Here is a 56,599-nt window from a genome sequence, read left to right as displayed (position 1 = left end):
CTTGGAGTCCTTCGTGTGGTGTGCGTTGCAATTCCACATATTCTATACCTCTTTCTTTGCAGAGTTTACGTTTCTCGTCAGAACCACCTTCTGCATTGACCACAAAGACGTCGGGCTTCACCAAGTCAAGTGTGGGCAGAAAGTCAATCACTCCGCTTCCTTGGTTGATATAGGCTTCTTTTACCGCCTTGATGTTTTTCACCATGAAGAGGCGTTCTTCTTGCGGAAACATAGGTTTGCGGTGTTTATATTCCAAATAGGTGGCATCGGATCCGATGCCCACGTATAGGTCGCCATATTGTGCTGCTTGCTGAAAGAACTCCACATGTCCGGAATGTAGTAGGTCGTAACAGCCGCTTACAAATACTTTTTTCTTCATGTTTTTTGTTGTAATAGGTGGACACAACGTTACAAGTGCATCCTGTTTATGAGTTTTGGGTTGTATTTCTATAGTGGTAATGGCGTCAGCGTGTCTCTGATTCAATATATAGATTTGTATTTATATTGAACGGACTATCGAAGTTGGCCAACATCTTGTGTTTGGTGTCTTTTTCCGACAGTAGGGCTTGGTCGGTGGGTATTTTCCAGTTGATGCCCAACGATTGGTCCATGATAGAGATGCCGCCGTCAGCCTCTGGGTGGTAGAATTCGTCACACTTATACTGGAAAACTGCCGTTTCCGATAGTACGGCGAAACCATGTGCAAATCCTTTGGAGATGAAAAACTGTCGGTGGTTGTCTTCTGTCAGTTCTACGGCAACGTGTTGACCAAATGTAGGTGATCCTTTACGTATATCTACTGCAACGTCGAGTACAGCTCCCTTGACACACCGCACGAGTTTACTTTGTGTAAATGGTGGTCGTTGGAAATGCAGTCCGCGCATGACTCCATAGCTTGACATCGACTCGTTGTCTTGTACGAAGCGTATAGTGTGGCCCAGTATTGGTGCGACCTTCTCGTCGAATTCGCGCTGTGAGAAGGATTCGAAGAAATAGCCGCGTGCATCGTTGAACACTTTTGGTTCAAGAATCAGTACGCCTTCGATATTTGTTTTTATTACATTCATAATGACCCTGTTCTATAGGGGTTGATAGGAAATAGCGATGTATTCGCTAACGATATGATATTATTGTATCATGCAAAGTTAGCGTATTATTGTGACATTGCAAAATTTATTGTTGCATTTTTGCTGCTGTGTTTCTTCAAAGCAGATGATGGAAAAGTGTTCTGTATTGTTGTCAGCATCTGCAAAACAGCCATTGTCTATGAGTAATGATAAGTATGGGAATTGCCGGTGATGTGACGAATGTCTTGATGGCAATAGCCTCTGTTGAATGGTTAAAAAACGTTTTATACCTTATAGAAGTGCTTCGGCTTTTTTCACGCTACCGGCTTTTAATATGAGTTTTTTTACTTCATCATAGTCTTTGTATTTGGGATTGCGCTCCATGAAAATTCTCACAGCACGGTCGATGAGCTTTGCGTTGATGAGTTTTGCATTCACCATTTTGTTGCCTTCAACACGTCCGAGACGTATCTGTACTGTGGTGCTTATCATGTCGAATATCAGTTTCTGTGAGCTGCCGGCTTTCATTCGGGTACTTCCCGAGACGAACTCGGGTCCTGTTATAACCTCCACTTTATAGTCGGCTTGGCTGGCTATGGGTGAGTTGGGGTTGTTGACGATGCATCCTGTTGTGATGCCGTTAGCACGACAGTGTTGCAATGCTGCAAGTACGAACGGAGTGGTTCCGCTGGCTGAGATGCCTACAACGATGTCGGCAGTGGAAATGTTTTTGTCGATCAGTTGTTGCCAACTGTTTTTTGTGTCATCTTCACGCGACTCACGTGTTTGTGTCAGACACTCCGTTCCGCCAGGGAATATAGCTTGTATTTGTGTGCCGTCAGTGCCGTATGTGTTTTGCACTTCTATGGTGTCGAGTGTTGCAAGTCGTCCGCCAGTTCCACATCCCACATAGAATAGCCTTCCGCCACACTTCAGTTTTTGTTCTATCGTAGCGATGAGTTTGTTGATTGCCGGTAGTGCATTGCCTATGGCAACGGGAACTTTCATGTTCTCGCAGTTTATATCAGCTGTGATTTGTGCTATGGTCATTTGTTCGAGATGGTCATAGTGTGATGGTTGCTCTGTAATTCGTTTGTCCATTGTGTGATGCTTTTTTGGATGTTAGGTGCAAAAATACAATAAATTATTGAACCATGTTCATATTAGGATGTTTTTTTTTGATCGTTTTCGTTAAGCCAGATGAGCAGAGTTAACTTTCCGTTTAAGTGAGCGAAAAATCAAGCTCGCTTGAAGTTTTCCGAACGTGAGGAAAGTCAACGAAGTTAAGTACACTTAAACGCTGCCATGGCGAGAAAAGTATTATAAGGTTCCTTGCAGAAAAACAAAAGAGGGATACATCACTTTTGATGCACCCTCTTAGTAATATATCGGGAGATTTTATGTTTCAAATTTGCAGTTTGTTTCAGATTACATCATTAACTGAGCCCTTTTTCAAAGTGGGCTCAGTTAATGATGTAATACTATTTCAGCACACCAAGTTCCTTGCCCACCTTGATAAATGCAGCGATAGCCTTGTCAAGTTGCTCACGTGTATGACCGGCAGAGAGCTGAACGCGGATGCGAGCCTCACCTTTCGGAACTACGGGGTAATAGAATCCCGTAACATAGATGCCTTCCTCAAGCAGGCGGTTTGCATAGCGCTGAGACAGCGGAGCATCGTAGAGCATTACAGCACAGATAGCGCTCTGAGTAGGTTTGATGTCAAAGCCGGCAGCGAGCATCTTGTCGCGGAAGTAGTTTACATTCTCTACGAGGCGATCGTGAATGGTGTTATCCTCCTTCAGCATCTTGAACACCTCAAGGCTTGCACCGATGATTGATGGAGCCAACGAATTGGAGAAGAGATACGGACGACTGCTCTGGCGCAGCATGTCGATAATCTCCTTACGACCAGTAGTGAATCCACCGAGAGCACCACCGAAGGCTTTGCCCAAAGTGCCGGTATAGATATCTACACGACCGTATGTCTTGCAAAGCTCACTCACACCATGACCCGTTGCACCCACAACACCTGCAGAGTGAGACTCGTCAACCATGACAAGAGCATCATATTTCTCTGCCAAGTCACAGATTTTATCAATAGGTGCCACATTGCCGTCCATAGAGAACACACCATCGGTGCAAATGATACGGAAGCGCTGAGCCTGGGCATCCTGCAAGCACTTCTCCAATTCCTCCATGTTTGCATTAGCATAGCGGTAGCGCTTTGCCTTACACAAACGCACACCGTCGATGATAGAAGCGTGGTTGAGTGCATCAGAGATGATAGCATCCTCCTCAGAGAGGAACGAGCCAAACAAGCCACCATTGGCATCGAAGCATGCTGCATATAAGATAGTATCTTCTGTTTGGAAATACTCTGAGATGGCTGCCTCAAGTTCCTTATGGATATCCTGTGTACCACAAATGAATCTTACCGACGACATACCGAAACCACGGCGATCCATCATTTTCTTTGCACCCTCAATGAGGCGTGGGTTATTAGCCAAACCAAGATAGTTGTTTGCACAGAAGTTGAGCACTTCCTTGCCCTTTACCTGAATAGCTGCCTGCTGTGGGCTTTCAATGATACGCTCCTCTTTATAGAGGCCTGCTTGCTTCAGATTCTCCAAAGCGCTTGCGAGATGTTCTTTTACTTTTCCGTACATAATAGGATTATTTAAAAGTTTTAGTTATTGAAATGCAAAATAACTCATTTTTTTCCAAACTAAAAAAGGTTTTTTTGTTTTTTTTCAATAGAACAAAAAAATGAGCGGTTTTGTATTGCTATTTGGAAAAAAATGCTTTCCTTTGTACCTATAAACGCTAAAATACATAATACTATGAACATTATCTTGGTTATAGGATCAACAGGCCAGATTGGCTCAGAGCTTACAAGGAAGTTAAGAAGCATTTACGGAAACGCAAATGTTGTAGCTGGTTACATAAAAGGCGCTGAGCCTAAAGGGGAACTTGCAGAGGCAGGACCAATGGCAGAATGCGATGTAACAAATCCTCAGATGATTGCCGATGTAGTGAAAAAGTACAACATCGACACCATCTACAACCTCGCAGCATTACTGTCTGTTGTTGCAGAGTCGAAGCCACGCCTGGCATGGAAAATCGGTATTGACGGCCTATGGAACATCCTCGAAGTAGCTCGCGAGTGCGGTTGCGCTGTATTCACTCCGAGTTCAATCGGTTCGTTTGGTTTGAGCACGCCAAAGATGCTCACACCGCAGGACACCATCCAGCGTCCGCGCACCATCTACGGCGTATCAAAGGTAACAACAGAGCTTCTCAGCGATTACTACTTCAACAAGTATGGTGTAGATACTCGCGCTGTGCGCTATCCTGGTGTTATCTCATACATGACACCTCCAGGCGGCGGCACCACAGACTACGCTGTTGACATCTTCTACTCAGCCGTTCGTGGCGAGAAGTTTGTCTGTCCGATTAAGGAGGGCACACTCATGGACATGATCTACATGCCGGATGCATTGAAGGCTGCCATCAACATTATGGAGGCAGACCCCACACGCCTTGTTCACCGCAACGCGTTCAACATCGCTTCGCTCAGCTTTGGACCAGAGACCGTCTTTGCTGCAATCAAGAAGTACAAACCTGAGTTTGAAATGGTTTACGATGTAGATCCGTTGAAACAGAGCATCGCAGAGAGCTGGCCCGACCGCATGGATGACTCTTGCGCTCGAAATGAATGGGACTGGTGTCCGACCTACGACCTCGACACCATGACAAAGGATATGCTTGAGAAACTTACCATAAAGCTCAAAGGATAAACATATCGAAAGAACATACAAGTGGAGAACGTTTTCGTTAAGCCAAATGAGCAGAATAAAGCTCGCTTTAATTCTGCCATGGCGAGAAAACGAAGGATGAAATCCAACACTTCTTCATCTCCATAGCTCTTCTGCTGGAGGTCAGACCAGTCGAACATGTTGTCATTTTCGATAAGCAGATTGTCTGCAAGTTTCCATCCGTCGTTTCTCGAAGTCCACGGTTGAGGCTGATAACCGGCTATCATTCTCAGAAAGGAATCGTTCATCTGATTATGGTCCCCTTCGTTCCATAGACGTAAAACAACAATACATCCTCGGCGGGCAGCCTCTTGGGCAAATGTTATTACTTCGTCGATGTACTGTTGAGGATTGTCTGTGTTGTTTCCTTCGCGCGAATGGAGTGAAATTTGCGGCTAAGGGTGCATTTGGAAAAGTCAAAGGCGTGTTTGGCAAGAAGAAAAAGTAATATGTTTCGTCATATTACATTTGTATGATGTGAAAGATAGGGCTGGTTTCCCAATGTGGAACCAACCCTATTTGCTTCTCTTAGCCTTGATTCCACAATGCAAGGCGTGGCGCAATGTTCGCATACAGAAAATTCAGTTTTCAAGAAAATTTCGACCACTCGATCATACCTATAGTATAACATGCAGTAGCTTAGAGATTTAAGTGGTGGTCGAAGCCTAAAATATTCGATCACCATCGACCACCATCGACCACGCGAATTTTTTCATCTATCGTAAACAAGATATACTAAGTGGGCCATGGTGTCGATGTCTAATTGGGGTTGCTGATGTTTATCAACGCTTTTTCAAACCTTGATAATATTTTTATCAAACGTTGGATAATACTTTTGTCAAACGTTGGATAATACTTTTATCAAACGTTGGATAATACTTTTGTCAAACGTTAGATAATACTTTTGTCAAACGTTGGATAATACTTTTGTCAAACGTTGAAAAAAAACTTTGTCAAACGTTGGACGATACCCTTGTCAAACGTTGGACGATACCCTTGTCAAGACTAACAAACACAATAATATAGGCAACAGGCCCGATCTCAATTCTGTCATTCCCGTTACTACCGGCGCTATGGCGTCAGGAAACGGATGGCAGAGTGTGAAGTTTGGCAATTCGGCAACTGGCAGATACATCGCTCTACAGTGTTTCGATACACAAGACGGTACTCCGCTCTCTGTTGCTGAGATATATCTGAGAGATGTCAACGGGCAACGCATTGCTCGCGACCAATGGCAGGTGAAATATGCTAATAGCGAGAACGAAAAGGGAAATCACACTGGAGACAAAGCTTTTGACCTGCAAGAGTCAACGTATTGGCAAACTGAAGAGTCGGCAGAAATGCCACATCTCTTGGTGATTTCTCTGATGTTTTCTTATTCTGAAGAGGAATTGTAAGATGCATAATGAAGAAAAGTATCTGTTATAGGTATGTTTTTGAACAACATTCGATTTTTTTTTCGTAATTTTGTGGCATAAAATCAAGTAAATATAAGATATGAAAACGATTACATCTGAAACCGGAGAGAAAATAAAAATTGTTGTAGGTGACATAACTAAGTTAGAAGTAGATGCCATCGTTAATGCTGCCAACAAGACTCTGCTGGGTGGAGGTGGCGTGGACGGCGCTATTCATAAAGCCGCTGGTATTGGACTTCTGAAAGAGTGTAGAACCTTAGGTGGCTGTAATGTGGGTCAAAGTAAAATGACAGAAGCATATCAACTGCCTTGTAAGAAAGTCATTCATACCGTTGGACCTATATGGTATGGTGGCTCTGACAATGAACGCAAAATGCTGGAATCTTGTTATGATACCGCGATGCAACTTGCAGAGGAACATCATTTGAAGAGTATTGCTTTTTCATGTATCAGTACCGGAGTATTTGGCTTTCCGAAAGCTGAAGCAGCACAAATTGCAAAACGTGTTATCTGCGAACATATCCGAAACGGCTACGATGGAGAGGTTATCATTTGTTGCTTCTCTGATGATGATGCCCAGTATTATCTGTAGGGGAACTGGGCCTTATAGCTCAGCTCTTTAAATATCACTCATTCTGCATCGCAAAGTCTGGCTTGATACTAGAAAAAACATAATTACTCATGTATCGTTCTATTATTGGAAAGGAATAACTAAAAAGAAAATCCGCATAACTCACCTGAGCTATGCGGATTTATTTATCTATACCTTTCGGTAGTTATCTATACTTACTTAACCTCCTCAAATATAAACGCTATTGTGTATCATGCGATTACAAATACGCGTAAACGATAAGAGAATGTAAAAGGGGCTGTAAAGCCAAACAAAAATAGAAATCCCAAGTAAGGGACTATTTGTTCTATAAATCCAAACTATCCTCTTTTAGAAGGAAGTCGAAAAGACCTATTGTTAGTATGCCTTCTTCATTGCGACGTGGCATGATGTGGTCCTTCACAATGATAACCTTTTTGAAAGAATCATTAATGTTTGTAAGTGGGCGAGATTCCTGTATCTCTTTCTCCCTGTCAGGGATGGACAAGGCAGACTGCACATAATATTTCTTGCTGCCGAGGCTGGCAATAAAGTCCACTTCAAGTTGAATACGAACCCACTTGCCATCCTTGTCTTGCTTCTTTATCTCCACCATTCCAACGTCCACATTATATCCACGTGTGATAAGCTCGTTGTAGATGATGTTCTCCATGATGTGCGTCTCTTCCTGTTGGCGCATGTCAAGGATAGCATTTCTCAAACCGATGTCTGAAAAATAATATTTTGTGAGCGTGTTGATATATTTCTTCCCTTTTATATCGTAACGTATAGCTTTGTTCAGCAGGAACGATTCGGACAGGAAGGTGAGGTATTTGGAAATCGTCTGACTGCCTATGCTTACATTCTTAACACTTTTGAAAGTATTCGACAATTTAGTAGGATTGCATGGAGCACCTATAGACGATGCCAAAATTAGCACCAGTTCACGCAGTTCATTATCGTTTTTGATTTTATGCCTTTCGATAATATCTGCCAAATAAACTGTTTCAAACAAACCCTTCAAGTAGTTGATTTTCTTTTCTTCGCTCTCAAAAGATTGAATGAGCGGTAAACCACCGTAAGTATAGTATTCGCGCCATGCATCCTGCTTGTCACCGCCAACGGCAGAATAGAACTCTGCAAAAGATAGTGGGTTCACATGGATGGTTTCTCCTCGGCCACGAAACTCCGTAGGAATGTCTGAAGATAGGAAGTGAGAGTTGCTGCCTGTCACGTATGTGTCGGCATTATCAATATGACGGAAACTATTCAACACATCCACAAACTCGTCCATCAGTTGCACCTCATCAATGATGATGTAATACAACTCCTTGTCCTTGATTCTGTCGTGAACATAGTGAAGCAAAGTGTCTGGATTTCTCAGTTCCTTGTTCATGCGGTCTTCAAGATCAATGCGGATGATGTGGTCGTCTGCCACTCCATTATCTAATAGGTAGTGATAGAACAAGACGTTCAGCAGATACGACTTGCCACATCTGCGGATTCCTGTTACCACCTTGGTAAAGCCATTCTGACGGCTTTCTATCAACTGCTTTAGATACCTGTCTCTTTTTATCTCCATCATTTGCATTATATTTTTGCCAGTATTGGCAACTTTTTACAGTGCAAAGGTAACATTTTTTATTCTACCACACAAGTTTTACATTAAAAAACTGCCAATCTTGACATAATTTTAATGCAGAGATAGCAAGAGTGACCAAAATTTAGTTTCAAATTGAGGCAAACTCAAAGCATTTGGAGAAACGAACTTTTTATGATTTTCTCTGAACTTTTCTCCGAACCAAACACATCTTTCTTCGAACTATCATTGCCTCCATATATGAATGCGATTTCCGCGGAGAAAACCATATGGTTGTCAGTCATTTCAAAAGATATTTCAAATACACATTATATTTAATAATAAGCATGAATATTGTCATGTACTCATCAAAAGATTGGTCTTTTAATCAAATTTTGGCTTATTTATGGAGTTTTTTGAGCATATCAGCATTTGTCTCGATTATTTTTTGTAACTTTGCCGTCAAACAACAGAAATCTATCATGGCAAAGTTAAATCGTATAAGAGTCGTTCTCGCAGAACGTGACCTAAACAACAAGTGGCTATCCGACAAACTCGGTAAGGATCCTGCTACAGTGTCCAAATGGGTCACCAATACCACTCAGCCCAGCCTTGAAGCCCTCATTGCAATAGCCAATGCGCTTGAAGTGCCTGTGCAGGAGTTGGTGAGACAGGAAGAATTCAATCAAGAGAAATAAGTCGAAATGACGTACGAAGCAAGAGCAGAGCTAAAGTTTGTTTTGGCTATGCCTTGCAAGAAGGAAGAAGACGAAGTCAAATGATAACAAAAGACGAAATACAAGAACTGCTGCATAGCACGGAAACCTATCGAGTGGAGCGAACCACGTCAACAGGTGACATGGATAAGTTCCAGGAGGCTATCTGTGCCTTTGCCAACGATCTGCCAAACTCACGAAAGAATGGTTACCTGATATTGGGTGCTTACGACAATGGAGAGTTGTCAGGTCTGAAGGTCACCGATGACTTGCTGAAGAAGATTGCAGCCATACGCAGCAACGGAAACATCCTGCCTATACCTGTTATGAGTGTTGACCGTTTCCAGTTTCCGGAAGGTGACTTGTTGGTTGCTGAAGTTAGTCCGTCCGACCTGCCTCCTGTACGCTATCGTGGACGAACTTTTATTCGTATCGGCCCTCGTCGTGACATAGCTACGGAAGCAGAGGAGCGCATATTGGCAGAGCGTCGAATGTCTTTCATGGCCACGTTCGACACGATGCCCTGTTTGGCTGCCAAGCTAAATGATGTCAATACGGACTTGCTAAGCACAAAGTATTTGATACCGCTATTAGGTAATGAGTTAGTGGATTCTGATACTCGTCCTATCGAGGAACAGATGGCCGCTGTGGGCATGTATGACACTGAGCACCAATGCCCCACATACGCAGCAGTCGTACTGTTTGGCTACAAGCCACGCCGTTTTATGCCGGGTCTTTATGTGCAGTATGTATGCTTCAAGGGTGAAGACGTGACCAGTGAGGTAGAGAACGAAATGCAGTTGGAAGGCAATTATTGCGAACTGCTGCCACGTCTAGAATCGCTTTTGGAGTTGTCTGTCATCAAGAAGAAACCTGTTTTTGTTTCTATCCTTCGCGAGGAGATGGTCAGCAACTACCCCTACCAGGCTATCCGTGAGCTGCTTCTCAACGCTTGTATGCATCGCGACATGCAGAGTAATACGCCACTTCGCTTTTATGAGTTTGCCAGCCATCTGGAGATTCTGAATGCTGGTGGCTTGTATGGCAATGCACGTCCTGAGAATTTCCCAAGTGTGAACGATTATCGCAACCCACTTGTAGCTAGTGCCATGAAGACGCTGGGCTATGTCAATATGTTCAATCGAGGTGTAGGCCAAGTCCAGACTGACCTGAAGGAAAATGGCAACCAACCCGCAGAGTTCAACGTTAATCTTATCACGGCATTCAAGGTTGATGTGAAAGTCTCACAGAGTTATACCAAAGAGGATGGCGGTAAAACTGGCGGTAAAGTTGGCGGTGATGTGGCGCTAATAGAAATGACTGATATTCAGAAAAGTATAATAGATTTGATTGGGGCTGATGCTTCAATTTCTATCGACCTAATGGCGGTAAAGATGGCGGTAAAGAAACGAACGTTGGAGAGAGAAATTGCTAAAATGAAACAGAAAGGCTATATCTCTCGAACAGGTTCCCCTCGTTCTGGCAAATGGGAGGTTATTATCCCTTACAATTGCGTTATTGAGATTGTGTAGCTATATCGAACTGAGGGTGAGAAGTAAACAAGAATAAAAAGAAGAAAGAATAATTGTAATGAACGTGATATCATTCTTTGCTGGTTGCGGAGGTCTTGACCTTGGTTTTGAAAAGGCTGGATTCCGTGTGGTTTGGGCTAATGAGTTCGAACCAGGCGTTCATGCGACCTATGAAAAGAATCATCCTAATACGATTCTCTGCAAAGAAGATATAATTAGTGTTGACCCCAAAGATGTGCCAGATTGTGACGGTTTCATTGGTGGTCCTCCTTGTCAGTCTTGGAGCGTAGCAGGTAAGCAACAGGGACTTGATGATAAGCGAGGCCAGTTGTTTCTCACCTACATCGGCATGATTAGGGCAAAGATGCCCAAGTTCTTTGTAATTGAGAATGTCAAGGGATTGCTCGATGAAAAGTTCAAGGATGTCTTTGAAACCTTCCTTGCTCAACTGGACGAGATTGGTTATGATGTGAAATATCGTTTGCTCGATGCCGTTGACTATGAGGTTCCCCAGAATCGTGAACGTGTGTTCCTAATTGGTTTCCGTCACGACTTGGGAATTGACTACCATTTCCCTCTGCCTTCTACTAATAAGCCATTGACGCTAAAAGATGCCATAGGCGACATTACGGCAACACCCATTCCATGTGAAGAGGTCGAGGTGATGACTGATTGCAACATCTATTACAACGGCAAGTTTGGGCCACATTATTATCGCGGAAATCGCCGCCGCAGTTGGGATAAGCCATCATTCACTATCCATGCTACAGGTTACAACATACCCCTGCATCCATCCTCGCCAAGCATGATTTATAATGCTCATGAGGATTGGTCGTTTATCAAGGGACGGTATCGTGAATACAGGCGTTTGACTGTGCGCGAATGTGCCAGAATACAAACCTTCCCTGATAGTTTTGAGATAGATTGTCCCAACATCATTGATGCCTATAAAATGATAGGCAATGCTGTGCCTGTAAGGATGGCAGAGATTCTGGCAACTTCTATCAAAGAGGCTATCGAGAAAGTTACCTCTGAACGCAAACAGCAGCGTGGTGACATCAAGCCAGAAGACCGTGTACTGGTAGGCTTCTACAAGGGCTATCCCCATTGGAAAATCATCACTCACCAAGGCTTCTATTACGTCAGAGCTGATGGACGTAAAGGTTCAATGAGTGTTGAGGATTTGCAACCCCTCCCTAGATTGCTTCTGCTTCATTCTAATGGACGGATGCAGTTGTACGAACTGACAGATTCTGAGCCTAAATATTTTGGAAAGGATTATATAATACGCTTAGGATTCCAGCCATTAGGAGATACATACATCGGTGTTGGCTTTGATGTTTCGTCAAAATACAAACTGAAGTCTGTAGGAATCAACAAAGATACTATTAGGCTCAAACAGCGTTATGCACCATATTTAACAACGATTGAAGAATTGATTAATAAGAAATAATATGCCATTAAAGTTCATAGATTTATTTGCCGGCTTAGGAGGCTTCCATTTCGCTCTTAGTGAATTAGGGCATGAATGCGTATATGCGTCAGAATTACGTGAAGATTTAAGAAAACTATACGCTATAAATTTCCCTGGTACTAGGATAGAGGGAGATATAACGAGCATTAGACCAGAAGACATTCCTGCCCACGATATACTTTGTGCTGGTTTTCCTTGTCAACCATTCAGTCAGGCTGGTAAGCGACAAGGATTTAACGATGAGAAAAACAGAGGTAATTTGTTTACATATATCTGCAAAATAATAGAATATCATCGCCCGCGATACGTTTTTCTTGAAAATGTTTCTAACTTGAAAGGACATGATGGGGGGAGTACATGGCAAACCATCCATAGGATGCTTGACAAAGAATTGAACTATGAAGTGGCTGAACCTGCGATATTATCACCTCATCAATGGGGAATACCACAACACCGCCGACGTATATACATAGTATGTGAAAATAGGGAAATGGGAAATCTGAAAAATTTCAGGTTCCCTATTCCACCAAAGTCATGGCCTAGCAATATAAAGCAGATTATTGACGAAGACGATTCTGATTTTATTAAACTCAAAGCTGATACACGTCAACAACTGGCACTATGGCAGGAATTTATAGATTTAACCATAGCTCATGGTCAGAAGATTCCTCGTTTCCCAATATGGGCGATGGAGTTTGGCGCTGACTACGAATTTAAAAAGAAGGCACCTGCGTTTCAATCTTTAAAAGAATTGAAAGGGAAGCATGGTCATTTAGGCAGGCCCATAGATGGTGTTGGTAAGGCCCAGTGTTTAGGGTGTCTTCCAATCTATTCACAAACAGATAAGGCTGAGTTTTTTCCAGACTGGAAAATTAGATACATAGAACAGAATCGAGAATTCTACAAAAAAAACAAAGAATGGCTCGATCCTTGGATATCTAAGATTCAGCATTTAGAGAACAGCCATCTTAAATTAGAATGGAATTGTGGTGATGATGCAAAACCCATATTGGAGGACAAAATTATACAGTTCCGTGCATCTGGTATACGAGTTAAATTACCAACTTTCTCTCCCGCATTGAATCTGGTTGGCACGCAAATTCCGATTTTTCTATGGATAGATTTACCCAAAGGTTCTTATAAACCAGGAGAGCCCTCTAAAGGACGATATATGACCAGAAAAGAGGCAGCCAAATTGCAGGGAATGATGAAACTCAAGTTTGGTGATGAGAGTTTCCAATTGTCGGTAGCTCGTTCATATGCAGCTCTTGGTAATGCAGTGAATGTAACTATAGTTAAACATATTGCAAAAAACCTTCTGAGTTTATGACAAATCAAAACATTTCATCCGTTGACATAACAATCGGTGCAAACATGTACGGACGCATTCCCGATCTGCCCAACACACCTTCACATGTGCTGGCTGAGTTTGTGGATAATGCCCTACAGTCGTCACGTGATAAGAAGGAGAAACTTCTTGCGGTTGATTCAGAGTATCGGCTTCGAATTGATATTGACTTTGAGTGGGATGGAAACACCAATCAGGCAACGGCAATCATAATCACAGATAATGCAGGCGGAATTGATGCTTCAAACTACACCAAAGCATTCAAACTTGCCAATACCCCAGAAAACAATGAGGGATTGAATGAGTTTGGTATGGGCTTGAAGACTGCTGCGCTTTGGCTTGGCAACGAATGGAGTCTGAAAACTTCTGCACTAGGTGAAGTGGTTTCCCGTTCAATCACATTCGACCTTAATAAGGTGCTAGCCGACAGTCTCACCAAACTTGTAGTCAAAGAAGAGGAAGCTGAGACTGCAGAACATTACACCTCTATTCGGATAACTTCGCCAACGCCTAAGGCACCGACCAAGAAGGCTTTGGATAAGATAAGAACAGAACTAAGCAGTATTTATCGCAAATCTTTGCGTATGAATGAGGCCGACATCTATGTTGATGGCATAAAATTGGCATTTGAAGAGTCTGAAATACTCACAGCACCATCGGTAAAGAACCCAAATGGTCCTGCAATCTATTGGCGCAAGGATATTGATTTCAAGTTTGGCAAATACCGAGCTACGGGTTTCATTGGAATCCTGAAGGACATCAATAGTACGAAGAACGGTTTCGTCCTGTTGCGTCGTGGACGTGTTGTCTATGGCGCAGAAACTGATGGACGATACTTTCCAAAGAGCCTTTCGGGTTCTACTGGTACATTCCGTTACAAGCGTATCTTCGGAGAGTTGGAGTTGGAGGGCTTTGCAGTATCCTTCAATAAGAATGATCTTCAGGACAAAGAGAATCTTGAAGCTCTGATGGAGATGCTTCGTGGTGAAATACACACCAAGGAGTTTGACCTTTACAATCAGGCAGAAGATTATCGTCTTGACGAACGCCAGAAGAAAGTAAACAAACTGGTAAAGTCGCACAACAACCACAAGAAAAAGAACGAGAAGGTTGAAGTGGTTACAAAGCCACAGCCAGTAACTACAACCACCACGATAACCTACACCACCGGCACAACTCCTCAACCATCAATCGTGAGTGAAACCGTAGAGGACACACCACTTGTAATGGGACACTTTGATGATACTTACAACATCAATGGGAAGGATTACAAACTACGTGTTGAGATGGTTGATAAGGGAAGTGAACTTGTATGGCTTGATACCATGCAGCAGGACGAAAATGTGGTTACTTGCAAAATAAACATGAACCATGTTTTCTTCCAGCATTTCCAGAACTCAGAGAAAGCCATTGTAGCCATCCTCAAAACCATGGCTCTTGCAAAGTTCATGGCTAAGGAAGAAGGTAACGACTCAACGGCTGAACTCTTCGACTCATTCAACGCTTACATCAAAAAGACCAAAGTATAAAGTATGCAGCATATTATTATAAACGACACGCCAACAGGTGCGAATGCGGTTGACGCAACAAACAGTTCTGTCTTAAACGAGGTGGAACTGGGTGCGCATTTCAACTCATTTGTATTTTCGCAGATGATAGGTCCTAAACCTGATGGCTCATACAAGAAGAAAGGTATTACACCAGTTGGAGCAGCAACTTTACGCGAAGAAACTGCTCACATTCTTGCGCATTGCAATCCTCATAATGCTGTGCATAATCCAGAAACAACGCATCTTGTTGTCGGTTATGTGCAGAGTGGTAAGACCATGTCGTTTACAGGCCTTACGGCACTTGCTCTCGACAATCACTATCGAGTGGTTGTTTATCTGGCAGGCTCTAAGACAAACCTTCTAGATCAGACATCAAAACGATTGAAGAAGGACTTGATAAAGGAGAGTGGAGTCAACAATCGTGAAGTCTTCAAGATACACAAAGACCCAAAGATTGATGACCTTGACCAGATTGTGGGCAACCTCTACATGGACAACACCATTCTGCTCATACCTATCCTCAAACATCATAAGCACATTGACGCTTTGACTTCCATCTTCAAGTCAAACGACTTTATTGAAGCCATGGAGGATGAAACTGTTCTTATCATTGACGATGAGGCAGATCAGGCTTCTCTCAATAGCTATGGCCGTAAAAATAGTAAGAAGGCAGAGGATGAGGAAGAAGAAAAGTCAGCGACCTATGATTCTATTATCAAGATGCGTAATGCGCTTCCAGGTAATACTTACATCCAATACACAGCTACTCCACAAGCCAACATCCTTATCAGTATGAAGGACATGCTGTCTCCTAAGAGTCACACTCTGCTGACTCCGGGGGAAGGTTACATTGGAGGCAAATTGTATTTCGGACGTGGAGCAAACCATGAATTGTATAGAGGCAGGTTGATTCAGCAGATTCCAAACGAGGAGGTTTTCCATAAAACAAAGAATCCGCTTGACCGCATGCCAAAATCCTTGAAGGATGCTTTACTTATGCACATTCTTGCCGTAGCAATTGTGGTTAAGTACCTACGAAGAGATGGAGTAAACTATCTTTCGATGATGGTTCACCCTGCTACAGAGAAGAAGTACAACTCGAAGTTCAAGAAGTGGATTGACGCGCAGTTGAAATCATGGCGTAAGTCAATACGCAAAGATGAAGGCAACGATGACAAACGTAGTTTGATTAAACGTCTGCGCGAATTGTTCCCGGCTGCAATAGAGTTCTATAACGTAGAGGAACGACCTGAATTTGAAGAGTTGCTCCCTCTGATTCAAAATGTGCTGTGTAGTTGGAAAGTTTATCTTGTGAACACCGATAAGGATGCCCAAACAGAAATAGAATGGGATGAGTACGCCATGCATGTATTAGTTGGTGCTGAAATGCTCAATCGTGGATTCACCGTTGAGAACCTTGCAACAACCTACATGCCTCGATACTCTACAGGACCAGCTAATGCGGACACCATCCAGCAGCGTTGCCGTTTCTTTGGTTATAAGCGTGATTACATCGAATCTTGTCGCGTTTATCTGCCAAGTTGGACAATGAACGACTACAAGGCTTACGTTGACCACGAAGAAGAATTGCGTTCTGTTCTTGCTACATGCGATAACCTTGCAGCAGCTGAGCGTAAGATACTTCTTTCTCCAAAGATGAGAGCTACACGCGCAAATGTGTTGCCAATCAGTATTGTCAATAGCCAATTGAAGGGCGTAAAGGAAATGCAAGCATACGAGAGCAAAGAGCGTATTGAGCAAAACAGACGAGTGGCAGAGGCGTTTATTGAAAGGCATATCGAAGACTTTAACATCGAAGAAGATTATCATACAGATGACCGCTGTCATCGTGGCTTTCGAATGCCCGTTGATGAGGCAATAGAGTTCCTTGATGATTTCCGGTTTGGGAATTATAAGGATGCCACTAGAAAGGCTGCGACGATACGCTACTTACGCTATTTGGCTGATAAAGAAGATGAACCATTACAGTTCGTTTATTTCTACCAGATGGCATACAAGCGAATTGGCGCAAACCTTCGTTCCCGTAATTTTGATTACAATGCTTTGAGGATAACCGTTCCTCTGGCGACTGGTCGATCTACAAGTGGTGCAGACGTTTACCCTGGTGATTTGGCGATTGTCGGCTCTGATTCTATTACCATTCAACTATACCACATTAAGTTGGATGGAGTAAAGCCCGTAGATTACCCCGATGATGCTTACTCGCTTGCAATCAGCTACCCAGAGTCATTTGCAACAAATTATGTCCTCTCAGAACAAGCTAATCAAGAGGACGAGGATGTTGAAGACGATGATTAAAATAAGGAATGACTATGCAAAATAAAGTTTTATTTGAGCAGTTCAAAGCTCTGGCCAAAATCACAACAGAAGACAAAAACTTTGCGGTTATTCCAATCATGGATACTAACCACAAATTGGGAATCTCGAAGGAGGGGTACCCTAAGTTCTTCGTATGTACTAACGATACAGTATCGTCCATCCCGAATACGACACTTGATATTCTGTCCGTTGAGTATAATCTATCATGCACTTTTGTTGATGACAATGATACGAAAACGCCGCACCATTACACCATCTTAACCCTCCGTTCTGTTGATCAGATACTACAGGAGGACTTTTTCGACATTGTTATAATGATGTTTGACAGAATGCCAGAGATTCCTTCAAAGCGCGAAATCGCCATTGAGGTTGAGAATCTAATCTCTATTTTTTCTTCTATGACGTGTCCGCCACGCAAGAAAATTCAAGGATTATGGACAGAACTACTGGTAATAGAACAAAGCTACATGCCAGAGGTATTGATAAAAGCATGGCACGAGTCGCCTACGGCTAAGTATGATTTTTCAATGGGACGCGACAAGGTGGAAGTTAAGAGCACAAGCAGCGAAACACGCATTCATCACTTCTCTTTGGATCAATTGTGTCCTTCCGCACATTCTCGTGTTGTCGTGGCTTCTGCAATAGTCAGAGAATCGGCACAGAGCAAGGATGGCTTGTCTGTCCGAGACCTTTACGATAAGATTTGTAGTAGAGTTAATTCTGTTGATGCACGAATGCACATGATGAGAGTGATTGCAGAAACCATTGGTACAGACATGCATCGGCTCAATGAGGTTTTCTTTGATTACGTTGAAGCATGTGATACGCTTCGATACTATGATTCCAAAGATGTGCCTGGAGTTGACAAGGATGGTGTTCACCCTGGAGTTACAGGCGTTGGGTTCAACAGCAATCTTTCAGGTATTCTGGATATTCAATCACCTGATTCAGAATTCAAACGTGGTGAAAGCCCATTGTATAAAAGTTTGTTCAAATAAAACTATAGTAAATATGGACGAAGTAAATAAAATACTGGAACCAGAGCAGCAAACGCCCATTCAGCGTAAGAATCTTACATCATCTGAGTTACTAAACATATTTGTATCAGAGATGAATGCCTCTGCTACCTTCAAATTTATTGATGGTCAGAAAAATCCTTGTCATATAATGTTCGAGGGCGTAGAGTATTACATCTATATTAAGAATCTTTCATCTGCTTATTTTAGCAACCCTGATGTCTCACGAGCCCAGTTGACTGGTGTTGACACATTGCTTCAGATAAAAGAGACAGAGGCTTTGTTTATCTTGCTTGGTTATGATTCGGACAACCGAGTATTTGCAGCATGGAATCCTCATGTAGCTAAGCAACGTATTGGTACTGCGTCAAGTCCTTCTCTTTATTCTCGTTTCTCATGGCAGAAGGAGGCGGTTGAACAGGGAGACTTCATCACACGTGAGTTAAAGAATGATGGTTCCGTTCTTTTATTCCCTCAAGAATATATCAGTCTATTCCTTGCCAATATTGAAATGTTTTTCCCTGATACATCTGAATATGTTGCTATGGGATCGAAACGCAGAAGTGAAGCCAATGCAGCTTATCGCGAGTTAACGAACACACAACATCTGGGTGATTTTGCCAGATACTTAAATGCTGCTGGTTACGACCAACCAACGGTACAGGAGTATGTGCGTGCAATAAAGCAACTTATTAGCACTTCGCTCATTTCTAACAACAGAAGGATTTTTCTCGCTTGTGACACGCTGGAGGAATATCGTAATGCTGTCAATGAATTCCTTTCATTGGATGAAATAAAACAGTTGGATGCCGAGATGGATAATACATTCTCATATGCCCTGCCTGCATACATCGACTTCCTGATAGACGAATATAGTGAAAGCGAAAAGGACGCGGGAAATGGTAGTGATGAATTGCCTGAGCCAACAGAGGAGGAACTGGGATTGACCCCAGAAGATGAGAATAGTGCTGAAGCAGAGGAGGTTGACTATGAAACACCTTTTACTGACGCTCACGGTATTCTGACTTGCATTGCTAATCCTACTTTAATAGACCTATTACGTGAAGATTTAGATTCTGAATATCCGCGTCCAATGTCTGCCTATGCTACAGTAGAAGATTTCTATGGCGATTTATTCCCAAATATGGAAATGTTCCATTGGCAGGCACTATTTAAGAAAATAGACTGGAACAACCCTTATCCCACTTTGGATAGCATCCATATGTCATCGGAAAGAAGACGTTCCGTTAGACAAAAGATTCGCATAGTGTTTGATGATGGTAGAGAGATTTGCGAAAAACAAGTTGTGAATACCCTAATCGAGGTAATCAAGTATGCAGGCGTTGATAATGTTCGAGCACTCAATATTACAATGGGCAAGAATGGCGGTTCCCCTCTAATTGATACAGTGGTTAATCCGAAATATGCAAACGCATTCAAGGAATTAGGAAATGGACTTTACGCTAACACGTGCTCAGATACAGTGACAAAATACTTGCAAATTCAAAAGATAAATACAGCTCTAGGGCTTAATATGCAAATTTCTTTGGAATAAATAGTATCAGAATGGATGGTTTATTCCATTGAGATAATCAGAATGTTTTACAGTTAAGAACATAAAAGGCTGCAATATATGGAACTTCAATTTGATAAAAAAGGCAATATAGTTCGCTTAAAAGACATGTGCGAACATGTTATAGGGTCTGGTGTTTTGTATTACGAGGAATACCTGGGTGGAAGACTCTATGCATTGACAGCAGCTCATAACCTATATGAAGATGGCGATCTTTTTGGAGTTCTCCGAAAGAGTATCTATGTAGAGGTCTACTCATACACTCATCAATGCTATGAACCTATAACTATTAGAAACCTCTCCGATTCTGTAGCATGTTCACCAAAGAAAGATGCAGATTTTGCTATAATTGTATTGAACAAAGTCGATGTTGATTCTATAAATCCAAACTTATCAACAATACAAATTGTTAACAATTGCGCAGAAACCAAAAGCATGCTTTTATTGGGTTTCCCAAAAGCAAACAATCACAAAGAAGTATTGTCAAGTAATGTTACAAGAATAGAAGAGCGCATAGGGGAACAGCAATTTCTCCTAAATATGGAACAAGGCATTGCAAACTTTTATGTGGAGGGTTATTCGGGAGGCGGTATTTTCGTTGAGAATAGGAATAAGTAGGTTTTAGTCTGGCTTTTCCTACGTTTTTGTCGTGCTACACACATATAACAAAAAAGCCGTAAAAAAAGGAATAATAAGCACATAACAAACATGAGCCTATAAAATGCAAATAGCGTGTAACTCATTGAGCTACACGCTATTTGATAGTGTTTTGTTATGTCTTTACTTATGCGTCTCATTTGACCTCCTCGAATCTAAACATCATTGTGTATCAATACGTTACAATAATACGTTAACGATAAGAAGATATAATGGAGGCGGTTGTGATAAACAAGCATAGGAATCGATAAATACACTATTGGTGATTCTTGCCAAGTACTTTCTCTTCCAACTGAGGCAGATGGTCTATGATGTTCGCATCAATTTCGATTGTATATGTGCCCGCAGTGTTGCGCAGTGTCTTTTGAATGCTTGAAGGTTCGGTGTTGCTAAACCAGGCATAAAACAGATTGAGTGCAAACAGAGCCGTTGTCTTCGGATCAATTCCATATTGATTTGCAACGTTCCAGCAGAAGTTCTTTAGGTCGGCTTGCTTCAGTCCCTTCTTCTTGCTGATGGAAAGGACTTCCATGCGTGTAACGCCATTGAGTTCTACAAGAAGTTTGACAGCTTCCTCTATCTGATACAGTTCCTCATCCGTGAAACCATGAGGCATGAGCGTATAACGGGTATATTTGAGGACGGCTTCAAGTTTCCTTGCTTCGCGAGCGACTTTTGCTTCATTCATCTGCTTGCGGTCAATTTGCACTTGATTGATGAATACCTCCAACTCGTCATGTGCCTTCTGGATGTCACGCTTCAACTGCAGCTTTTCCAATGCCTCAGGAGTAACAGTTATTTCTTCTGGACTATGTGATTCTACATTGCTTTCTCTTTTGGGAGTGTCATCAGCAATAGGTGCAGCATTCTTTGTATTGGTGATAGTTGCCGTCTTCTCTTGTGCCTTCTTCTGTATATGGCCAAGGTTCAGAGCGATGTACTCCTCCATCTCCTCGCGGTCTGCTATGCTGTTCCATTCTTTGCGGTGAGACTTGAAGTAAGCATAGAGTCCCGTCTTGACGCCATGACAGACAAGCACAAACAGAGCGTAATAGCCAACAAATGTCGGAATTGTGAGCAGAACACACACAAAGTCATTATTTCCACCCACTATCCACTGAGCTGTTTTGTAAGCCGCAATGACGTAAGTGATGATGAGAATGCCAAGGAACCCCTTGTCCAAGTTTCTGGCGATCCCTTCCTTCCGATGGGGTATAGGGAAAATATCGATCTCCATACTTTTACTGTTCTTTGATTTGTTCTTGGGCAACTTCAATGGCTTGCGAACTGAGTTCTTGCTCACCATCCACCGCATCAAGCACTTTGTCAGCCAGCCAGAGGGTCAGCATTTCGTTCTCGTCCTGATGGAAATACTCTGCAAGTTTTACAACCTGCTCACGTTTAGCACGCCTGTCACCGCGTTCTATCTTGCTGAACATCGGAGTATCTATCTCCAATAGTGCAGCCAACTGGCGTTGCAGTACGCCATTCTCATCTCTTAATTCTCTAATCTTTTTTCCGAATAACATATTTATTTCTATTCATTTGAATTATCAAGTAATAGATCCAATTGAGCCTGAAGCTCCTCTCGATTGGGTAGATAAAGTTGATAACGCGCTGCAAAAAGTTGGTTGTCGATACCCTGGAGCGCGTATTCCATCAATAGCTCATCTTTCTTTGCACCCAATACAATACCAATTGGGGGATTATCGTCTGGTTGGCAAATTTCATTTTTGAAGTAATTCAGATAGAGATTCATTTGACCGATATCTCCATGCTTAATTTCTCCTCGCTTCAAGTCAATCAAAACATGACATTTCAATATGGCATTGTAGAATACCAAATCAACCTTGAAACGTCTGCTCCCTATTGGTATGACATACTGACGTCCCATGAATGCGAAGCCTCTGCCCAATTCCAATAAGAACTGTTCCATATTGGTCTTCAGAGCTTTCTCCAAATCGGATTCCTTATACCGCTTTTGCCGCGGTATACCTGTAAACTCTAAAACGTATGGGTCTCTGATGATATCAGCAGGAGACATAACCTGATGCCCTTCATTTGCAAGCGCAAGCACTCCTTCTTTATCTGTACTGAGTGCAAGTCTTTGGAAAAGAGATGAATTGATTTGTCGTTTTAACTCCCTGACCTTCCAACCTTCTTTGATGCACTCCTTCATATAGAACTGCATCTCTAAGGGATCATCACATTTCAGTAGTTCAAAATAATGGCTCCATGTTAATTTGTGAGACAGTGTTTCACAAATTGGGAAAGCCAAGTATAACTTACGCATGTAGTTGAGATTGGAGCGACTGAATCCGCGACCTTTCAGGCGTGTCAAGTCCTTGGACAGATTAACTAATAGTTTGTCTCCATACTTCGCCTTAGCATTGCCACCTTGTTCAAACTCAACGATATACTGACCAGTCTGCCAATTCGCATTGATCAGTTCAGCATTGACTGCATATACAGCCTTGTTCTTTGCCCCATCCCAAAGGTCTGAGATATGTGAGACAAGTCTCACATATTCGGGATCATTGGCTTGCTGCAGTCCTAAAGATTGAGTTATAATATCATGATTGTTCATACTAATATAATGAGTTTATAAATCCAACTTTGGTTGCGGATGATAATCGATGATAAGATTAAAACATTTCTGTAAAGTGAGAATGCCGATGCCGTCATACTCAGACAATGCCGTCATAGAACAAATTTTTGGATCATTTAAAGCATTATCTATAGTGCTTATCTGATTTGCTCGAATCCCAATATTTTTTTTGTCTAACTGAGACATTAATATCCATCGTTCTTGAAACTTATTATATAATTCATCAGGTGCGGCAGGGTCATATTCGTATATATCAATTGGTATTAAACACTTCTCAAGATATGAATGCATCATATCTAACACTTCTATTTTGTCCAATCCACCATTGTGTGTACCTAATAGCGGAAAGGCAATAGAAGTAATACCCTTTTCTTCGTATGTGTCAACAAACTTCTGAAGACCTGCCTCCAGGTATTCCATCTTGCTTGGATATTTCCAATGGAACTTTGTCGGAAAATTCAATACCCATTGTGAGCCTTCCTGAGGTTGCTTGTAAAGCCATAGTTTGCCTATGGCAATCTGTTTGTTTTTGCAGAATTCCTTGTATTTCTCGTACATTTCTGGGTATCTGAGTCTAAAACCAAGAGCAACTCCCTTGCCCATAACTCCGACGCAATTTATTGTATTAACAATAGTCTGCTTGTCTGACGAGAAAATATTTCCTTTTTTGAATGTTATATTACTCATATATTACAGATTTCAATTGTTCATAACGGCTCCAATAATCAGCAGACATAGACAGAAGTCCGTTTTCTTCATCAAACGTCTTTTCATTATTCTCATATACAAACATGTGTTCCAGATATTTCAGACCACCAGCATCTTTTGTATATGAGGCTATATCACATTGATATAGAACCATCTTTAGTTGTAGTAAACATGATGCATCAATCTGGAGCTCTTCTGCATCTTTCTTGATTTCATCTTGGAGCATACTACAATCATACCTTCCTTGAAAGAAATTGCCCAAGTGGTCATTCTTCAATAGAACTTCAACAAGCTTCAGCTCATAGTCAGTAAATGGAGTTTCTGGCCAGAACTCCCTAATCAAAGAGAGAGTATGTGTATGCTGTGTTGCTCTATCTATAGCCTTTCCTATATCATGCATTGCCAAAACTAAACGCATCAAGTCAATATTCATCACTTTTGTATTCAGTTCAAATGCATACTTTTCGAATTGCTGACATACTAGTAAAGTATGTTGTTTAACAACGTAATGGCGCACCTTCGTGTTATACAATTCTTCAAGTTTCGGCATTGCTATTTCAATTGCTGTAATAAGTTCTTCAGGAGAGAACTCTTCGTCATCAAAACTAATGCCAAGGTACTTCTCAATATCTTCAGTACGTGTGTATCTTACTTCACGAACAACAGGTTCGTGCTTGTACACCAACCATCTTGGTGAGCGAGCAGCTGGACTCATATTGACATAATAAACCTCGAAAGGAGTATCGCCAAGTTCTACAGAAACAGCATCATACAATTGAATGATATTTTTCTTTTCGGCCTTGATGTCTTTGGTGTTATGAACCTTAACTTTTGTGATATTATTACTTTCTATCTGGAAAATGTAATCTCCATTATATCTTGTTTTTATAGAAAGTTCACCATTTTCCATATCAAATAAAAGTTGAGGATTTTCATGTTCAAAGACATCCTCTGCTTCATATATAGAGAAAATATGCTCACATATAGGGTCATCCTTAAATATTGAACGTAGAATCTCCGTCTCTTCCCTATCATAGCAGATAATCTGGTAATCATTTATGTCAGAGAAGTCGAATTCATCTTTTACAAGAAATTCCTGCTGTTTCTTGTCTCTAACCACCTTGTCATAGTTGTTATGGCTATACAAATGCACTGCATCAATATTATATGGGTCATCAATCACCTTGTACACATTAGCCCAATTCGTTTGAAGATTACCTGTACTATATGAACATAAACTCGCACGTTTAGACAGTACTTCCTGCAAATCAAATTTGAAGAATACAGGCATTGGGCACATTGGCAAACCATTACCTAATGCACTCTGGTAATATTTCGTATTTCTCTGCTTACCCAAGCATTCATTATAGAACTGAGTCTGCGTGCCTGTTCTATAGTAAAATCTTGCATAAGGATGTGCTTTTGATGATCGGTGAACAACAGAACCAGCAGCATCGTATTTCAGAAGCCCAAGTTCATTTGCCCTATTTCTACTCAGAATCTTACGAGTTCGTATTACTTCAATTGCATTGAACATATGAGTAAAATGGTACACGTATGGCCTTCCATGACAATTGGATTTCAACTCGTTATAGAATTCCATCAGGTTGAGTTCTTTCTTAAATGAACTTTCTACACCAGAGGCTCTGAATGCTGGATTTTCAGACAGTGCAACCCAGTCCCATCTATCTCGGTATTTGTCAACAATCTCCTGAGTAAATTCAATATTGCCAGTTCTTGAGATTCTTGACCAATCAAGTTTCGTTTCAAACTTTTCAAGGATTTCGGCAGTTATAATGAAATCAGTTCTTCTGCATACAACAATCCAATTCAAGTAGTCCTTGAACTTTTCAAGAACCTCTTCAGTCAACGATAGATTAGGACTATTGGAAACGAAATTCCAGTCAAGATATGATTTATACCTATCAAGTACTCTTGCATCAGATATATTAATGTGTGAACTGTGAGACAATATCTTCCAGTCCAATTTATCTTTAAAGACAAATATGACATTTGCTGCCAACTCTTCACGGCGTGAAATCTGAGACCAATCAATATTCTTATCTTTTAAGATATTGAGCACTTCCAATGTTGGATAGAAATCATCACGTTGTGAAATTGCCTTCCAGTTAAGATCTTTATCTATTATTAAGCGGAGCAAGTCAGGAGTAAACTCTATGTCTTTACGGCGTATTAGTTCATTCCAGTCCCATGCTTTTGTTACTAATGCAATTAGAGTATCTGTATTGAGAACAATTTCCTTTCGCTTTGACAGGAATGCCCAATTCCAATCCTTCTCCTTGTTATCCTTGATGAACTCAGCAGTAAAGAGACAATCATTGCGAGATGATAGAGCAGACCATTCCCAATCAAGATCTTTATGCTCCATTACAAATTCTGCGGTTAGAGCAAACGATTTGTTTTGAGAAATAGCGTTCCAATCCCATGGATAAGATAGATGAGCAGAAATTGTTTCAACATCCAATCTTACGTCTTTTCTCTTGGACAAGAGAGCAAAATTCAGCCACTCATCAAACTTTTCTATATGCTTGATGAGCTCCTTCGGACGTTTAGAGTTATAACTGAAACATTTGCTGTTTTCAGAAAGGTAGTCCCAATCCCACTCTTCACTTCTAATTCTTAGAATATTGTCACACCAATTAATAGAAGTAAGAGTAGAAAGATACTTAAAGTTCCAGTCATAATCTTCATTTTCAAGAATAGAAACGACTAAATCCTCCCAATTATTGAAGTCCTTAGTAATATTCTTATCCCATCTTAAGATTCTATCCAGAGCTTTTGAAGAGGAAAGTGCATCCCAATCTACATAAATACCATGTTCCTGGTAATCCTGCAGATATTGTTCAATCTCAAAATCAGAACGATTATAAACGTCGCTATAGTTCCAATCAAATCTAACAGCCCTCAAAGATAAGTTGCTCTGTAAGGCTATTATATCTTCTGTTGAGTAACGTTTTGTGAACAAAGCCCACAATTGTGTATTATCTTCAATCTGGGACAGAATGATAGCAATCTGAATTCTTATATTTTCATCGGCAAGATCTTCGTCTGTAAGAATAGTTTGCAGTAGAGACTCCCAGTCCCATGAATCATAATACTCAGGAAGGTTCGATAATAAGAAATCGTGTTCTGCACGTGAAGTAATACATTTCCAGTTCCATCTGTCAACATACAATGACAGATTATCCTGAATTTTTACTATATCAAGATGTTCTGACAAATAGTCCCAATCCAGTTTGTCTACCCAACGTGCATCACCCAACTGAGTGATATGCATAGTATCACAGAATCGTTTTGTCAGGACCTTCCAGTCCCATTTCTCGTCATTAAAGTTCTTACGAATTATGCCTTCTGAAACCTTTTCTGTGACCAAAGGCCATAGTTCTTTGGCAGATGCAATCGTCTTGAAGGTTGAATCCACATACAATTGGTCAACATACTCTTCTCTTAAATTGGCAATTACCACGTCAAGAGCAAGAAATGTTAAGTGTTTCGTGATGAATTCAATATCGTTCAGAACAATATCTCTGCGAGACAATTGCGACCACGACCATTTGAAGTCAATATTTGAATCAACGATATGACAATCTGTAACCGAAGCAGAAATATGATTTAGACCCTTAACGCTAAAATCCTTTTCTTTATAATGTTCAAAAAACTCAGAGTTCCAAACGATATTAGAATTACACTCAAGACCAACAGCATAATTGGTAGACTTCCAGGTAACGAAGCCCATTTTTTCATGCCAATCAATCAGTTCAATTGACCATTGATAATCAGCATTGTTTGCATTGTAGTTTGTTGCAAGACGTTCTTTACTCTCAATAACAGCAAAAGCGAACGCACTGGATTCACAGTATGAATGAACCCAGCTACCGTCAGAGAATGCACGAGGCATCACATCTTCTACATAAATATATTTGCCTATTGCAGATATATTGTGAAGGATGTATCCAAGTTCCGCATTCAATGACAGGTATTTCCAGTCCCACTTGTGGTCTGGATAAGTGCAGATAGACTCAGGATGCAGAGATAAGTATTTTTCCGTTTGAGAATACATAACAAACGGAATGGTATCAATGTATTGAAGGACGAACTCATCTTCCAATTGGGGCATTAATGTCTCCCAGTCCCAATCTATAGTATCATTGTGTAATTCTGGAATAACAATAATTCTCTTGACAAAATCTATGCTACGACTTGCAGACAGAGATTCAAAGTCCCATGGGTACTTTGTGGCATTCTCAACAATAAAGTCATCATCAAATCTTTCCGAAATGATAATCCAATCTAATGATTCCTCATATTGTTTAAGGTTCGGTTTTAATGATTCTGTCGGACATACCGACGAAATCTTTGACCATTGGGCTCCATTTGCAACTTTTGCAATGCTGTCAAACAGTCTCTTGTCGTTCCAGTCTAAATACTCACTATCAAGGAAATCGTCCAATGACCAGACATCCATATAAGGGTACAGGGACTGGTAAGACAATCTCATACGACTTTCTCTAACCAGATATAGGTATTCTCCTATATGAATTTTGTCACGAACGTATTGGGTATTACAATCGTTGAACAATAAGTCGTTAGCTTTCAACGAGACTTCATTTTGATAGAAGACTATTGGGTACTTTTGACCATTATATTCATATAATCTGAAATCAACATAAGCTTCGCCCATTCTTGCATCAGTTGATGCTTCAGCTCTGAAAACTGAAGTACTATCATCTGACTGCAATAACAGACGCGACACAAGTTCCTCTGGAGCGCCATACAACTCTTCCTCAATTGAACCAACATTGAAATCCTCATAAGGCAGCAATTTGCTTCCTTGAATTTTTGACACGATACCAAGAGAGTCTCTGAAAGGGAAATACAGGAATTCCTTTTCTGTCTTTTGAGCCAGGTCGAAGCATTCGTTCAATAGCTGTGCTCCTGAATAGAATTCGTATTTAACACCTTTCTTAAGAGCCAATTCTCCTAATGGTGTTACAGATACCTTATGATCAACATTACTAATCAATGCGAACTTTGTCAGTTCAGAAAGGATTCCGCCAAAGATAGAAACCTCTCCGACATCTTTGTATCTTTTTGGAGTCACGTCAAAATCATCCTGAACGTTGAATCCGAGAATACCAGCTAACTTGTTCTCATAAATAGAACCACCGTTATATTTTATGGTCATCAGAAGAACCTTATCCAATTTGGTCAGTTCAACTGTTTTATAGTAGGTAACATAACATGCCGTCTTGTTCAATCTCCACAAACGGAAATTAGAATCTGTGGAACGTGAAGCATAAACGAGCTTACCTTTATTGATAATTTCTTTATAATCCATATTCCTCAGCTGTTAAAATTTTACCATTTTCATGATTGAATACAGTATTGTATACATTATCATAAATTTCCTTTGTTCTAAAGAGTTGGCTGTCACCAACAATTATCAGCAAACGTTTTGCACGTGACAAAGCAACATTCAATCGGTTTGGAGATTGAGCAAAGCCAAGGTCTTCCTGCTTCGGATAACCATCTTCTCTATATTTTGTATAATTCGGCTTTTGTCCTTTCTCTGTTTGGATGCAGTGGCTTCTTACCATTGATACAATAATAATATTGCGTTCCATTCCCTGGAATCTATCTACAGTACTAACTCTTATAGGCATCTCGTTAGGGTTGAATTCTCTTGCCATTTCCTTGAGCAGTCGCAATTGCTTACCATAGAACGAAATCAAGCCAATCTGCTTGTCTTCAACGCTACTCCATCTATTATTATACTCATGGAATGAATCCGAATTATTCAACTCACGAAGTAATTTACGAATAATTTCAACCTCACCATAATTTACTCTTGACGTACCATCAAGCATCTCTGGAGAAGAAGAATCAATCCACAACACATGAACATCAGGATCAATAGGGCCTGCTGTGATACCATGGAATCTTGATGCTCCGTTATTGATATAGTCAGGGTCATTGATACCCAAATCTCTTGGATGCACCAAACCGCACTCCAATCCGCCTTCGTCCTTATAGAATTGTTTTATTACTTCATTGATAGCTGGATGCATTCTAAACTGATAGTTGAATACACCTTTGAGCTTTTCATCTATCTGATTGTACAATCGCTCAAAATGCGATATTTCCAGAACATTGAAATTTTTGACAACAAAACTCTTCAGTTCTTTTATTCGCTGCAATTCAGAATTGTCCTTCTCACGCTTTATAAGATAATCAAAGGAATTAGTAAATGATTCTCTTGAAATCATTGGAGGCAACTGTCGATGGTCGCCAATGATAATATTCTTCTTTCCATAAATCAGAGGCAGAGACAACTCAGCTGGAGTTGCCTTACTTGACTCATCTTGAATTACAACATCAAACCTGATTTTAGGATTGTACTCGTTATCTCTTTGTGAGAAAACACTTCTATATGTCTTATAGAATGCAGTAGGAACAAATTTGTTCTTCTTATTCTGAGTGGCGATATTTTCAGTAAAGATTATGTTCTTCTGTCCTATTGAACTACATGTTGCACCCACCACATTACAGTTTGCAATGTAGTTATCAAAGAATAGTACTTTAAGATTGTCTGTAGGATTCTCCAGTAGATCCTCCCATAGTTCCTGGGCTTCTTCCGGCATACTGTCTTTATCCATTCTTCTACAGATGTTCTCCATCCAGTTCAGAAGGATTAACTTCTCAGGAGCTTCATAAACAGTGTCTTCTACAGTTGTAGCAACATCATCGTCGTCATCATCGTCAATGTCAAATGACTTCTTCTTTGCTGTAATGTCTTCTCCTTTTGCCCAGCGGTACATGGCAGAGTATGAAAACTGAAGTCCTTCTGTTTCCAGACGCGACTCATCACCTATGCGGATAGGTTTCACCAAATTGTGATATGGATTCACGACTCTATCTATTGCATTGTCAACAGCAAGATTCGTTTCAGATGTTAGCAGAATTCTTGTATTCTGGTTCTCACGGACATGCTGCCAAATTAGTTCGGCAATTGCCGTTGACTTTCCAGAACCCGGAGGACCTTGGATTAGAGACAAGTCAGGAGCAAGAATGGCCTTTGCAATAGCCACTTTTTGTGGCTCATTATTGGCTATTCTTTTATTCAGAAGGTGTTTATCAACTTCTTGTAGCTCTAATCTGATATTCTCTTCAAAATCCTTAATACCTGCAGCTTTAGAAGCATCAAAGATGAAAGTACCAAGCGAGGAATTCTCTACGTCACGACCTTCAACGATTCTGTTCAATGATTCCTTCAAACGTGCCAGTTTTTCCAAATCACCCGAAAGATCTGGAGTTATTTCCGTGACATCAGTCTCTTCAAACAACTGTTTTGTGACTTCATAAAAATCTCCAGAAATATCCAAGACCAGTTCCGGGTAGTTTGCTGTTCTTATTAGTTTACCGATTCTCAGTTCTCCAACTGTGAAATCTGCACCTTTGAGTTCTCGCGCTGCGTCCAGACGATCTTCGTCTCTGCTGGTAATATCATTGAAATATACCAGTTTAACTTTATCAGAAGGCACTTCTGAGATTGTACACAAATATCTCTTTTGGTCAAATGTCTGTAATTTATGGATTAACTGAGTCTTGAACGTCAACAGGTCTTCTATTTTCTGGAATTCTCGTGAGAAGACAAGTTCTGTTCCCTTCTTCTTCAGTTCAAGATGCAAATCGTCAGAGAAATCATGAAGTTGATTCATGACTTCTGTCATATCTGCTTTTCTGTATTGAACATCGAAGTTGCACTTGTGACCATTCTTGAACAAGCCAAAATCCACAAATGGATAATCTCTGCTCAACTCAGTAAGAAGCTCGGGTAAGTTCTTTTCCTTCCAATTGAAATCTATACCGATTGAAGTACCCTTCGACGATACAGAATACTCTATTGATGGCTTAAACGAAACATGCAAGTCATCATTGAACTTATCAAGTTCTTCTACCGTTGCCCAATCTCTATTATCACGGTACTTGTAATAGTACTTCTCTGTATAATCATAATTGTCTTGACCGAACAATTTTTTCATCAGTTTATTCCAGAGATAGAAATCAAAGTTAAAATCGGTAGTGTCCTTCGTATTAAAGAAATCTGATGAAGTCATGTAAGCAAAATCCGAAGTATCATCGCCTTCGTCTTCTACATTCACAACGTCATCTGTTATTTCTTCTACCTCTTCTTGCAGCTTAGGACGTTTTACATTCTTATAGAAGGTAATAGTATTGCCGTTTAACTTTGGCAATCCAAGCTTGTTTGCTTGCCAATCATAACTGTTTAATGCATCCTCGTGAATGATAAAGGTAAATTCCACCTTACACATTTGCAATTCAAACACTGGCTTTATCTGCTCCAAGAATTCTTGAGTGAAATATCCGCCTTCAACAGACACTTGTTTGTCTATGTTTACTCCACTGTTTATTTTCTTCCTGCTGTTCTTGAACGATTCTATGTTATTCAGTTTAAGACCAGGACATAGTTTTTCAAGATATACTATTATGCTTGGGTATGTAGGAATGATGGCTGATGCTCTATCAGGCAAAGCCAATTGAAGGCTATTGAATTCTTCATTCTCCTTCAATCTGTTTAACTCTTCAATGGATATTTGCAGTCGATTGTTCTTGTCAAAATCATATTCCACCTCCAGTTTGTCCAACAATTGCTTTACCCCAGTAAACTGAGCACGTCTGTCCACAACACTACCATCAACTACAGGATAGTAAGTGAACGTGACATACTCTTTGTTTGCTTTCGTACTGATTCTGGCCTTTACAGATTCATCCAACTTCTGCCAGTTGGAAATAGATGCAAGGACATAGCCATCTTCAAAATGACAATCATCATAATCTATGTCCAAACTATCAGCTATCTGTTGTTGTAATCCCTCTGTATTATCAGCGAAATCAACTCTGACATGCAGTTTCTCATTGATAATAGTAGTAGCTTCTGGCATGATGGCAATAGGAGCAGTCCTTTGTCTAAGAATCTGTTCCTGAACTTCTGTATGTTTCTGCCATATTTCCTTAAGCAAAGTCTTATCAGCAGTTTTCTTTGCCAGATTCTCTTCTACTACGGCTCTTCGGCTTACAACGACATTGCGGAACTCTTTGTTTACCTTTACTACTTTAACACTGATTGTCTGACCCACGAATGTTTCCAAATCGGCAACTCTTACGATGTCGGTCTGAGAACTAGGCATAAATGCTTCCATTCCGAAGACATCCACAATGGTACCTCCCTTTGTACGACACTTTACGTAGGCTTTTACCGTTTCGTTGTTGTCAAGGGCTTCATTAACCTTGTCCCAGGCTTTTGCAGCTCTTGCTTTCCTATGTGACAGAATCAACTGACCAAGACGATCACTCTTTGATTCTATGTACACATCAACGGCATCACCTACCTTCAAGTCTGGATTATATCTAAATTCGCTTGCCGGTAGAATACCATCATTACGATAGCCTATATTGACTACAACTTCACGTTTGTTTATGGAAATAACAGTGCCAGAGACTACCGTATGTTCGGGAACATCTGTAGTCTCTTCATTTGATTCTTCCACAGATTGTGATGAAGCCGCATTTTCAAAAGCTTCCCAATCAAAGTCATCTAATGGATTTATCTTTGCCATATTCTTGTTATATTGTAGAATAAAATCTTTTGATGATACAATCTTATACCAAGCAGAAGTGATTTTTACAGTTTCATTCTAAGTTGCATAAGTGTTATCGAAATTTGTTACAATCCTACGGAGGGATAGTCTATATCATAATTATATGATTCATTATATGTTCTTGTTTCTCTAAACGTAATAACAGGAGTGAGTTTTTTTAACACTTCAACATCCACCACAGAAGCTAACGGCATATTATCCATCATTATAGGTTTCAGCCAATTATTATTCCAAAGCATCACTCTTTCCTCGCAAGCTGCCACTTTACATAAACGCATTGAATACGGAGATGTACCATTCTTCTTGTCACGCTGGTATGTAATGTTCTGAAGCCAGAGTTGGTTATATGTGGAGTTGGGTTGGTTACACAACTTACCAAATACCTTATCGCGGATATCCCACTTCTCGTCCTCGTTCTTCAATGATTCAACCAAACGGCTCATGACGCGAAGAGCATAGTGGCTGCAACAAACATTCTCGAGAGCAATCTGGGTACAGACTGCTGCCATGGCACGTACACTTCCTCCTGGGATGTGTCTACTGCGCTTATATGTCTTAAGGTCTGCAAAGATGTTTTTCTTTTCTGCATCCTCCTTTGGATTATCATCAAGATTAACATCTTCCCATTTGCTACTATCGTTTATCTTATCTGTCTTCTCTTGATTAAGCCATTGTTCAATTCGTTTATCGATATCTGAAAGCATAGTCTTTAACGAACCACTATCAGGGTATTGGCGTGCAAACATAAGGATATAGAGCAGGTGTTTCTCAAAACTATCAAAGTCACATCCCTTCTTGTTGAAGATAGGAGTGTTGTAGATGTAAGCCAGCTTGTCAGACTTGACAGCATCTGTCACGATGCTTTCGCTAATCTTTGTCTTCTGACTGTTCATTCGGAAATTCAGCCGTTCCAAAACTTGTTGGAGGGTGTATGAGATATCCTCAAGTGCATCTTTATTGCTACAGAAGATACGGTAATCGTCACGATAGCGGATAATCTCGTATGGAGGAAAGGTTTTGCCTTGTTCCTCGTACTCCTTGGCTTTGGCTTGCAATGATTCGTGCAACAGAAGGTCAGAATAGCCAAGGATTATCTCACCCACAAAGTCAAAGATCGCACTACCTTGCGGAATACCAATGTTGCGACCTTGCTGTAAAGCACGAAGGAATTTCTGTATGTTTTGAGCGATTGGGCTTTGGATACCTGTTGCAATGGTTGTGTCTTTGAGAGTGAATGCCCAATCGAAAGTCTGTGGATTGACAGAACCATAGCAGTTGGTGATATCCGTCACAAACATATAACGATATTCCAATGACAATTCAATGGAACGTTGCTCCATACTATTCCACCAATTGTTGATAGTCGTTGCCTTATGGAATGGCTCTTTCTCGTTAGGGATGACTGGAATTGCACAAGATGTGATATGAGGGACATTGAACTTCTCAAACAAATCTTTTATTACTTGCCAGTTGCTTTCGCAACAAACCTCTCGCACAAGGAAGTAGTAGAGGAAAGGATTGGCTAGGATGATAGGACGAACGGCATAGCGTCCATCCTTGTTGAGCAAGATATCAAGATTAACATCTGAGAGAGAGTCTGGAGAAACACCTTTTTTTAGGCATTCTTCATAAGGAATGGTCCTTACCTTCTCACGGACATACTTCAGAACTTCATCAAAAGAAAAGTACTCCGGTAGTTCAAATCCATGATATTGCTCAGATTTCATGAAGAAGTCCATCGCTTCATCATGATTCAAGGTTAATATATTTCTAGCGGCTTTGCTCATACAGTTGTCATTAGTGATTATTCATCTCTGGAATTGTCAGATTTTGACTACAAAGATAGTCATAAAAATCGGAACACAAACAAAAATTCCTAAGAATCTTCGTTTTTTAGCTACATTTTAACAGCTGAGAGCGACTTGCAGGTACAATTTGCTGCAAATCGCTCTAGATTATATGCCTTGTGTGCCTCAATAGGACTGACCTTTCTTTTTGGATGGTGAGCCGAGGCCAAGTTTCTTCGTACCATCCCAATTTGTAAGTTGGTCAGCACAGCCATTGGAGCCACCAAGAGAAGTGTAGGTTTCTGCACTACATGACATATAATCAATGAAAGAGATAAAGTTGTCTATGATAGATGATTCATAGGTCACATCCCGTTCTGCAAATAGATGTGTCCAGCTGGTGACGCACTCTACATTGAATTTTGAGCAATCATACCATGATACACCACTAAGGAAGTTGTTGACGGCCGAGGTAATACCTTCCTTTGTGCCTAGGTCCAATTCCATCTTATGGGCAACAGCCATGATGCCGTAGTAGATGGATGCAGCCTCTTTGTCGTTGAAGTTCGTTCTATTTGAAAGGGCGAATGCTCTGAGGGTAGCACGTCCTTCTGCGATGAAACGATTGAGAATTTTCTGGTATCGGTCTTGCTTCTCTGCGGCAAGTCGAGCCTCGCGCTCTTTGCGCTCCTTTACCATCCTTGTTGCCTCGTTGTACTCTGGTTCATTCCAAAGGGCATACCACTTTCCCAGGAGGTTTTGATAAGTTGAACGAAGCGAATCCAGTTCGCTTTCAGCATTGTCTGCACGAGCGGTTTCAGCATTCTTGGCGTTGCGCAATCTCTCTACGGCGCTCTCATCGATGAGTGTCAAGCGGTATTTGAGTCCATTCACTTCTTCTGTGAGGGTGGTTACTTTAGCGCGAAGTCCTCGGATTTCAACCTCCTTTGATGAGATGGTTCCTTCCTTGTTCTTCAACTCATTGGAAAGGTCCTTGTTCGTGTCCCATAACATGCGGTACTGTCGTCCCAGGATCTCGGCTGTGGGTTCACTCTTCCATTTCAATCCCGATGCTTTGATGAAGTTGCCAATGGTTTCCTTGACACCAGCATCATAAGACTCTTTGAGCTTTGCAGTTTCCTCCTTCTTGTACTTGCCTGGCTGGAAGATTTTGGCGAGGAAACCTGATTTGGCTGAATTCAATTCCTTTTGGGCTTTCTCTTTCTGCAAGGTAGCAATAGACGCTTCTGCTTCAATCTCTGCTTTCAGCTTCTCTGCCTCTGCTATAGCCTGTTTCGCCTTACGTTCAGCTTCCAACACAACCTTGCTCTTGTGTCTGCGTTCCCGTTTCTCTTCTTCGGAGAGTTCATGATATGGGATGCCTCGTTCCAAACCATACTTCTTGCCTACCTCATTATAGTATTTTGTGTGGAGGTCAGATAGATATTGGGACTTTTCCTTTGCTCTCTCACCCCATACCTTAGCATACGATACACGCTCTACCACACCTTTTGTTGACTCCGTCTTGATGTAGTTGCTGCGTTCCTCCTTGGGCAAGGCCTTCCACTCTTTCGTTGACAGGACCTTGTCGGGATTGTCCTTGTTGACATACTGACTGCCGATGCGTCCACGCTTCTTGACTTGCTCTACAGGAACGGTCAAGGCATGAGCATGAACACCTGTCTCATCACAATGCACGTCGAAGCCGATGATGTTGTCCTCGCCCCACATACGGCAACAGAACTGATATGTATCCTTTGCCCATTCGTAGATAGCTGGCATCAGTTTGATACTGCTATTGTCAGCGTATGGGTCAGAGGTGTCTATCTGTTGTTCGCCAAAGGCCAGTAGTTTCATAACTTCGTGGTCGCCACCGAAGATGATGTTCACCAATCCGTTCGGACTGTTCTGAGCAACCTGGTTGGGATGCTTTGCATCCATGTAAGGTTTGAAGCCCAGTTCATCGTGACGCTGCTGGAGGCGTTGATGAAGTGGAACAGGATTGGAACCAAGAGGCACGACCTTGCATCCTTTGATGACTTCAAAGTTGAGGTACTTGCGTGAGAAGTTGTAGTGATTATTCTTCTCCGTCTCAACATTCTTTGACTGGTAGCGTTTCTCGTCCCAGCCTCTGCGCTCTGCCTCGTTGCCCATTTGGGCAGAGAAAGATTTCTTGTCTGCACCAACATGGATAGAGGCGCGTGGTTTCTTCGTTTCCATTGAAAACTTTTGCTTATGGGTTATACATTGTTATAATGTCTGTAAGTGGAGGATGCCAGGTCTCGGGCGGTGCCTGAGCATAATAGGAGGACTTTTTAAGTGAGCGGCGATAGCCAGTGAATCTAAAAGTCCCTATTATGTTTAGGACTTTTATAAAAGTCCGTCACACCACGCAGGACGGGACATCTCCATTGTTACAATTTCCGATAGCAGTTTTGACTGGAATGTTCCAGACGACCTTGACGGACGTAGTCATTGATCCACTTGGCGGTAGTGCTCACGGGATAGCCATGTTTCATGGACACAGCTCGATAGGTCTCTCTGTCAAATTTGTTTGGCAGTGCAGCTAACAACTGTTCCATTTTGCTCTTCTTCGTGATAATCTCGCCCTGCCCATTAGTAGTGACCTTGCTTTGTGGCAGATGGGCATAGCAATAGACTGTATGGTAGATGAGAACATCACCTATCGCCATGGCGATGTCGAAATCATCCCTACTGCATCGTATTACGATTCTACTACCATCCTTTGGAGTCATTGCAGAAGGATTGGAAATTTCGTCCATGAACCTGATAGAGGTCAGCACCATCATAATGCGAAACACGGTGAAGGCCAGACGGCGTACCACACTCTGCATATCATGCGAGATGTCATCGACCACCTCTTGATTCATCTGTCTGAAATGCTCATTGAACTCCTTGCAGTATTCTTGAGGGATGACAATACGGTAACTACCACCACGGAAGAATGACTCACGACGTTGCTTGTACAGCTTACCTAACTGGAAAAATCTCTCTCGCAAAGTGTAGTTGTCATAATTGTGGTTGATACTCTCGACAAGGACATCACGGAACTCTGCTTTGAATGGCATGTGATAACAGGTGATACGTGAGAAGGTGCCATCCTCAGCCTGAGGTGTCAAGGTGTATAGCTGACCAGGCGTACCAGAAAGGCAGATAGCAAGCATCGGTCTTTCAATGACACGATATTCATCGTCCTTCCTGCGGCTCAGGTCGATAGGTTCATGATGATAGCTCTTGCGGATGATGGTGCTGTAGTCACCATATTCCGATTTAAGAATGGCACTCAGCGTATCACATTCTGTATCGAATATCAGACCGACACCTCCATTGTTGTCCAATTGCTGTATGACGGATGCAGCACTACTGTTGGTAGGAATGAAGAGTGTGCGACGGTGTGGAGCCTCATTGACATTGGAAGTATCTTTCTCACCAGGCTTTGACTCGCTTTTACTCTCCTTATATTGTTTCATCAACTGCTCGGAAGCTTCACGCAGTTCGTTATGGATGGGAGCCACAATCTCGCGACAATATTTCAGCGAGCCTTTGCCCATACCGGCATCTGCCATAACAAAGAAGTATAGCATAGGGTGCCAATCATCATGATTGTACTCACCGACCACATTTTGAAGTGTAGCTGAGATGCAAGTCAACGTGCCCATCAGCATCATGTCTCGGTCATCTTCTGAGATACAGTTGCCCAACACTTCCTTTATGAAAGGTGGAAGCATGTCGTATATGAAGGCAGGGAAATGTGGAAGAGATTCTTCATCCAAAATCCATTTGAAGTCCACTTCGATAGGCTGGATATTTGGTTTTTTGGACATTTGGTTGTCAGAACCATAAGTCCAAATATCCAAAGTTCCAACGGATGACTTTTGGTTTTCTTTGGGATTGGAAATGTCAATACCAGCATCTTTCGCCATCTGAAAAAATGTGGCGATAGATATGCCATCCCCATGTGCAGACAGACATTTATTGTATTGTTTGTCTGTATCACTTGCCTTATACTTGGGGTTTTGCCGACTGACACGGTGGAAGAAGCCCCTTCCTGCCTCTTGGAACTCACTTGTAAGAGCAAACCCGACTTTCAGCCAGTTGTCATAGCCATTTGTAATATCTATTCCCTTTTGTTCAATAAGAGAAAGGACACGCTCTACCTTGGCTCGAGTGGCTTCGCTTGTATTGGAGTATGCAGACGGTGTCTTGCTTGTGTTGCTGTTCGCTGTGTTAGAAGGGACATTCTCCCATTCTTCTGGTGAAAAAGTTTTCATCTTTAACGTTGTTGTACTTAGGGTTAATATAAGCTTCTGGGTCATGTGGAATGAAACAGGAGCGAGAAACATCACTGCCAGATTTGTCGGGCTCAGGATAGCCATTTGCTACAAGATAGTTGAATACTGCATTGAAGAAACGGCTATGCTCCCATCCTTTGCGGAATACCTGAATAATCCATTTCAGCCCATCGCCCGAAGGTGAACGAAAGAGTAGTTCTGTCTCAAAGCAAGGGTCATTGAGCAGTTTTTCATGCAACGAAGGAATGTCAGCCACATGGTCGAAGTCAATACAAATCAGATCGGATTGCTGCAACAGGCCATCCTTGTTTCGAGTATGAAAGATACCAGAGAATGTGCAGAAGTCGAAATTCTCAGCTTTGTACTTGCGTGCCTGGTCTTTGCCCGTAATGGAGCGCAACATCTCTGTTTGCTTCTTTGCATACGGGCCAACGATGTAGCGGTAGATGTCAGGAATACTGATGCAGCGCAGTGGCTCCGTGTTGCGGATGGGTTTTCGGAAAAAGGAAAAAGACAGCATTTCTCCCTCTTTGACTCCGAAAAACTCCTCATAGATAGAAAGGTGGTTATACATGGTTGCGTGTCTCCTCCTTTCTGCCTTTGGGATTATTGACTACATACGTACGCGCTTCATCGTAAATGTCATTGACTGACTTGCGAGAGGTCTGCATGAGCCATGCATCAATCTCCGATTTGCGGAAAAGAATGCTCTTGCCATTTTTGTGGAAGGGAATGGTACGGTTGCTCGTCCAACCATAAACGGTCTGTTCGGCAGGATGGTTAGGGAGGTAGTTGCATAGGTCTTGCAGCGAGAACCATGCATCTGCCTCTACATTGTTGTTTGACTGCAGAGCGTCGAACTTTTGTTCAAGCGTCTCCAACTTCTCAAGGATGTTAGCCATCATCTGTGGCATTGCATCGAATGTGGGTACTTCTGTACGCATAAAAAATGTGTGTTCAAGTTGGCTGCAGCTTATGCTACAGTCACTCTCTTTTGCAAGAAAGCGACCGCAAAAGTATCGGAAAAAGGAATGGTGATTTGGGCATGATTACTGGCATAAAAGGAACATGTCTTTCATAGCATTATCTTATTGATATAATGCTGATAATCAGCGAAAACAAAAACAACGGTGGTGAAAAATAATTTCGTTATGGCATCGTTATGATTGGTATCATACCCTTGTCATAATGGAAATCAGAAGCAAAAGGCCAAATACGAAGAAAGCCACTCACACTTGAATGTGAATGGCTATGGATGTGAATAACGTAAAAGTTTCTGTATGCTTAGACCTATGGAAGTGGAATATGAACTATTCTTTCTTGGAGTCGATGGGAGTTCCAATCATGTCGTCAGAGAGGTTGATCTGGATGGCATCAGCGGCAGCATCCTTCTTTGCATCAACTATTTTGGCATAGATTTGAGTTGTTGTTACCTTTTTATGGCCAAGCATTTTGCTGACTGTATAGATGTCTGTGCCATTGGTAAGCTGTAGTGTAGCATAGGTATGACGAAAACAGTGGAAGGTGATGTGCTTGGTGATACCAGATGCTTCTATCCATCGTTTCACAGGTCGATTAATCCATGATGGGTCTTGTAGTCCTTCAAAGACAAGTCGGTCTGCATCGCCTCGTTCGCCACACAAGGAATATGCCTGATCAGAAATTGGCATATACTCTACACCCTTGGTTTTCTGTTGGGTAAAATGGAGCTGGTAATGTTCCTTGTCTTTCACAATATCGCGCCACTTTAGCTGTTTGATGTCACTATGGCGCAATCCTGTCAAGGCAGAAAACAAGGCTGCTCTTTTGAGAATTTCGCTATCACATGGTGTTGCTGCCAGTTGGTTGAGTTCCTCCAATGTCAGATACTCGCGCTGGCTTTCCTCGTAGTATATGTTCTTAACTTTGGCTGCAAGGTCGATGGTCAAGTAACCATCGATGAAGGCTTGATGAAGACCTGCCTTGAATATCGAGAAATAGGTCGAGGCGGTATTGGCTGATATGGTTCCTGCCTTACTGCCTCCTTGGGGCGCGTTGATAAGGTAATCCTTGTAGTCTTCGATGAGATTCAGGTCTATGCTACCAAATAGAAGCGGCTTCCCATCTGTATATAACTTCAGAAGTGCAAGTTCACGATTCCAATTGACTTGAATGGACTTGGAACTGTTCTTGTGACGTTTGTCCTTTAACTCCTCAAAGTACTTGATAAAGTCGCACTTTGACCTTTCGTTTTGTGCTGCTTGTTCAGCCTCGGAATCTGTGTACAAAGACTGATTGTCGTATTCGTGCTGACGGAGGTCACGTACTTTGTCAGCAAAGATGCAAGCCTCTTGGTCTTTTTGTGAGCGGCACATGATGATTCCATTGGCATCACGCTTGGGACGATAGTAGGCTTTACCATCAGATAGAGTTCTTCCAGAACTATTCTTATCAAAGATAGGAGTAGTTATAAACCGCCCAAGTGGTTCATGCTTACGGAGAGGCTTATCCTTGCCAGGCTCAAAGACAGGAAAACTTTCAATGAGCAATGACCACTGCTCTTTGTATTCGGATTTGCGGAGTATTACTTTGAATACCGTGCGCTTCATAGGAGTCTTCATAGTTTGATGGATTTATAGAGTTTGTCGATTTCTGATTTTGGAGCGTACACATAGTTACCTATCTGTCGGGTAGGGATGGAGAACTTGCGGATATGTGCCCATACGGATGAATCATGAATCCTAAACTTCTCTGAGATTTCTCCTATGGTATAGCAATTCTCTGGTTCCATGTTGTATGTTTTTGGTATAGGCTTCTTGGCAGCCTTCCTTACCTTCTTTCTTCTTGGGTAACGCAGTTCAAGGTCTGCACGATTCAATCTGAGTTGTTTCGTGCCAAGATTGACTGATGGAATCTTACCCTTACGAATCTCACGATACAAAGTGTCTCGTTCAACACAATAAACAGCAACAGCCTCCTGAACCGAAAGATATTCTCGTATGTCAGGAATTTCTTTTGCCAACTCTTCGTACTTGGCTTCTTTTGCCTCTCTGTCTTTCTTCCTCTTGTAAGCAACATCGGAACATTGCTTCGAACAATATACTGCATCAATGGTGCGAATTTGGAACACCGCACCACAGATAGGGCATTTCCTTCGAATCTCGTATTTTGCTTGTGCCATATATCTATAAAATAAGGTGTATTTGTCTTTTTGTTGAACTTCACCGACCAAAGTGTCGCGTGAACGATTTGGTGCAAAATTACGATAAAAATCCGAAAACAAGCCAAGAATGACAAAAATTAACACAAAGAAAAATCCGTGTAACTACGTGAGCTACACGGATTTCATATGTTTGTTTATTGTTTGCTTATCAAGCTTACTTCACTTCCTCGAAGTCAGCATCCTGGATGTTGTCATCCTTCTGGGTGTTCTGCTGTGACTGTTGCTGGTCATTGTAGAATGGGCCCTGCTCCTGTCCAGCGCCAGCTCCTGGCTGTGCACCGGCATTCTGATACATTTGCTGTGAAGCGGTCTGCCATGCTGCATTCAGTGCATTGATAGCATTGTCGATGGCGGCAACGTCGCCTGCCTTGTGGGCATCCTTCAATTGCTGCAGTGCCTGCTCGATAGCGGGTTTCTGGTCTGCGGGGAGTTTGTCACCCAATTCCTTCAACTGATTCTCTGTTTGGAAAATCATAGAGTCGGCCTGATTCATCTTGTCGATGCGCTCGCGCTCCTTCTTATCGTTTTCGGCATTCTGCTCAGCTTCAGCCTTCATGCGGTTGATTTCGTCTTCGCTCAAACCTGAAGAGGCTTCGATGCGGATGCTCTGCTCCTTGCCGGTGGCTTTATCCTTGGCTGATACCTTGAGGATACCGTTGGCATCGATGTCGAAGGTAACTTCAATCTGAGGAACACCACGACGGGCAGGAGTGATACCTGTCAGGTTGAACTGGCCAATGCTCTTGTTTTGGTTGGCCATAGGACGCTCACCTTGCAGAACGTGGATGGTAACCTCGGTCTGATTATCTGCTGCGGTAGAGAATACTTCGCTCTTCTTGCAGGGGATGGTAGTGTTGGCGTCAATCAGTTTGGTCATCACACCGCCCATGGTCTCAATACCGAGGGTCAGTGGAGTGACGTCAAGCAGAACGATATCGCCTACACCTTCTTCTTTGTTGAGGATGGCGCCCTGGATGGCAGCACCTACGGCAACTACTTCATCAGGGTTAACTCCCTTAGAAGGTTCTTTACCGAAGTAGTTCTTGACGAGCTCCTGTACGGCAGGGATACGGCTTGAACCACCAACGAGGATTACTTCATCGATGTCTGAGTTAGAGAGCTTTGCGTCTGCCATTGCTTTCTGACAAGGTACGAGGCATGCCTGAATGAGGTTATGTGCCAACTGCTCGAACTGTGAGCGGGTCAGAGTTTTAACCAAGTGCTTAGGCATACCGTCAACAGCGGTGATGTATGGCAGGTTGATTTCGGTAGATGTAGAGCTTGACAGTTCAATCTTTGCCTTTTCTGCAGCTTCCTTCAGACGCTGCATGGCCATAGGATCTTTGCGCAAATCAACGTTTTCTTCACTCTTGAAGCCGTCTGCCAGCCAATTGATGATGACCTGGTCGAAGTCGTCACCACCGAGGTGTGTATCACCATTAGTAGAGAGCACTTCGAATACACCACCACCAAATTCGAGGATAGAGATATCGAATGTACCACCACCAAGGTCGAATACTGCAATCTTCATATCCTTGTTGGCCTTATCTACACCATATGCCAAAGCGGCAGCAGTAGGCTCATTGACGATACGACGCACATTGAGACCTGCAATCTGTCCGGCTTCTTTAGTGGCCTGACGCTGTGAGTCAGAGAAGTATGCTGGTACGGTGATAACTGCATCGGTTACCTCTTGTCCGAGGTAGTCTTCTGCGGTTTTCTTCATCTTCTGCAACACCATGGCAGAGATTTCCTGCGGAGTGTATTTGCGTCCTTCAATGTCAACGCGTGGATATCCGTTTTCGTTGACTACTGTGTAAGGCATGCTTTCAGCCTCTTTACGGCTCTGCTCGTATGTTTCACCCATGAAACGTTTGATAGAATAAACGGTGTTCTTGGGGTTTGTGATAGCTTGACGCTTGGCAGGATCACCTACCTTGCGGTCGCCGTCTTTTACGAAACCAATAACAGAAGGTGTTGTACGCTTACCTTCGCTGTTGGCAATTACAACTGGTTCGCTGCCTTCGAAAACGGCAACACAACTATTAGTTGTTCCTAAGTCGATTCCAATAATTTTTCCCATAATGTATTTCTTTTTAATTTTTAATATTCGTAATGTTAACGATAACTTAATAGCAAAGCGTGTGCCAAATGGTGTTTGACAGCTGTTAAAAGTGGGTGTTGTATGACATTTTGGCATGTATTAGTGTCATGATGTACTATCGCTTTTATATTAATTATGGTATTCGGTCATGTTTGTTGCTTTAAAATTTGGTTTTTCCCTTACTAAATCGTAACTTTGCAAGCGTTAACTATAAACAACTATTATGAAAAAGCTGATAACAATGGGTATTCTTGCGCTAATGACCACAACGGTTATGGCACAGGGAAGTGATTCCTATATCGTGAAGACGAAAGGAGTGAAAAAGGTGGAGACACCAAAAACTGATGCCAAACAGGTGGCAGGTTCTACAACACAAGAGGCAGACAAGCCTCAGGATTTCGTAGGTCGTAACTTTCCTCGATATGGTTTGTGCGACTGGCAAGATGGCATGCGTTTCATGGTTTTGCCTGAAAAATATGACATGTTGGTGAATACCTTCCGTGACGAAAGTAATAATAAGGAGGTGAGCAACGGTTATTTCCGTCGCAAGGTGATGGTGTATCGTGGCCATGCTGTTGGCAGTAACGGTCGTGCACGGCTCAACTTTACTTGCCAAGATGACAACAAACAGTATTATTTTGAGTTGCCCAACGGCAATTATGAAGACTATTGCTATAATAAAATAGGTGTGCCAACGTTAGCCTATCTGGGTGATGTAGATATTGCTCGTTCATTGCTTGTTGGCAAGACATTGGTAACTACCACTACTGATTATTATGTTGATACCGATTATGAAAGCGATGCTGCTGATTTGGTGAAGGTAGAGAAGGGACAGAAAGTGAAGGTTGTTGCCGTTGGTGTTGGAACTCGCTCGTTCCCTGTAAAGATTATCGTTGAAGGTAAGGATGGCAGTGAATTCTTCCAGAATGTGGCTATGAGCAAAACCAATTGTGGTATGCGCGATGATGAGTTTATTGTTGACAATGCCAAACATCTGTTCTACGGTTCGTTTACTTTTGAGGAAGAAGACGAGCGCCAGCAGTCAGCTTCTTTGGGTGATTATGCCCAATATATGAACAAAACAGTTCATTTGAAGTATCCTACTACCATGAAGGTTATCCGCAATGGTGCGGGTAGTCGTGTGGTGACAATGGCTAAGGAAACCACTTTCCGCATTGACGGTATGCGTCCTGTGCGTAATAGCCGGTATGTCACTTTGACACTTTCCGAAACTGTTACAGGTCGCCTTTATACGAAGAATGTGACTTTTAAGAATGAAAATGTGACAGGTGATATAGATGGTCAGAAGGAAGATTATTTCGGGTATCTTTTCTCGGAAGGCTCTGGTAAAACTCCTGTTAAGACTCATACCCGTCGTCGCAGATAATCTCGGATTGTATATATGTTCCAGAGACGGGACTATGATAAAAGGCGCATCGGATATTTCCGATGCGCCTTTTCATCTATGTGATCTGTGTATTACTCTTCGTTTTTGATGGTTTCAACAACCTTAGCTTCAAGTTCTTCGCAGAGTTCAGGGTTGTCTTTCATCAGTTGTTTGACAGCATCACGTCCTTGTCCGAGCTTTTGTCCGTCGTAGCTGAACCATGATCCGCTCTTCTGTATGATGTTGTATTGTACGCCGAGATCGAGTATTTCGCCTACTTTCGATATTCCTTCGCCAAAGGTTATTTCAAACTCAGCTTTACGGAATGGGGGAGCTACTTTATTTTTCACTACCTTTACGCGCACTTGGTTTCCGATGACTTGGTCACCCTCTTTGATGGGGCTGACGCGGCGGATATCGAGTCTTACAGAAGCGTAGAACTTCAGCGCATTACCACCAGTAGTTGTTTCGGGGTTACCAAACATGACTCCGATTTTTTCTCGCAACTGGTTGATGAAGATACATGTGGTGTTTGTTTTAGCGATGGTGGCTGTGAGTTTGCGTAGTGCCTGACTCATCAGACGCGCATGCAGTCCTACAGCCGAGTCACCCATGTCTCCTTCAATTTCCTTTTTCGGAGTGAGTGCAGCTACTGAATCGACCACCAATATATCAATAGCAGATGATCGTATGAGCTGGTCGGCAATCTCAAGTGCCTGCTCTCCGTTGTCGGGTTGTGATATCCAGAGGTTGTCGATATCTACTCCCAGTTTCTGCGCATAGAATCTGTCGAAGGCATGTTCTGCATCGATGAATGCAGCGATGCCGCCTGCCTTTTGTGCTTCAGCAATGGCGTGTATGGCCAGTGTGGTCTTACCAGAAGATTCTGGACCATAGATTTCAATGATTCTACCGCGTGGATATCCTCCCACTCCGAGTGCGAGGTCGAGGTTGAGGCTTCCTGTTGGTATGACATCTACATTCTCTATTTGTTCGTCACCCATTCGCATGATGGAGCCTTTTCCGTATTCTTTTTCTATTTTCGACATGGCCGCTTGCAGGGCCTTCATCTTTTCGCTTTGCGCGTTGATGGTCTCGTTTTCGTTTTCTTTTTTTGCCATGGTAGGTTTCTGTATCAATAAATGTATATATTATAAAATAGGTGTAGTGTTTGTGGATTAGAGTTCTAAGTCTCCGTCAAACACTTCATGCCAAGGCAGTCCTTGTGTGTTGAGTTGTTCCATGAAAGGATCTGGATCAAACTCTTCCACGTTCCAAACGCCTGGTTTCTTCCATATTCCTTTGAGGAACATCATGGCGCCAATCATGGCAGGCACACCAGTGGTGTAGCTTACGCCCTGCATGCCAGTCTCTTCGTAGGCTGCCTGGTGTGAGCAGTTGTTATATACGTAGTATGTGCGCTGTTTGCCGTCTTTAGTTCCTTTGATGCGGCATCCGATGGAAGTCTCTCCTTCATAGTTTTCTCCGAGATCTTGTGGATTGGGCAAAACGGCTTTGAGGAATTGCAGAGGAACGATTTTTACCTTTGCCGTACCTGTTCCGTCAGCCAGTGGAGCTTCATATTCTATTTCATCGATTCTGCTCATGCCAATGTTCTGAATCACATCGAGATAGTTGAGATATTGCTGTCCGAAGGTCATCCAGAAGCGTGCTAACTTGATTGATGGGTAGTTTTTGACGAGTGACTCCAGTTCTTCGTGGTGCATGAGATAGCTCTCACGTGGTCCTATGTTGGGGTAGGTGAGTGCTTTGTGTACTGACAGAGGATCAGTTTCTTTCCATTCTCCGTTTTCGTAGTAGAGTCCCTTTTGGGTTATTTCGCGGATATTGATTTCTGGATTGAAGTTGGTTGCGAATGCTTTGTGGTGGTTTCCTGCGTTGCAATCGACGATGTCGAGTTGTGTCATCTCGTCGAAATGATGCTTAGCTGCATAAGCGGTGTAGATGCCGCTGACACCTGGGTCGAATCCGCAACCGAGTATAGCGCATAGTCCAGCTTGTTCGAATCGTTCTTTATAGGCCCATTGCCATGAGTATTCGAAGTGAGCTTCATCCTTTGGCTCGTAGTTGGCTGTGTCCAGATAGTTGCATCCGCAAGCCAGACATGCTTCCATGATGGTGAGGTCTTGGTATGGCAGTGCGAGGTTGATGACCAGTTCGGGCTGGTAGTCGTTGAATAGCGCTTTGAGTTGTTCCACATCGTCTGCATCTACTTGTGCGGTTTTGATGGGCATGGTGTATCCTTTTTTGTGGATGGCTTCTACTATCTGGTCGCATTTTTCCTTTCGTCTTGATGCGATCATGAAGTCGGTGAACACGTCGGTATTCTGTGCGATTTTAAATGCGGCTACGGTGGCCACACCACCTGCACCAATCATCAGTACTTTTCCCATTTTCTTATTTTTATTATTGTTTTTATAATTTTCTAGTTATGTTATCGTTTCAGGGTTTTATTTCGTCTCCCCTAATGCCGAGTGCTGCCATGAGCGAGTATCCGAGTATTTCCTGTCGGAAGTTTCCTCCGGCTATGGGTTGCATGCTAAACACGGTAATGTGCTTTTCGGGGTCGGCATGTCGGAGTCCCTGTTTCACCTGTTCGATGTTTTTTTCAGCATCAGGGATAATCATCATTCGTTTCACGTCGGCGCTATTTGCGATGATTTGCATGGCATCGGTGAAGAGTTCTTCTGCCGAAACGAGTTCTTCTACGGTTACGCAACTGATTTGAAATTCGCCGAGCGAATCGCTGAAGGCTTTTCCATCAAGTTCTCCGTCGAATGTTGAAGGCATGAAGTTATCCATGCCTTTTTTGTTTTTGCCGTGTATCAGTATGACCTGAGTCTCGTGTTTTCCCTCGCGCATGCCGCCGTCGAGTGCGATGCAGTCAATCCATTTTGCCATGTCGGCTTTGGGTATTTGGCGCCCAATCATGCGTTCAAAGTTGACGATAAGGTCGAATGTCACCCTGTCGATATAGTCTGCATCAACCAGGATGACGTTTTCTTTCCATGTTGTATTGTCGATGGAGGGTTGTATCATAATTTGCAAAGTTACATTAAAAGTGACGAATAGCAAAACATTCTCGTCGATTTATTTTCATACGGTTATCTCTCCCGATCCCAAGCAGCGGTGGTGCTGTTCGTCGTAGATAACGCAGAATTGTCCTGGTGCCACTCCGTGGATGGGTTGTGTGGAGTGTACGGTGAATTGTCCTTCGCCTTCATGCTCGATAGTGGCGGGGTGGTATTCTGGTGTATGACGTATCTTGAAGGTAATATGGGTCTGCTGTGGATCGAGTGGGAGTGTGAGATGATGGAAATCATGCACTCTGAAATCCTGCTTGTATGCAGTCTTGGGATCGTATCCGTGGCTGACATAGAGTATGTTTTCTGCTACATCTTTCTTAACCACAAACCATGGTCCGCCTCCGAAACCCAGTCCGTGGCGCTGTCCGATGGTGTGAAACCATAGTCCTTGGTGCTGTCCGATGCGCTTTCCTGTTTCCAGTTCGACCACTTCGCCTGGCTTTTCTCCGAGGTATCTGCGTATGTAGTCGTTGTAGTTGATCTTACCTAAGAAGCAGATGCCTTGTGAGTCTTTGCGCTTTGCGTTTACCAGATGTTCTCTTTCTGCAATTTCGCGCACCTCTTCCTTCATCATGTGTCCAATGGGGAAGAGTGCCTTTTTCAATTGCCAGTCATATATCTGTGCAAGAAAATCTGTTTGGTCTTTTACCGGATCAGGACTTGTGGTGAGCCATTTTCTTCCTTCGCTGTCTATTTCTGTCTGTGCATAGTGACCTGTTGCGATAAGGTCATAATCCTTGCCACGCTTGTCGTGGAAGGCTCCAAACTTGATGAGTCTGTTGCACATCACGTCGGGGTTGGGTGTCAGTCCTGCCTTTACTTTATCCATGGTGTAGGTGGTCACTTGTTCCCAGTATTCTTTGTGACAGTCTATTACTTCGAGTTTACAACCGTATTTATGGCTTACGGCTGTGGCCATTTCTAAGTCTTCTTCCGACGAACAATCCCATTCTTCTTCCTCTTCAGGACCGATTTTGATGTAGAAGCAATCGGGGTGCAATCCTTGCTGAGCCAGTTGGTGGAGCACTACCGAACTATCTACTCCTCCTGAGAGCAGCACGGCAATGCGTTTTCCTTGTAGTTCTTTTATATTCATGTGTGCAAAGTTACATATTAAAGATGAGTTATCCATCGTTTCTTCCATCTTTTTTTTCATCTTTTTCTTCTTTGGTATTTCTGCATGATATTGATCATATCCACTTGCCCAATTGATGGATTGGGGTTGTATGTAGGTGACAGGGCAGCTTGCCGGCCTTTGCCTCGATGGATAGGTAGATGGGGGATTGACTGGTCGTTTTGGATGTATTTGGCCTGCATGGGAATATGACGGGCTATAAAAAAAGTCACCGATCAGCAGATTCGTGTCTGCGACCGGTGACAACAGTGTAAGTTTTTCAGTATTAGTGATGAGTTTTATTTCTTCTTGGTATAGAACATCAGACCAACCTGGTTTTTCGACAGTTTGTTGGTGTTGCTATCGTCTTCAAATACACCAGCCACAACCATCTGCATGTACATCAGGTTCTTTCTTGAATCCCAAAGACCATACGAACTATAGTTGTTGATGTAGAATGCTACTCTAACCTTATGAGGCTTGTCGCCGTAGGTAAGATGGTATTCCATGGTAGTGGGGTTCAACAGAAACTGAATCTGAGTAGAAGGCATGAAGCCATATACACACTTCAGATCCACAGGCTGTGCATTCACCATAGCTGTCTTCAGATCGCCATCGGGCAGATTAACGGTGAAAGCCTTGGGAGGAATGTTCTTTATTACGAAAGCAGAGTCGCTATACATGTCGATTTTTACATCAAGAGTATCGGTCTTGTAGTTTGATGTGCCTTCGCCCGAAAGTGCATAAACCATCATTCCGTCGTGTACACCCTTGATAACATCGTAGCGCTGAGCAATCTCAGCAGGTGTCAGACGTGCGGGTTCATCGTCGCTGTTGCAAGCCACAAAGGTAAAGGCGGCCATGCAACCCATCAGCATAGTGATAATTTTCTTTGTTGTCATGTCTTTTCTGTTATTTGTTTTGTTAATAAATTCTTTGGCGATAGAACACCATCGTGGTGCCTCTTTCCGTCAACATAAAGACTGCCGTTGCGGAAAACTTGCATGGAAAACCTATAAGTTAACGTCTTTTAACAAAAATAACCATTGCAGTTATGCAAGTTTTTCCCACTTTTGCACTTTATAACGATAGAAACGAAAACATCGTGAAGCACTATACTGATACAGACGAACAGCAGTTGGCCGAACAACTTCGCTGTGGCAATGCCGCAGCGATGAGGGTGTTCTACGACCGTTATGGTGGACTGCTAACTGCCGTATGCGCGCGCTATATTACTGATAGCGAAAGTCTGAAAGATGTGATGCAAGACAGTATGGTGCAGCTCTTGACCCATGTTTCCGATTTTAAGTATCGTGGCGAAGGGTCGCTCCGAGCATGGGCCACCAAGATAGTGATAACTCAAGCGTTACGCTATCTGCGCGAAGAAAAACGACGCGAATGGCAGACAATAGACTGGGACGTGGCTGATGTGCCGGAAGAAGACGATCCGCCTGTCAACGACATTCCCCCCGATGTCATACAACAGATGGTCAGAAGGTTGCCAACGGGATACCGAACGGTATTCAACCTCTACGTCTTCGAACACAAAAGCCATCAGGAAATAGCCCAACTGCTGGGCATCAAGAAAGACTCTTCGGCATCGCAACTCAGCAGAGCGAAAAATCTGCTGGCACAAATGATAAGACAATATACAAACACCCAACAATAGATTCTATGAAAGAACAGTGGAGAAAAGAATTGCAAGACAAGATGGCTGACTATCAGCAGCCAGCTCCCCTCCTGTCATGGGATGAGTTGGAGCAAGTCGTGGCAGCACAGCAGCGCCCAGCCAAGAAAGTTGTATTCTACCGTCAACGATGGATAGCTGTGGCGGCAGTAGGCATCCTGTGTGTTGGCGTGGCAGTCAGTTTGTTGTGGAATCCAGCGCACCTCAACCCGCAGCAGTCCAGTATTCAGACTTCTGTCGGTACAGAAAAACAAGGCGTTCAGCTGTCAGCAAAAACAGAAAAGCAGCTTCTGTCAGACAGTCAACCCTTGTTGGCTTCTCTGTCCGAACAACATTCGCAGAAAACCGAACGGTTGCCGAAGGAATCCCGACGGATATTAACAACCGACGAACGTGTGGATGTGGAAAACACAGAACAATCCTCGTTGGCTGTGGCAGCGACAGACGAAACAACAGCCAAAGCTGTAACTGAAACAACTGAAACGATTGCTGCAACAGCCTCGAACCCTACCGACGAGCAGACTCAACCGGTCACATCGAAAACCAACCGCCTCACGCTTGCCAATGTATCGGGACGTGAGCGGAAGGCATCTGAATATCTCTCACATACCCATGGCAACGATGCTTATGGTGACAGCCAACGTCTCACGGCGCAGGCATTCTTCTCCAACGGATTCTCTAATGATGGCAACAAAGGGGGAGAACTTGTCGTGTACGACGCAACGCCACCTGCTGATACTCAGGTTTTTGGGGCGAAAGGTCCAGATATATTACGACCTATCGAACTGGCTTCGGCTACACCAAAGGAACACTATAAACACCACTTCCCATTGCGCTTTGGAGTATCTATGCGTTATTATATCAACAATCGGTGGAGTGTCGAGGCAGGACTCTCATACACTCGCCTTACGGCAGATTTCACCAGAGAGAGCGTGCATTATGTTCAACAGATGGAACAGAAACTGCACTATGTGGGAATCCCGCTTCATGTCAACTATACGCTGTGGAATAGCAGACGCTTGCACTTCTATGCCAAAGCAGGCGGCACAGTCGAGAAAATGGTTAGTGGACGCAGATGCGCCACATCAAACCCTGACAGTGAAAGCTACCCCATGTCCAGTGAAAAAGTTACCATACGTCCACTCCAACTGTCAATAGACGGTGGACTCGGAGGCGAATTTATGATCGACCGGCAGTTTAGTATCTATGCAGAACCAACGGTCAATTATCATTTCGACAACGGGTCAAAGATACCTACCTATTATCAGGAACATCCTTTCGGATTTGGACTCACCATGGGACTAAGGTTTAACTGGAAATAATGACAAATGTTCTGATTGATGAATACGGCGCTTCCGACCTTGGAAGTGCCGTATTGCTGATTATTGACCGAAAAGTTTCCGTATTTCAACAAAAAGCAGTACATTTGCACAGAAATATAAAAACACCACTAACTGATAATGAGAAAGATATTTGTGCGATGCCTATGGGCTTTCCTTGGAGCATCGGTTCTGACCGCTGTAGTGGCTTTCTGGGCCATTGCGAAAGGATGGATTGGTTATATGCCACCCATCGAAGAACTCCAAAACCCTATCAATCGCTATGCCACACAGATATATAGTGCCGATGGAAAAATCATGGGAACATGGAATTACAACCGTGAAAACCGTATCCTCGTAGATTATTCACAACTCGCACCAGCACTGGTCCAAGCACTGGTGGCTACAGAAGATGTGCGATTCTATGAACATTCTGGAATCGATTTCTTCGCACTCGGACGTGCCATAGTCAAGCGCGGACTACTTGGACACAAGAGTGCCGGAGGTGGTTCGACTATTACACAGCAACTCGCCAAACAGCTCTATTCATCTACCGCACATAGTGTAATCGAACGTCTGCTCCAGAAACCCATCGAATGGGTTATCGCCGTACAGTTGGAACGCAACTATACCAAAGACGAGATTATTTCCATGTATCTCAACTATTTCGACTTCCTACACAATGCCGTGGGCATCAAAACCGCGGCAAGTACATATTTTGGTAAAGAACCAAAAGACCTTACTGTCAACGAGGCGGCAGTACTCATCGGACTTTGCAAAAACCCATCCTATTTCAATCCTGTGCGCCATCCCGACCGTTGTACCGAACGCCGAAACGTAGTACTTTCACAGATGGAGAAAGCAGGATACCTCTCAGAAGAAGAGTGTGCACGATATACTGCAGAACCGCTCAAACTCAATTTCCATGTCAACGATCATAAAGATGGCGTCGCCGTATATTTCCGCGATTACCTACGCCGCTACATGATGGCCAAAAGGCCAGAGCGCTCCGACTATCCATCATGGAACATGGTACGCTTCCATCAGGATTCTATCAACTGGGAGAACGATCCACTCTACGGATGGTGCAATAAGAATAGAAAGAAAAACGGTGAAACGTACAATCTCTATTCTGACGGACTACGTGTCTATACCACTATCGATTCGCGTATGCAGGAATATGCCGAACAGGCCGTATATAAACATGTTGTAAAATATCTGCAACCCGCATTCAACCGCGAGATAAAGGGAAAGAAGAGTGCACCGTATTCCGGTAACCTTACCATGGAGCAAGTCAACAAAATCCTGATGCGCTCCGTACGCCAATGCGAACGATATCGCGTGCTAAAAGAGTCGGGAGCTACTGAGGAACAGATACGAAAGTCGTTCAATACCAAAACAGAAATGTCGGTATTCACCTATCATGGAGAAGTTGATACTATCATGACACCGCTTGACTCCATACGCTATTATAAGTCGTTCCTGCGTTGCGGATTCATGAGCATGTGCCCCCAAAACGGAGCCGTAAAAGCCTATGTAGGTGGACTCAATTTCACACATTTCGCATACGATATGTGTATGGAAGGACGACGACAGGTGGGCTCTACCATCAAACCATTCCTCTATTCACTCGCTATGGAAAATGGATTCTCGCCATGCGACCTCGCACCGAATGTCCAACAAACCTATATGGTGGCAGGAAAACCGTGGACTCCACGCAATAGCAGCCATTCCCGTTATGGCGAAATGGTCACGCTTAAATGGGGATTGCAGCAGTCGAACAACTGGATTTCGGCTTATCTCATGAGTAAACTCAATCCGCAGGCATTCGTAACCCTGTTGCGAGAATATGGCATCAATAATCCGGAAATACACCCATCCATGTCGCTCTGCCTCGGTCCATGCGATATTACAGTGGCAGAAATGGTTAGCGCATATACTGCATTCGTCAATCACGGCATCCGCACCGCACCACTTCTCGTAACACGCATTGAAGATAATGAAGGCAATGTCGTGGCACAGTTCCGACCACGCATGAACGAGGTTATCAGCGAAGAAAGCGCCCACAAAATGCTCTATATGCTTAAAGCAGTTATCGATGGAGGTACCGGTGGACGATTACGCTATATGTATAATATCACGGGAGAAGTCGGAGGAAAGACCGGAACCACCAACAATAATAGCGACGCATGGTTTATGGGCATTACTCCCAACCTCGTTAGCGGCTGTTGGGTAGGAGGCGATGATCGCGACATTCACTTTTCCATGACCAGTATCGGCCAGGGTGCATCAGGTGCACTCCCCATTTGGGCTTATTTCATGAAAAGTGTTTATGCAGACAAGCGCTTAGGCTATTCACCCGAAGCCGTGTTCGATCTGCCACCAGGTTACAATCCATGCAAAATGGATGAAAGTGGTTTGGATGCAACTTTCAATGCCGGTGGAAACATAGAAGATATATTCGAGTAGTCTCGTTGTGATATAAAGAAAAACTGCCCCCAAGAGCGAAATTGTTCTTGGGGGTGCTTTTTATCCCAACTCCCCATCGCAACCATAATAGTCCTTTATTGACTCAAATAGTGACCTTGCAAAAATCAATTTCCCCCGTTCTTTGCACATTTCCGCAAAGCTTCCTTCTAAAAGTGAAACTTTGAAATAGCGGCATTGGTGCGTTTCAGGTGCTTTTGTGGCCATCGGAAATGAAGAAAAAGAATTGTGCGCGTCCACACGTCCTTTATATATAATAAATAAGGAGTTCCCGTTTTGCGGCTTGACAGAAATCAATCTCTGCAAAAAAGTTTCATGCAATCTGCATTTTTTTTCTCGAAAAAGTTTGGTAGTTCAGAAAAAAGCCGTACCTTTGCATCCGCTTTCAGGAATACAAC

At 42.6% G+C, this 56,599-nt stretch carries 41 protein-coding genes; 16 read left to right on the top strand and 25 right to left on the bottom strand.

Annotation, left to right across the window (positions count from 1 at the left end; translation table 11 throughout):
• From CIK89_RS08065 to kbl, 4 genes are all read right to left on the bottom strand, one after another.
• Positions 1-379: adenylyltransferase/cytidyltransferase family protein (locus CIK89_RS08065; protein WP_144007380.1), on the bottom strand; the 379-nt coding region annotated here is incomplete at its 3' end.
• Between the two features lie 85 nt (positions 380-464).
• Positions 465-1,067, bottom strand: coding sequence for a dTDP-4-dehydrorhamnose 3,5-epimerase (rfbC, locus tag CIK89_RS08060; RefSeq protein WP_094390872.1), 603 nt, complete (start codon positions 1,065-1,067; stop codon positions 465-467).
• A 291-nt stretch (positions 1,068-1,358) separates the two neighbouring features.
• Positions 1,359-2,168 carry an N-acetylmuramic acid 6-phosphate etherase gene (locus CIK89_RS08050; protein ID WP_094390870.1) on the bottom strand — a complete coding sequence of 270 codons (810 nt, stop codon included), beginning with the start codon at positions 2,166-2,168 and terminating at the stop codon, positions 1,359-1,361.
• A 380-nt stretch (positions 2,169-2,548) separates the two neighbouring features.
• The gene (kbl, locus tag CIK89_RS08045; protein ID WP_094390869.1) at positions 2,549-3,736 is read right to left on the bottom strand and encodes a glycine C-acetyltransferase; all 1,188 of its coding nucleotides are present in this window, start codon (positions 3,734-3,736) and stop codon (positions 2,549-2,551) included.
• Between the two features lie 174 nt (positions 3,737-3,910).
• Here kbl and CIK89_RS08040 point away from each other — a divergent pair, with 174 nt between their 5' ends.
• The 3 genes from CIK89_RS08040 to CIK89_RS08030 all read left to right on the top strand — a co-directional run bounded on the left by CIK89_RS08040 (position 3,911) and on the right by CIK89_RS08030 (position 6,895).
• A complete protein-coding gene (locus tag CIK89_RS08040; protein WP_094390868.1) occupies positions 3,911-4,867 on the top strand; it encodes an NAD-dependent epimerase/dehydratase family protein in 957 nt (318 codons plus the stop codon).
• Positions 4,868-5,868: 1,001 nt separating this feature from the next.
• Complete coding sequence (locus CIK89_RS08035; protein ID WP_094390867.1) at positions 5,869-6,282, top strand: hypothetical protein; 414 nt, start codon at positions 5,869-5,871, stop codon at positions 6,280-6,282.
• A 100-nt stretch (positions 6,283-6,382) separates the two neighbouring features.
• Entirely contained in the window at positions 6,383-6,895 is a 513-nt protein-coding gene (locus tag CIK89_RS08030) for a macro domain-containing protein (protein WP_094390866.1), read from the top strand.
• A gap of 325 nt (positions 6,896-7,220) precedes the next feature.
• Here CIK89_RS08030 and CIK89_RS08025 read toward each other — a convergent pair whose 3' ends face one another.
• Complete coding sequence (locus tag CIK89_RS08025) at positions 7,221-8,474, bottom strand: ATP-binding protein (RefSeq protein ID WP_305775611.1); 1,254 nt, start codon at positions 8,472-8,474, stop codon at positions 7,221-7,223.
• Between the two features lie 479 nt (positions 8,475-8,953).
• On the opposite strand from CIK89_RS08025, the gene CIK89_RS08020 reads away from it, so the two are divergent.
• From CIK89_RS08020 to CIK89_RS07980, 9 genes are all read left to right on the top strand, one after another.
• A complete protein-coding gene (locus tag CIK89_RS08020) occupies positions 8,954-9,169 on the top strand; it encodes a helix-turn-helix transcriptional regulator (RefSeq protein WP_094390873.1) in 216 nt (71 codons plus the stop codon).
• An 80-nt stretch (positions 9,170-9,249) separates the two neighbouring features.
• Entirely contained in the window at positions 9,250-10,719 is a 1,470-nt protein-coding gene (locus tag CIK89_RS08015; RefSeq protein ID WP_094390865.1) for an RNA-binding domain-containing protein, read from the top strand.
• 58 nt (positions 10,720-10,777) lie between these two features.
• Positions 10,778-12,172 carry a DNA cytosine methyltransferase gene (locus tag CIK89_RS08010; protein WP_094390864.1) on the top strand — a complete coding sequence of 465 codons (1,395 nt, stop codon included), beginning with the start codon at positions 10,778-10,780 and terminating at the stop codon, positions 12,170-12,172.
• 1 nt (position 12,173) lies between these two features.
• On the top strand, positions 12,174-13,523 hold the full coding sequence (locus CIK89_RS08005) for a DNA cytosine methyltransferase (RefSeq protein WP_094390863.1): 1,350 nt from the start codon (positions 12,174-12,176) through the stop codon (positions 13,521-13,523).
• Positions 13,520-15,070 carry an ATP-binding protein gene (locus CIK89_RS08000; RefSeq protein ID WP_094390862.1) on the top strand — a complete coding sequence of 517 codons (1,551 nt, stop codon included), beginning with the start codon at positions 13,520-13,522 and terminating at the stop codon, positions 15,068-15,070. Before CIK89_RS08005 ends, CIK89_RS08000 begins: the two co-directional genes overlap by 4 nt.
• Positions 15,071-15,073: 3 nt before the next feature.
• On the top strand, positions 15,074-17,410 hold the full coding sequence (locus CIK89_RS07995; protein WP_094390861.1) for a Z1 domain-containing protein: 2,337 nt from the start codon (positions 15,074-15,076) through the stop codon (positions 17,408-17,410).
• A gap of 14 nt (positions 17,411-17,424) precedes the next feature.
• A complete protein-coding gene (locus CIK89_RS07990) occupies positions 17,425-18,429 on the top strand; it encodes a PD-(D/E)XK motif protein (RefSeq protein WP_158215000.1) in 1,005 nt (334 codons plus the stop codon).
• A 13-nt stretch (positions 18,430-18,442) separates the two neighbouring features.
• Entirely contained in the window at positions 18,443-20,002 is a 1,560-nt protein-coding gene (locus tag CIK89_RS07985) for a hypothetical protein (RefSeq protein ID WP_094390859.1), read from the top strand.
• Between the two features lie 78 nt (positions 20,003-20,080).
• The gene (locus CIK89_RS07980) at positions 20,081-20,638 is read left to right on the top strand and encodes a hypothetical protein (RefSeq protein ID WP_094390858.1); all 558 of its coding nucleotides are present in this window, start codon (positions 20,081-20,083) and stop codon (positions 20,636-20,638) included.
• Positions 20,639-20,933: 295 nt separating this feature from the next.
• Here the strand turns inward: CIK89_RS07980 and CIK89_RS07975 are convergent, their stop codons facing one another.
• The 14 genes from CIK89_RS07975 to dnaK form a co-directional block, all read right to left on the bottom strand.
• Positions 20,934-21,914 (bottom strand): hypothetical protein, encoded by a 981-nt coding sequence (locus tag CIK89_RS07975; protein WP_094390857.1) that lies wholly within the window; start codon positions 21,912-21,914, stop codon positions 20,934-20,936.
• A gap of 4 nt (positions 21,915-21,918) precedes the next feature.
• Positions 21,919-22,206 (bottom strand): helix-turn-helix domain-containing protein, encoded by a 288-nt coding sequence (locus CIK89_RS07970; protein ID WP_094390856.1) that lies wholly within the window; start codon positions 22,204-22,206, stop codon positions 21,919-21,921.
• 8 nt (positions 22,207-22,214) lie between these two features.
• A complete protein-coding gene (locus CIK89_RS07965) occupies positions 22,215-23,264 on the bottom strand; it encodes a YhcG family protein (RefSeq protein WP_094390855.1) in 1,050 nt (349 codons plus the stop codon).
• 15 nt (positions 23,265-23,279) lie between these two features.
• The gene (locus CIK89_RS07960; RefSeq protein ID WP_094390854.1) at positions 23,280-23,972 is read right to left on the bottom strand and encodes a macro domain-containing protein; all 693 of its coding nucleotides are present in this window, start codon (positions 23,970-23,972) and stop codon (positions 23,280-23,282) included.
• The gene (locus CIK89_RS07955) at positions 23,965-29,352 is read right to left on the bottom strand and encodes a DarT ssDNA thymidine ADP-ribosyltransferase family protein (protein WP_094390853.1); all 5,388 of its coding nucleotides are present in this window, start codon (positions 29,350-29,352) and stop codon (positions 23,965-23,967) included. The genes CIK89_RS07960 and CIK89_RS07955 overlap by 8 nt, the downstream gene beginning before the upstream one ends.
• The gene (locus CIK89_RS07950) at positions 29,342-33,652 is read right to left on the bottom strand and encodes an AAA domain-containing protein (RefSeq protein ID WP_094390852.1); all 4,311 of its coding nucleotides are present in this window, start codon (positions 33,650-33,652) and stop codon (positions 29,342-29,344) included. The genes CIK89_RS07955 and CIK89_RS07950 overlap by 11 nt, the downstream gene beginning before the upstream one ends.
• A gap of 107 nt (positions 33,653-33,759) precedes the next feature.
• On the bottom strand, positions 33,760-35,481 hold the full coding sequence (locus CIK89_RS07945; RefSeq protein WP_094390851.1) for an RNA-directed DNA polymerase: 1,722 nt from the start codon (positions 35,479-35,481) through the stop codon (positions 33,760-33,762).
• A 186-nt stretch (positions 35,482-35,667) separates the two neighbouring features.
• Positions 35,668-37,701, bottom strand: coding sequence for a MobV family relaxase (mobV, locus tag CIK89_RS07940; protein WP_094390850.1), 2,034 nt, complete (start codon positions 37,699-37,701; stop codon positions 35,668-35,670).
• Positions 37,702-37,895: 194 nt separating this feature from the next.
• Positions 37,896-39,773 (bottom strand): DUF3987 domain-containing protein, encoded by a 1,878-nt coding sequence (locus CIK89_RS07935; protein WP_094390849.1) that lies wholly within the window; start codon positions 39,771-39,773, stop codon positions 37,896-37,898.
• The gene (locus CIK89_RS07930) at positions 39,730-40,314 is read right to left on the bottom strand and encodes a BT4734/BF3469 family protein (RefSeq protein ID WP_173824978.1); all 585 of its coding nucleotides are present in this window, start codon (positions 40,312-40,314) and stop codon (positions 39,730-39,732) included. The genes CIK89_RS07935 and CIK89_RS07930 overlap by 44 nt, the downstream gene beginning before the upstream one ends.
• 46 nt (positions 40,315-40,360) lie before the next feature.
• A complete protein-coding gene (locus CIK89_RS07925) occupies positions 40,361-40,738 on the bottom strand; it encodes a helix-turn-helix domain-containing protein (protein WP_094390847.1) in 378 nt (125 codons plus the stop codon).
• A 366-nt stretch (positions 40,739-41,104) separates the two neighbouring features.
• Positions 41,105-42,394, bottom strand: a complete 1,290-nt coding sequence (locus CIK89_RS07920) for a site-specific integrase (protein WP_094390846.1) — start codon at positions 42,392-42,394, stop codon at positions 41,105-41,107.
• Positions 42,391-42,954: a helix-turn-helix domain-containing protein gene (locus tag CIK89_RS07915; RefSeq protein ID WP_005848474.1), complete on the bottom strand. Its 564-nt coding sequence runs from the start codon at positions 42,952-42,954 to the stop codon at positions 42,391-42,393. The genes CIK89_RS07920 and CIK89_RS07915 overlap by 4 nt, the downstream gene beginning before the upstream one ends.
• A gap of 196 nt (positions 42,955-43,150) precedes the next feature.
• On the bottom strand, positions 43,151-45,079 hold the full coding sequence (dnaK, locus tag CIK89_RS07910) for a molecular chaperone DnaK (protein ID WP_094390845.1): 1,929 nt from the start codon (positions 45,077-45,079) through the stop codon (positions 43,151-43,153).
• 244 nt (positions 45,080-45,323) lie between these two features.
• Between dnaK and CIK89_RS07905 the strand changes: the two genes are divergently transcribed.
• Positions 45,324-46,487: a hypothetical protein gene (locus CIK89_RS07905; RefSeq protein WP_094390844.1), complete on the top strand. Its 1,164-nt coding sequence runs from the start codon at positions 45,324-45,326 to the stop codon at positions 46,485-46,487.
• A gap of 92 nt (positions 46,488-46,579) precedes the next feature.
• On the opposite strand, the gene recA is transcribed toward CIK89_RS07905, so the two are convergent.
• From recA to CIK89_RS07880, 6 genes are all read right to left on the bottom strand, one after another.
• Complete coding sequence (gene recA, locus CIK89_RS07900) at positions 46,580-47,608, bottom strand: recombinase RecA (RefSeq protein WP_094390843.1); 1,029 nt, start codon at positions 47,606-47,608, stop codon at positions 46,580-46,582.
• A 57-nt stretch (positions 47,609-47,665) separates the two neighbouring features.
• Positions 47,666-48,901, bottom strand: a complete 1,236-nt coding sequence (locus tag CIK89_RS07895) for a saccharopine dehydrogenase family protein (protein WP_094390842.1) — start codon at positions 48,899-48,901, stop codon at positions 47,666-47,668.
• A 49-nt stretch (positions 48,902-48,950) separates the two neighbouring features.
• The gene (locus CIK89_RS07890) at positions 48,951-49,547 is read right to left on the bottom strand and encodes a DUF6621 family protein (protein WP_094390841.1); all 597 of its coding nucleotides are present in this window, start codon (positions 49,545-49,547) and stop codon (positions 48,951-48,953) included.
• 57 nt (positions 49,548-49,604) lie between these two features.
• Positions 49,605-50,690: a tRNA 2-thiouridine(34) synthase MnmA gene (gene mnmA / locus CIK89_RS07885; protein ID WP_094390840.1), complete on the bottom strand. Its 1,086-nt coding sequence runs from the start codon at positions 50,688-50,690 to the stop codon at positions 49,605-49,607.
• Between the two features lie 56 nt (positions 50,691-50,746).
• Positions 50,747-50,941, bottom strand: coding sequence for a hypothetical protein (locus CIK89_RS13335; protein WP_144007378.1), 195 nt, complete (start codon positions 50,939-50,941; stop codon positions 50,747-50,749).
• A 66-nt stretch (positions 50,942-51,007) separates the two neighbouring features.
• Entirely contained in the window at positions 51,008-51,610 is a 603-nt protein-coding gene (locus CIK89_RS07880) for a DUF4840 domain-containing protein (protein WP_094390839.1), read from the bottom strand.
• Between the two features lie 152 nt (positions 51,611-51,762).
• Between CIK89_RS07880 and CIK89_RS07875 the strand changes: the two genes are divergently transcribed.
• From CIK89_RS07875 to CIK89_RS07865, 3 genes are all read left to right on the top strand, one after another.
• Positions 51,763-52,377 carry an RNA polymerase sigma factor gene (locus tag CIK89_RS07875; RefSeq protein WP_094390838.1) on the top strand — a complete coding sequence of 205 codons (615 nt, stop codon included), beginning with the start codon at positions 51,763-51,765 and terminating at the stop codon, positions 52,375-52,377.
• A 5-nt stretch (positions 52,378-52,382) separates the two neighbouring features.
• Positions 52,383-53,717, top strand: coding sequence for an outer membrane beta-barrel protein (locus CIK89_RS07870; RefSeq protein WP_094390837.1), 1,335 nt, complete (start codon positions 52,383-52,385; stop codon positions 53,715-53,717).
• 138 nt (positions 53,718-53,855) lie between these two features.
• Positions 53,856-56,183, top strand: a complete 2,328-nt coding sequence (locus CIK89_RS07865) for a transglycosylase domain-containing protein (RefSeq protein ID WP_094390836.1) — start codon at positions 53,856-53,858, stop codon at positions 56,181-56,183.
• The last annotated feature ends 416 nt before the right edge of the window (positions 56,184-56,599 follow it).

This window comes from Prevotella sp. P4-119, assembly GCF_002251345.1.
Lineage (GTDB): Bacteria > Bacteroidota > Bacteroidia > Bacteroidales > Bacteroidaceae > Prevotella.
Note: the sequence above shows the minus strand (reverse complement) of the source record. Positions and strands in the feature narration are given on the sequence as shown.

Bases quoted from the DNA above. Each gene is read 5' to 3' on its own strand.
- CIK89_RS07980 (WP_094390858.1), top strand. From the start codon at position 20,081: ATGGAACTTCAATTTGATAAAAAAGGCAATATAGTTCGCTTAAAAGAC.
- CIK89_RS07960 (WP_094390854.1), bottom strand. From the start codon at position 23,972: ATGAGTAATATAACATTCAAAAAAGGAAATATTTTCTCGTCAGACAAG.
- CIK89_RS07925 (WP_094390847.1), bottom strand. From the start codon at position 40,738: ATGCGTACAGAAGTACCCACATTCGATGCAATGCCACAGATGATGGCT.
- CIK89_RS08050 (WP_094390870.1), bottom strand. From the start codon at position 2,168: ATGGACAAACGAATTACAGAGCAACCATCACACTATGACCATCTCGAA.
- CIK89_RS07920 (WP_094390846.1), bottom strand. From the start codon at position 42,394: ATGAAGACTCCTATGAAGCGCACGGTATTCAAAGTAATACTCCGCAAA.
- CIK89_RS07890 (WP_094390841.1), bottom strand. From the start codon at position 49,547: ATGATACAACCCTCCATCGACAATACAACATGGAAAGAAAACGTCATC.
- CIK89_RS07930 (WP_173824978.1), bottom strand. From the start codon at position 40,314: ATGCTGTCTTTTTCCTTTTTCCGAAAACCCATCCGCAACACGGAGCCA.
- CIK89_RS08010 (WP_094390864.1), top strand. From the start codon at position 10,778: ATGAACGTGATATCATTCTTTGCTGGTTGCGGAGGTCTTGACCTTGGT.
- CIK89_RS07955 (WP_094390853.1), bottom strand. From the start codon at position 29,352: ATGGATTATAAAGAAATTATCAATAAAGGTAAGCTCGTTTATGCTTCA.
- CIK89_RS08015 (WP_094390865.1), top strand. From the start codon at position 9,250: ATGATAACAAAAGACGAAATACAAGAACTGCTGCATAGCACGGAAACC.
- CIK89_RS07995 (WP_094390861.1), top strand. From the start codon at position 15,074: ATGCAGCATATTATTATAAACGACACGCCAACAGGTGCGAATGCGGTT.
- CIK89_RS08030 (WP_094390866.1), top strand. From the start codon at position 6,383: ATGAAAACGATTACATCTGAAACCGGAGAGAAAATAAAAATTGTTGTA.
- CIK89_RS07915 (WP_005848474.1), bottom strand. From the start codon at position 42,954: ATGGCACAAGCAAAATACGAGATTCGAAGGAAATGCCCTATCTGTGGT.
- CIK89_RS07880 (WP_094390839.1), bottom strand. From the start codon at position 51,610: ATGACAACAAAGAAAATTATCACTATGCTGATGGGTTGCATGGCCGCC.
- rfbC (WP_094390872.1), bottom strand. From the start codon at position 1,067: ATGAATGTAATAAAAACAAATATCGAAGGCGTACTGATTCTTGAACCA.
- CIK89_RS07865 (WP_094390836.1), top strand. From the start codon at position 53,856: ATGAGAAAGATATTTGTGCGATGCCTATGGGCTTTCCTTGGAGCATCG.
- CIK89_RS07870 (WP_094390837.1), top strand. From the start codon at position 52,383: ATGAAAGAACAGTGGAGAAAAGAATTGCAAGACAAGATGGCTGACTAT.
- CIK89_RS07990 (WP_158215000.1), top strand. From the start codon at position 17,425: ATGCAAAATAAAGTTTTATTTGAGCAGTTCAAAGCTCTGGCCAAAATC.
- mnmA (WP_094390840.1), bottom strand. From the start codon at position 50,690: ATGAATATAAAAGAACTACAAGGAAAACGCATTGCCGTGCTGCTCTCA.
- CIK89_RS08005 (WP_094390863.1), top strand. From the start codon at position 12,174: ATGCCATTAAAGTTCATAGATTTATTTGCCGGCTTAGGAGGCTTCCAT.
- CIK89_RS08020 (WP_094390873.1), top strand. From the start codon at position 8,954: ATGGCAAAGTTAAATCGTATAAGAGTCGTTCTCGCAGAACGTGACCTA.
- CIK89_RS07935 (WP_094390849.1), bottom strand. From the start codon at position 39,773: ATGAAAACTTTTTCACCAGAAGAATGGGAGAATGTCCCTTCTAACACA.
- CIK89_RS07875 (WP_094390838.1), top strand. From the start codon at position 51,763: ATGCAAGTTTTTCCCACTTTTGCACTTTATAACGATAGAAACGAAAAC.
- dnaK (WP_094390845.1), bottom strand. From the start codon at position 45,079: ATGGGAAAAATTATTGGAATCGACTTAGGAACAACTAATAGTTGTGTT.
- CIK89_RS07970 (WP_094390856.1), bottom strand. From the start codon at position 22,206: ATGTTATTCGGAAAAAAGATTAGAGAATTAAGAGATGAGAATGGCGTA.
- CIK89_RS07895 (WP_094390842.1), bottom strand. From the start codon at position 48,901: ATGGGAAAAGTACTGATGATTGGTGCAGGTGGTGTGGCCACCGTAGCC.
- CIK89_RS07945 (WP_094390851.1), bottom strand. From the start codon at position 35,481: ATGAGCAAAGCCGCTAGAAATATATTAACCTTGAATCATGATGAAGCG.
- CIK89_RS07950 (WP_094390852.1), bottom strand. From the start codon at position 33,652: ATGGCAAAGATAAATCCATTAGATGACTTTGATTGGGAAGCTTTTGAA.
- CIK89_RS08000 (WP_094390862.1), top strand. From the start codon at position 13,520: ATGACAAATCAAAACATTTCATCCGTTGACATAACAATCGGTGCAAAC.
- recA (WP_094390843.1), bottom strand. From the start codon at position 47,608: ATGGCAAAAAAAGAAAACGAAAACGAGACCATCAACGCGCAAAGCGAA.
- CIK89_RS07985 (WP_094390859.1), top strand. From the start codon at position 18,443: ATGGACGAAGTAAATAAAATACTGGAACCAGAGCAGCAAACGCCCATT.
- CIK89_RS08040 (WP_094390868.1), top strand. From the start codon at position 3,911: ATGAACATTATCTTGGTTATAGGATCAACAGGCCAGATTGGCTCAGAG.
- mobV (WP_094390850.1), bottom strand. From the start codon at position 37,701: ATGGAAACGAAGAAACCACGCGCCTCTATCCATGTTGGTGCAGACAAG.
- CIK89_RS07905 (WP_094390844.1), top strand. From the start codon at position 45,324: ATGAAAAAGCTGATAACAATGGGTATTCTTGCGCTAATGACCACAACG.
- CIK89_RS07965 (WP_094390855.1), bottom strand. From the start codon at position 23,264: ATGAACAATCATGATATTATAACTCAATCTTTAGGACTGCAGCAAGCC.
- CIK89_RS08025 (WP_305775611.1), bottom strand. From the start codon at position 8,474: ATGGAGATAAAAAGAGACAGGTATCTAAAGCAGTTGATAGAAAGCCGT.
- kbl (WP_094390869.1), bottom strand. From the start codon at position 3,736: ATGTACGGAAAAGTAAAAGAACATCTCGCAAGCGCTTTGGAGAATCTG.
- CIK89_RS07975 (WP_094390857.1), bottom strand. From the start codon at position 21,914: ATGGAGATCGATATTTTCCCTATACCCCATCGGAAGGAAGGGATCGCC.